The sequence below is a fragment of the Rhizobium sp. 2YAF20 genome (genome assembly GCF_052114685.1).
Taxonomy (GTDB): domain Bacteria; phylum Pseudomonadota; class Alphaproteobacteria; order Rhizobiales; family Rhizobiaceae; genus Rhizobium.
Genome location: NZ_JBFRFF010000005.1, coordinates 220,921 through 278,591, shown reverse-complemented (window position 1 = coordinate 278,591; position 57,671 = coordinate 220,921). Strand labels below are relative to the sequence as shown.

Below are 57,671 nucleotides of genomic sequence, written 5' to 3'. Positions count from 1 at the left end.
GCCTTGATCGACTGGACGATGCTGATGGCGCTGTCCATGGCGGTCGAAGCGGTGTCGACCTTGGCAGCGCCGAGACCGAGGGCGTCGGAAACCGCGCCCATGGCACCATTGTCGGACTTCATGGTGGTGGCGATCGACCAGTAGGCAGCGTTGTCGGAAGCCGTGGAGACGCGCAGACCGGTAGAAACGGCCTTCTGCGTGGAAGTCAGGCTGGAGTTGATGCCGCGCAGCGTCTGCAGAGCTGCCATTGCTGCGTTGTTTGTATGGATGCTTGTCATAGATGTGTCCCCTGAGAACTGAATACGAAAAGGAGGACATTACCGGACTTCAAATACCGGCGATGACGGAGTGGCTTCATGCTCCTCGGTCCCAATCTGTTAAGGACCAAACCCGTCATGTCACGGACAAACTCGCATCCATTGCTTGCCAACATCTTAATTCGCAGGGTGGCGGAAAGCCTACCACGTAACGTGATTAACGTATGGTGAAGGCATATGGGACAGCTGTCGCAACATCGGCCTCAGGCAAGCTACGACAACTACGCTCGGGCAGAATCCAAGATCGCGCGTGCTTGCCGCGGGTCGGACGTGAACCGCAATTTCGCTCGGAGTTTTTGCTTTTGAATACGAAAATCGCCTTCTCGACGGCATCGAAGTATTATCAAAAAGGCCACTATACCCGTGCGCTTGAGACGCTGAACTCGGTGCTCGACGTCGACACTTCGCCGAAAGTCTATGCGCTACTTGCCAAGACGCTGCTGAAGCTCGGCTTCCGGCAGGATGCGGCGAAGGCTTATGGCCTTGCCGGGCGGCAGACGCCCATGCGCGAAGACTATCTGCGCGAAGCGATGATGCTCCATTTCGACGATGGCAACGAGCAGGAAGTCATCTCGATCGGCAACCAGATTTTCCCGCTTGCGCTCAAGGACCCGGATGTCGCGTTCGTCCTTGCAGCTATTTTCCTGAGGCGGCAGCAGAAGGAATTGCTCGGCGGCCTCAAGAAGGTGCTGGCAAACGGCGGTCATCTCAAGCATCTGCTGATGGCCTCAAAGCTGCTTACCGACGATCTCAACGACGATGGCAACTGGCACATCGTCTCCACGCTGTTCAAGAAGGATCCGGCCAACATTACGTTCCGGACGCTCTACCTGATCTTCTGCCGCGAGATTTCCGACCTCGCCTCGGTCGACGTTCACGCTGCACCGATCATGGCGGCAACGGCGGCCGGCAAGCTTGACTATGTGAAGCTGGACAACCCCTTCTTCCATCTCCACTGGTGCGGCGACGAGGCGCTGAACAAGCTTGCGGTCCACGATACCTCGCCGCTCCCCACCGGCCACGCCAACGCAAGACGGAAAGCCCCCCACACCTGGTCGGACAAGATCCGCATCGGTTACCTCTCCGCCGATTTCTGGCCCGACCACGCGACGATGAAGCTGCTGCAGCGAATTCTGGAACTGCACGACAAGCAAAAGTTCGAAATCACCCTCTTCGACCATTCGCGAATAGAAGCGCAGAAGGCCGTGGATTTCGATTATTCGACCTGGGGCAAGATGGTCGACGTCCGCAACATGTCAGACCGGGAGGCAGCACAGCTCATCCGGGACCACAAGATCGACATTCTGGTCGACTTGAAGGGTCACACCAAGGAGACGCGCGTCGGCATCCTCAATCACATGGCCGCGCCGCTACAGGTCTCGTGGCTCGGCTTTCCCGGAACGACGATCAATATCGATCTCGATTATATGATCGGCGACCATTTCGTCATGCCGGACCACTCCAAGCAGCATTTCCATGAAAAGCTTTGCCGGCTGCCCGAGACCTACCAGCCGAACGACCCGACACACCGCCCCATCCCGCGGCCGACGACGCGCGCCGAACATGGATTGCCGGAAAAAGCGTTCGTCTTTGCCTCGTTCAACGGCAACCGCAAGATCACCTCGCAGATGCTCGACATATGGTGCAACATCCTGAGGCGGACGAAGAACAGCGTCCTCTGGCTGATCTGCAACGGCCCGCGGGCCGAGAACCATCTGGCTCAGCGCTTCGACGAGCGCGGCATCAATCGCAAGCGCGTCATCTTCACGACGCGTATTCCCTATCATCTCCATATGGACCGCCAGCAGCTCGCCGATCTCGGCCTCGACACCTTCCCGGTCAACGGCCACACGACGACTTCGGAGCAGCTCTGGGGCGGATTGCCGGTCCTGACGGTGAAGGGTACGAATTTCGCCTCGCGCGTCAGCGAGAGCCTTTTGAACGCGATCGGGGTCCCGGAACTGGTGACCCCCGATCTGCAAGGCTACGAGGACTTGGCGGTCGAGCTCTGCAACAATCCGGAGCGTGTGGTCGCCTTCAAGGAAAGGCTGATCGAAAACCGCTATATCAAGCCGCTGTTCGATGCGGAGCGGTTCTGCCACCACCTCGAAACCGCGTACACCCTGATGGTAGACCGCGCCAAGGCCGGGCTCGAGCCCGATCATATCGACGTGCCGGCGCTTCCCGCGCGGACAGAGCCTTTCCAGAAGGATGAGTCCGACATCGCCGCGATCGCCGCGGAATAGACACAAGGCCGCTCGGGATTATCCTCCAGCCACTTACTTGAATGTGGAATCTTAGGCTCTGGTTCCAGCGATACCCCCAATAACTCTGGATGTTGAGGGTATCGCACGTTCTTGAAATTTTTTCCGGGAGGCGAACTTGAGCAGCCGTCTCTAAATATGGAAACTCACATCGAGCGCTTCTTCCCATACCTTTCCGATTTGTTCGAATTCCTCGGGCTTCCATTGCGGGATAAGTTCGCCCTTGCAGCGGATCTGCTGAAAACCGGGAACATCGTCGTGACGCCCTCTAACAGATGCTGGTCTATATAACCCTATAGTGGGTAGATTAAATCGATGAATCGCTGTTACGGGGCTTATAGGGTCCACGCGTGATCAACCAATCGATGAATAATTTATCGGCCATCCGGCTTCAGACCATAATCTACTCGGACATCTGGCTGCCCATGCTTACTCATTGAGGCAACGCCGCTGTGTATCACTGTCGTTGTCCATGCGGCCGTTGAGATTGCAGGAGCCTGGACCGCGGGTGCGTCCCCGTCCGGCCAATAGGACCAAGCTAATACGAGAGCAATCGCGACGATGGCCGAGCCCGCCCAGATCGCCGGAGACGCTCTTGGTTGCGGGAGTATCGTGGAGTGAAGATTATATGACATGGGATTATTCTCCTATGCCAAAACAACTCGTAGTCCGCCAAATTGTTCCTTGCAGCTCCTTGGAAGCAGTGTTCGGAATGACCGGTAAGCAGCAATACCGACCATCGCTACCATAAGTGTTCTTCCCTCGATCTGGGCGACGGACGACGCAGACATTATCCGCATATTCCAAACAATCCTGCGAGGGCACGTTCCGAGCGCTAAGTTATCTTGGTGTAAAGAGAGATTCCACATTTAAGTAAGTGGCTGGGGATTATCCCCGGCGGCCTTTTTCATTGGTTGTCGAAATCTGTCAGTGAAACGATCGGACCAGGCTGCCGACCAGCAGGTTCCAGCCGTCGATCAGCACGAAGAACAGGATCTTGAACGGCAGCGAGATCGAGGTCGGGGGCAGCATCATCATGCCCATGGCCATGACGATCGTCGAGACGATGAGGTCGATGACCAGGAACGGCAGCACGACGAGGAAGCCGATCTCGAAGCCGCGGCGAATTTCCGAAATCATGAAAGCCGGGATGAGCACGCGGTAATCGATCTTGTCGCCATCGGCCACGCTCTGCCCATGTTCCTTGGCGATATCGACAAAGAGCTTGATATCCTTGTCGCGCGTGTTGGCGGACATGAAGGTGCGGAACGGCTCTGCGATGCGCTGGATTGCCACGGTCTCGGTAATCTCATTGGCCATCAGCGGCTGGGCGCCCTCCAGCCAGGCTTTGTCGAAGGTGGGTGCCATGACGTAAAAGGTCATGAACAGCGACAGGCTGAGCAGGATCATATTGGACGGCGTCGTCGCAATGCCCATGCCTGAACGCAGGATCGAGAAGGCGATGATGAAGCGCGGAAAGCTCGTGACCATCATCAAGATGCCGGGCGCGACCGAAAGAATGGTCAGCAGGCCGAAGGTGCGAATGATCCAGGATGCGGCCGAGCCGTTCAGGGGCGCGGTAAATAGATCCGTCGGCAGCTGTTGGGCCGCCGCCAGTTCAGGCACCGCCAGGATGACGGCAGCAAAAATGAATAATCGAATCATTCAATCACGAAGGTTCTGAACATGACCTTCGATACGCGGCCTTCCGAACGCTGGTCAACACGTTCCTGAATGTCATCCCTAAGATATTGAAAGCCGCGCGGGCCTTCGATCTGCTGGAGCGAAACGGTTCTGATGTAAGCGAGGATGTCCTGGTGGATATCCTCGGCCATCTTGGCGTCCGGCGGTCCCTTGAACATCAGGGCCACCTCAAGCCTCACCCAGTTTTCCGAGGGATAGGCAAGGTTCGAGGTGATCGGCTCGAGCTGGACGATGCCGTTGGCTTCGGTCGCCAGATGCGGAAATCCCGGCAGCTCGCCTTTCTTGCCCGGCGGCGCTGCTTGTGCCGCTGCCGCGTCCGCCTGGTCCTTCCGGGCGGAAGCGATCTTCGGCGCGATCATCGTGCCGAGGAACCATCCGCCGCCGCCGCCAACGACGCTGAGGAGCACCAGACCTGCGATGGTCATCACCAGCGGTGACCTCTTCTTGCCCTCCGTGCCTTCTGCCTCTGCCATGTCAGCTGCCCGCCTTCCAATCTTGTCTTTTATGCATCCTCACCGTCACAGCGGCGACAGAAGATCGACCGCCTGCTGGCCGCGTGGCGGCTGCTGTATTTCCGTCAGGCGACCGCGGCCGCCGTATGAGATGCGCGCTTCGGCGATCTTGGAGTAGGAGATCTGGTTCTCGGAGGTGACATCCTGTGGCCGGACGATGCCGGCGACGTTCAAAATGCGGATCTCCTGGTTCATGCGGACTTCCTGCGAGCCGCTGATCATGAGGTTGCCGTTCTCCAGAATGCCGGTGACGACAGCTGCGACCAGTAGGGTGATCTGCTCGGAGCGCTGCATCTTGCCCTTGGCATCGGTGCTGGTGTCCGAGCCTGAAGTCGCGTTGGCGGTCGTGCTCGGCTTCCATCCGAAGATGGTTGCACTGGCGTTCCAATCCATGTCGCTCTTGTTGGTCCGGTTGCGGTTCGTCTCGTTGTCCCAGTTCGCCTTGTCGTTGATCGAGATGTCGACGGTCAGGATGTCACCAACATTGAGGGCACGAGAATCCTTGAAGAGCGCCGCCTGGCTATCGCTCCAGAGCGAATAGCCCTGGGCCACCTGGTGCGGGCGCTTGGGATAGAGCGACATCTGCGGCGTCTGCGCATATTGCAGCCCGCTTCCAATCGGGCTCATCGCCGGCGCCCTGCCGATTTCCTTCAACGCCTGCGATTGACAACCCGCCAGAAAGACCACAGCCGCTACAGTGGCGGAGATACGCTTGTTCATGTGGGGTCCTTCGACTTCGACGTATTCGGATCTGTCGCCATGCTCATGATATTGGTCACGACGGCCGCTTTCTGGGGGTCCATTTCGCTAAGGATGAGCCCGGACTGACGCGATGAAAGCTTCATGATGATGGCGGCAGCGGTGGTGACCTTGACCTCGTTGAGGCTCGCTGCGGCAGCATCCGGTTTCATGTTCTTGTAGACATCGACGAGACCGGCCTCGGCCTTTGCCAGGAAGTCGTCGCGGCGCTTCAACCAGTCCTCGTACTCGGCCCTGCGCTTGTCCATGACTGCGATGCGAGCATCGACGTCAGCCTGCAGCTTTTCGAGTTCCTGCTTTTGCAGGAGATAACGCTGGTCGCGGGCGGAGTCGGCGATGTTGGTGCAATATTGGCGGATCTCGTCCTGGCTGGAGGCCGGGTCGCTTGGCTGCTTCTGCGCCTCCTGCGCGAAAGCGCCCGGGATGGTCAACATGACAGCTGCCGTCGCGGGCAATGCGAACTTGCGGCAGGCCGTCCACAGCTTCAATGTCACGCCGATGCCTGTCATTGTAGAACGAGCTCCGCCTGAAGGGCGCCGGCCGACTTGATGCCTTGCAGGATGGCGATGATGCCGTCCGGCTTGACGCCGATATTGTTCAATCCCGAGACCAGCGTCTTCAGATCCGGCCCTTCAAGGACAGCCACCCGCCCGCCGGTCTTCTGGGCAGTGATATCGGTCTGGTCCTGAATGGCCGTCTCGCCGTTGCTGAAGGGCGCGGGCTGGACAACCTGCGGATTTTCGCTGACCTGCACCGTCAAGGTGCCGTAGCTGACGGCAACCGGGGAGACGCGGACATCGGCGCCGATCACGATCGTTCCGGTGCGCTCATTGACGACCACCTTTGCCGGCGTGTCCGTCTGGACGATCAGGTTTTCGAGATCGGCCATCAGCCGGGTAAGATCGGCCATCTTCGGCTTGTTGATGGCGACTTCCTGCGAATCCTTCGCCTCGGCGATCGGGCCGCCGAAACGTGAGGTCGCGTAGGCGTTGACCGTGTCGGCGATGCGGATCGAGGTCGAGAAATCGGGGTTTCGCAGCTGCAGGACGAGATTGACCGAGTCCTTGAAGCGCGAGGGAAGCTCACGTTCGATGATTGCGCCGCCTGGAACGCGCCCGGCAGTGGTCACGCCTTCCGTCACGGTGGCAGCAGCACCCTGCGCCTGGAACCCGGAGACGATGACCGACCCCTGCGCCACCGCATAAATCTGGCCGTCGGCGCCGCTCAGCGACGTCATGACGAGCGTGCCGCCGCGAAGCGAGGTCGCATCGCCGAGTGAGCTGACGGTTACGTCGATCCGGCTGCCGGGACTGGCGAATGGCGGCAGGTTGGTGGTGACCATGACCGCCGCCGTATTCTTGGCGCTGGACTGGCCACCCTGTGTGGAAATTCCGAGGTTTTGCAGCATGGCGCGCATCGACTGTTCGGTAAACGGCGACGAGCGCAGGCCGTCGCCCGTGCCTTGAAGACCGACGATCAGGCCGTAGCCAATCAGCTGGTTGTCGCGGCCGGCTTGGAGGGAGGCGATATCCTTGATGCGCGAATTCATCGCCAGCGCCGGGTCGGATATGACCAGGCTCGGCAATGCCAGGAGGACAGCAAGGAACTGACGTAACCTTCTCATTTGGCTACCACACGAATTGTACCATTTTCGAGGACGGTACCGCTGACGATAATGCCGGAATCAAGGTTCCGTGCGCGAACCGTGTCGCCGACGGAACCGTCGTCGAGAGGCGTTCCGGCAGCGGTGATGGTCATGGGACCAACGCTCATGACCAGCCTAATATTGGCGCCGCGCGTCACTGCAAATGGCTCGCGAAGGCCGGAAACAGAGATCGTCCGACCGGCGAGAAGCGTGCGCTTGGAGACCAGCCCCGTCACTTCCTTGATCGTCTTGGCATAGTCCCCAGACAGATTGGGATTGGTGACTTCCACCAGCTCCAATTGTCCGCTGCTGATGACGTCGCCGGGATAGATGACCTCCGTCGGAACGACGGCATAGCCCATGCCGCCATCAGCCGAGGCCTGGAGGGCCGGCAGCAATCCGGCGGCGAGACCCGCCGCAGCGAGCAACACTATTGCGACGCTTCTTGCCTGGCGAAACATCATGTTCGGCCCTTCCTATCCCTATTTGAGGTTTTTGCTGACCACGGAAGCCATCTCGTCGGCCGTGGTGATCACCTTGGAATTCATCTCATAGGCGCGCTGCGCCGTGATCAGCTCGGTGATTTCCTTCACCGGATCGACGTTCGAGGATTCCAGGTAGTTCTGCTTGACGTATGCAAAGCCGTCGAGGTTGGGCGTATCGACGACCGGATCGCCCGACGCGGAGGTCTGGGTGAAGAGGTTGCTGCCCATCGGCTGCAAGCCGGCCTCGTTGACGAAATTGGCAAGCTGGATCTGGCCGAGCACCGTTGGCACCGCCGCGGTGCCGATCGTCGCTGCAATTTCGCCGGTCTGGCTGATGGTGATGCCGTGTGCGTTGCTCGGGACGGTTACCGCGGGCGTGAGCACGTTGCCGTCTGCGGTGACGATCTGGCCCGTCGCGCTCTTGTTGAACGAACCGGCGCGGGTGTAGGCCGTAGTTCCGTCCGGCATCTGGATCTGGAACCAGCCGCGGCCCACCAGCGCCACGTCGAGCTCGTTGCCTGTCTGCGTCAATTCGCCTTGGATATGCAGGTTGCGAACCGCGGTCGTCTGGACGCCGAGACCGATATTGGCGCCTTCAGGCACAGTTGCCTGGTTCGGGCGGTTGGAAATGCCCTTCGCCCGCTCGGTCTGGTACATGAGGTCGGAGAATTCGGCGCGGGAGCGCTTGTAACCCGTCGTGTTGATGTTCGCGATATTGTTCGCGATCACTTCGAGATTGGTCTGCTGGGCATCCATGCCCGTCGCTGCGATGGCAAGCGCTCTCATATCTTCGTCCTTAAATCTCGTTAAATCTGCATCTTGGTGATCTCGAGGAAGGCCGATACGACCTTGTCACGAAGGGCGATCGCAGTCTGGAGCGACTGGTCCGCCTGCATGACGGCATCGACAACCTCGCGGGTGCCCATCGTTCCCTTCATGCCGGCGAACGAGGCGCTTTCCGCCTGCTTCAGATTGTTGACCATGTCGCTTGCCATGTTGGTCATGACGGACGAGAAGCTCGCGCCGTTGGCGGCGCCGGGCGACGTCCCAGGCGACATACCAGGCGTCTGGGCGATGGCGGACGAAGCTGCGGATGTTTCGTCGGTGGCGATGCTTCCGATGCCGCGCGTCATGGCGAGGGAAGCGACATTTTTGATTGCGTCGATGATCATGATGATTTCAACAGGTCAATGGTTGAGGAGATGAGATCGCGCGATTGCTTGATCGTCTGGAGATTGGCTTCGTAGGAGCGATTGGCCTCACGCATGTCCGCCATTTCGACGAGGACGTTGACGTTCGGCATCTTGACGAAGCCCTTTGCATCGGCCGCCGGATTGTTGGGGTCATATTCCTCAACGAATTTGCCGGTATCCTCGCCGAGCTTCTTGACGCCGACCGTGGTCACCCCCTGGGCATGGTCGACTTCGGCGCCGAAGGTTACCGTCTTGCGGCGGTAAGGATTGGCACCCGGAGTATCGCCCGTCGAACGGGCATTTGCGATGTTTTCGGAAACGACGCGCAAGCGGGTCGATTGGGCTTCCAGGCCGGAGCCTGCAACTTTCATAGCTGCGGATAAAGGGTCCATGAGCTCACTTCTTTAGGGCTTTACTGTCATCATCATCATGCGATGAAAGGAACTAACGAGAGCCGTGTTCAGGCTGTACTGACGCTGGATCTCGCCGGTCTTGGTCAATTCCTGCTCCAGTCCGACGGTATTTCCGGACTCCTGCACGCCAATCTCCTGTGTGAGCGGCGCTTCTTCGACACCGATACTGCCGGTGGTGCCTGTATCTCCGAATTCGTTTCCCGAAAAATGCGCCGGATTGGTCTTTGCCATTCCGATGGTCTGGTTTTCCAGAACCGACTGGAAAGGCGTGACGTCCTTGGCACGGAATTTCGGGGTATTGGCGTTGGCGATGTTGCCCGCAACAACTTCCTGACGAACCGACAGCCATTCGGCCTGACGGGATGCCAAATCAAAAAGCTGGATCGGTTGCATGGGGTAGTCTCCGTTCTTATCGTCCTGACACTAGGGGGGTAATCTTGCGTGGGACTTACCGGAAATTCGATCTTTTCCGGCTGTTCGGCGGCGACGAAGGCACGGCAAAAACCAGGCGGGCTGCATCATGCGCAACACGGCGCCCAACCATCGCAAATTCGCCGAAATTGATTGTTGCCGAGGGCCTTGATGGCTGTTGCAAGTGCCGTTGCGACCGGATCAGTCGTGCGTGTAGACTTCGCCGGCCGACGTGACGATGACCCACTTGCCGTCGCGCTGCTCGAGTGTCGCAAGGCGGCTATTGTCAGGCAGGACCGATCCGACGCGCACGACATACATGCCCGATATGTCCTCGATCAGCGCCCGTCCGTTTGCCACATGCAGCAAGTGGAAGGCGCTCTTGCCGGGAAAGGGCTGCGCTTCCGCCGGTTGGCCCTTTGGATCGATGCGACCGAGGTTGCTGATCGTTGCGGTCGTCAGCGTGTCGGGTATTTCCGCCGGCTGGGGATCCGGGTTCTTGTTGACCATGGCCAGCGGCGAAACGCTGAAGACATTGCGCGCTGGCCAGTTGGGGAGATCGCGGCTGCGGGCGTTTTCGCTGACGTGAATGCCGAATTTGTCGGGATTGAAGAACACGTACCAAGGGAAGAACGCCGACAGGCCGGCGAGCATCAGGCCCGTTGCCTTCAGCGCGCGGTCGGCAACCACGGCCTTTGTCTTCTCCTGCTTCAGCGGCGCTACCGGCTCGTCTGCATCGGATATGTTCACGTCTAGCCTCTTTGTCTGGCGGCCAAGTGCGCCGCCGACCCATTCTTCAAAGCCGTCGCCAGATCTGTGAAGGCGTCGACCGGCGGGCGTTCATCGGGTAGTTGCTTCAAGATGTCGTAGATGATCGGGACCTGCTTGATCGCCATGTCGAGATCGGCGTCGCTGCCCTGGCGATAGCCGCCGATGAGCCTGAGGTCGCGCGTTTCCTCGAAGCGATGGACCAGCGACTTCAGCCGGGAAACCAGCTTTTCCTGATCCGGGGTCCAGGCCTTTCGGGCAAGGCGCGACACCGAGGCCAGCGGGTCAATCGGCGGGTAACGCCCCTCCTCCGCCAGGCTGCGCTGCAAGACGATGTGGCCGTCGAGAATGCCGCGGACCGAATCGGCGATCGGATCGTTGTGATTGTCGCCGTCGACAAGGATGGAAATGATCGCGGTGATCGTGCCTGTGCCTTCAGGACCCGGCCCTGCCCGTTCCAGCAACCTTGGCAATTCGGTAAATACGGACGCGGGGTAACCGCGCGCGATCGGCGGTTCGCCCGAGGCGGTGGCGACTTCGCGGATGGCGTGAGCGAAGCGCGTCACGCTGTCGACGATCAGCAGCACGTTGTCGCCGGCATCGCGAAAATGCTCGGCAATAGTGATCGCAGATAGCGGCGCCATCTTGCGCAACATCGGGCTTTCGTCGCTGGTCGCAACGACCGCGACCGATTTCTGCATGTGCGGCCCGAGTGTGTCCTCGATGAATTCGCGCACTTCGCGGCCGCGTTCGCCGACAAGCGCAATGACGACCTTGTCGAAGGCCTCGGCCCGGGCCAGCATCGACAGCAGTGTCGATTTGCCGACGCCGGAACCGGCGAAGATGCCGAGGCGCTGACCAAGGCAGAGCGGTGAAAAGATGTCGATGGCACGCACGCCGGTCTTGAAACCGGTCGAGACGCGCTGGCGCGTCATCGAGGGAGGTGCAGTGTTTGAAATCGAGCGGCGGGTATTGCCAAGGGCAAGCGGGCCGAGGCCGTCGATCGGCTCGCCCAGCGAATTGACGGTGCGGCCGCACCATCCCTCGGTCGGCGCAATCCGGAAGGCGCCCTTTCGGATAACGGTGTCGTGGATGCCGATCGGTTCGCCCGGCTCGATCGGACAGACATAGGCAAGCTCCGGCTCCACGCGGACGACCTCGCCGAGATGAACGCCGGTCGCCGAGCGATGGGCGACGAATTCGCCAAGGCGCACATGTCTCGAAAGGCCGGCGACCGTGTAGTGCCCGGCAGCGATAGTGCGTACGTGGCCGCCGTGGGCCACCGCATATTCCGGCGTCGCATATCGACCGGCCAGGCTCGCCAGCAGGCTGAGTTTCGCTGAAATAGCGCCTTCAGGCAAATGGTCGACTTCCATCGGCTGATCCATCAGGACTTGCTACCCAGCGTCTTGATCGCGTCTTCGAGAGAACTTTCGGTGCCGTTGGTAACGTTGGTGATGCTGTCAAAGGCGCGGCTGACTTCGATCAGCTCGGTCATTTCACGCATGCCGTTGACGTTGGAATTCTCCAAATAACCCTGGGCGACGCCAACCTGGGAATTGTCGACCACCGCCTGCGGCGTATCGGTGGCCAGGACACCGCTGTTGTCATAGCGCAGAAAGCCCTTGGTGATATCGGCGGTGAAAAGGCCGATCGTGCCCATCTGCTTGTTGTTCTGGGTGATGACGCCATCTGCAGAGACGGTCGGCTCGCCGCCCTTTGGATCGAGCTGTATCGGCGCGCCGCCGGGATCGAGGACCGGATAGCCGCGTACTGAAATCAAGGCTCCGGTCTGCGACATGGTGAAACGGCCATCGCGGGTCAGCACCATGCCTGCCGGCGTGTTCAGCCCGAACCAGGCTTCGCCCTTCACGGCGAAATCGAGCAGGCTGCCGGTATTTTCCAGTTCGCCAGTCTTGGTGGAAAGATAGTCGTTGCCCTGGGAGACAAAGGCAACCTTGGCGTTCAGCTTGTTATCGGTGTTGCTGAGAACCTGGTCGAACTTGACGTCGGTGCCACGGAAGCCTGTGGTGTTCACGTTGGCCATGTTGTCTGCGATTGTCGTCAGACGGCGCTCAAGGGCCATCTGTGACGATAGGGAGACATAAATACCAGACTGCATTGCAACGCCCTCCGGACATTGGAGAATAACGCGAAAAGAGACAGCAGCCGCGCCGCGCTCGTTCATCTCGTTAGCCGGGCGTGGATGCCCGTGAGCGCACCTTGCCTCCATTTCCTTGTGCGAAGCTGACACCGCGAATATGGGCTCGAGGGTGGGGAAGACGGGCTCGAGGATGGGTCCCGGAACAGCCTCACGCAAGATAGACGCCGTACTTCAATGGACGAAACGAACGTTCAGGTGTGGACCGTCCATGAATATTATTATCGGATTTGTTGTGACCTGCGGCTGCATCATCGGCAGCTTCATGGCCATGGGCGGGCATGTCGATGCCCTTTTCCAGCCCTTTGAATTTGTCATCATCGCAGGAGCCGGCATTGGCGGCTTCATCATGGCCAACCCAATGAAAGTCGTGAAGGATTCCGGCAAGGCGCTGGGCGAGGCCTTCAAGCATTCCGTCCCCAAGGAGCGCAACTACCTCGACGTTCTCGGCGTGCTCTATTCGCTGATGCGCGACCTGCGCACCAAGTCGCGCAACGAGATCGAAGCACATATCGACAACCCGGAAGAATCCTCGATCTTCCAATCCGCGCCGACCGTGTTGAAAAACAAGGAGTTGACCTCCTTCATTTGCGACTACGTCCGGCTGATCATCATCGGCAATGCCCGCTCGCACGAGATCGAGGCGTTGATGGACGAGGAAATCAACACGATCCACTACGACAAGATGAAGCCGTTCCATGCCATTACCATCATGGGCGACAGCTTCCCGGCGATCGGCATCGTTGCCGCCGTCCTCGGCGTCATCAAGGCGATGAGCCACATCAACGACAGCCCTGAAGTGCTCGGACATTTGATCGGCTCGGCGCTAGTCGGCACCTTCCTCGGCATCATTCTGTCTTACTCGGTTTGCGCGCCGCTATGTTCGCAGATCAAGGTCGTACGCACCAAGCAGCACCGGCTCTACGTCATCGTGAAGCAGACGCTGCTCGCTTACATGAACGGCTCCGTGCCGCAGGTTGCGCTGGAATATGGACGCAAGACCATCTCGGCCTATGAACGTCCGTCGATCGACGCGGTCGAGCAGGAAATGATGAACCCCGGCGGTGAGAACAAGGCTGCGTGACGACGATGAGCGACCAGACAACGAATACCGTTCCCAACATCGATCCCGTCCTGCTTGCCAAACTGACCGGGGGCCTCGGCGACCATGCGACGGTGGCAAAACGTTGCGCCGCTCTTGGCCATATCTTCAGCGATTTTCTGCCCGACCTTATTAAGGGCGAGACCGGCCTCGAGGTCTCCGTTTCCTATCTCGGCTGCGAGGCCGGTCTGGTGAACGACGTCATCGCCGATCTCGGTGAGAATTTCGCGCTGGCCGACGGTTCGCTGCGCAACTGGTCGCCGACCTTTGTTCTGGCCTGTGGCAGCGGCATCGTCCTGACGTTGATGGAACACTTGCTGGGAGCTCTGCCTGAGACGATTAAGCAACCGGTCCTGCGCCCCCTTTCGGTAATCGAGCTCGACCTTTCCGTGATGGTGTTCGACAAGCTTGCCAACGTGCTTCGCTCAGCCGTCAATGCGCCTGGTGGCTTCGAGCCGCTATTGGAGCCGCCGCTCAATATCGAGATGCGGCCGAGACATTCCGACGATCATGTCGACGAGTTTGCAGCTGCGGCCAGAATGATGATGACCATTGGCACGGCAAGCTCCGAATTCGTGGTGATCGTGCCGCAGAAGGTGCTTCTGAAGACCAATATCTCGGCACCGAAGCCAAGGGCCCAGGCGGCGAAATCCGATGCGTGGTCGGAACAGCTCTCCGAGCAGGTACGCCGCTCGAAGGTTACGCTCGAGGCGCGGATCAAGCTGCAGTCGTTGACGCTGGCAACCGTTTCCAGGCTTGCCGTCGGTGATGTCATTCCCTTCAAGGACAGCCAGGATGTCCACGTGGAGGTGAGCGCCAACGGCAAGGAACTCTATGTCTGCGAGTTCGGACGCTCGGGCGAGAATTATACCGTTCGCGTCAAGGATAACGTCAACTCGGACGACGAGCTGCTCCGGCATTTGATGAATTAATCGGTTCTCTTAGCGCTTGGCGCGATAACGGCAGTTTGAGGCAAGTTTCAACTGGAATAGTGAATTCATGGCTACGAAGAAGACACAGAAGAACAGCGACGACGCCCTGGAGCTTCCGGGGAACGAGGCCGAATTAAACGAGGCCATCGACGGCCTTCGCGGCGTGCTGCAGCAGGACGCGGCCGGCGAAGTGCCTGGTTTCGCTGATTTCGGCACCGGTGACTTCGGCACCAGCGATTTCGGTTCGGGCGATTTCGGCAGCGCACCGACCGAGGAGAGCACCAGCCTTTCGACTTTCGGCGATTTTGACGACGAGGTGAGCAAGCCATCCGCTTTTGAGCCGGATAGCTTTGACAGCTCGCCGTCCTTTGCCGCGACGCCGCCTATCGGCAGTGCGCTGAATGCCAATCTCGACATGATCATGGACATTCCGATCGACGTCCAGATCGTTCTCGGCAGCAGCCGCATGCAGGTTTCAGGCCTGATGAACCTTACCGAAGGGGCAATCATTGCCCTCGATAGGAAAATCGGCGAGCCTGTCGAAATTACCGTCAACGGGCGTCGGATCGCCCGGGGCGAAATTACCGTTCTTGAAAACGACGACACCCGTTTCGGCGTCAAGCTCATAGAAGTTCTAAGTACGCGACAAGCCTAATCCCGATGTGAGGGACGGAGAAGACCATGATGGACTTTGACGATTTCGGCGGCGCTCTAGCCGAGAAACCGTTGTCTCAGGCTGAAAAAGCCGCCGCCGTTCTTCTCGCTATGGGAAAGACGGTGGCCGGACGACTGCTGAAGTATTTTACGCAGCACGAGCTGCAGCTGATTATCACCTCCGCGCAGTCGCTGCGTCCCATTCCGCCCGACGAGCTTGCACTGCTTGTTGCCGAATTCGAGGATCTTTTCACCGAAGGCGCCGGTCTGATGGACAACGCCAAGGCGATCGAGAGCATCCTCGAAGAAGGGTTGACACCGGACGAGGTGGACAGCCTGCTTGGCCGCCGGACCGCGTTCCAGGCCTATGAGACCTCGATCTGGGATCGCCTCGGCGAGGCGGAGCCGGCATTTGTCGGCCGCTTCCTCCTGCGCGAGCATCCGCAGACGATTGCCTACATCCTTTCTATGATGCCGTCGTCCTTTGGCGCCAAGGTATTGCTGGAGCTACCGGAATCTCGACGGGCCGATATCATGAACCGTACCGTCAATCTGAAGGACGTCAGCCCCAAGGCAGCTCAGATCATCGAGAAGCGGGTCGTCTCGCTGCTGGTCGAGATCGACTCCGAGCGCAATTCGAACGGCTCGGCCAAGGTAGCCGAACTGATGAACGAGCTGGAGAAGCCACAGGTCGACGTCTTGCTGAACTCGCTCGAATCGCTGAGCAAGGAATCGGTCAACAAGGTCCGCCCGAAGATTTTCCTCTTCGAGGATCTCATGCACATGCCACAGCGTGGTCGCGTGCTGCTTCTCAACGACATCTCCGCCGATATCCTGACGATGTCGCTGCGTGGTTCACCCCTCGAGATGCGCGAAGTCGTGCTCTCCTCGATCAGCCCGCGCCAGCGTCGCATGATCGAATCGGACTTGTCCTCCGGAGCCACCGGCGTCAACCCGCGCGAGATCGCGATCGCACGCCGCGCCATCGCCCAGGAAGCCATTCGGCTCGCCTCGTCCGGGCAGATACAGCTCAAGGAAAGCGATCCGGACCCGGCGGCAGAGGCCGCATGATCCAAGACTGTTGAAATCCCGAGCTCGTCTGATCGTGCGAGTTGCCGCTTCTGCTCCAGGGGTCTACCGTTTCCGATCATCAGGCTGCGCGCGACGCGCGGCCTGTTGCCTTTTATGAAGGGTGGCGGACTTGGCTGACGAAGACAAGGACAGCAAAACAGAAGACCCGACCGCCAAAAAAATGAACGAGGCGGCAGAGAAGGGCAACGTTCCAAGCTCTCGGGAGGCGACCCTGTTTGCCTCGATGCTTGCAACCTTCATCTACATCGTCTTCTTTTTGCCGGACCGTGTCGGCCGCATGGGAGAGGTGTTGCGCGACCTCTTCGAAAAGCCCGATCAATGGAAGCTGGAGACCGGTCCGGACGCAATCGCGCTATTCGTGCGCATCGGCTGGGAAATAGCCAATATGCTCGTTCCCGCCGTCGCCCTGTTTTTCGCCTTCGGCATCAGCTCCTCCGTCGCGCAGAACCTTCCAAGCCCGGTGCTGGAACGAATTCGCCCGCAGTTTTCGCGTATCTCGCCGATGAAGGGTTTGGGCCGGATCGCCAGCGTTCCGGGCCTCATTGAATTCGGCAAGGCGATGCTCAAGATCGTCGTGGTCGGCATCGTCATGTTCTTCGTGCTCAAAAGCGAGTTCTTCAGCTCAATCGATGCGATGTACTCCGATCCGCAGACGCTTTTCGTGCGAATTGCCGCGATCATGAAAAAGATCCTGGTCGTGGTCCTGCTGGCTGCTGCCGTTGTTGCCATCATCGACCTGTTCTGGACGCGGCATCATTGGTTCGACCAGCTGAAGATGACCAAGCAGGAGGTAAAGGACGAGTTCAAGCAGGCGCAAGGCGACCCGATCGTCAAATCCCGCCAGCGTTCGCTCGCCCGAGATCGTGCCCGTCAGCGCATGATGAAGAACGTGTCGCGCGCGACGCTGGTGATTGCGAACCCGACACATTTCGCCGTAGCGTTGCGTTACGTCCGCGAGGAGAATGACGCGCCCGTGGTCGTCGCCAAGGGCCAGGACCTGATTGCCCTTAGAATCCGTGAGCTTGCGGAGGAAAACAACATCCCGGTATTCGAAGATCCGCCGTTGGCGCGCTCCATGTTTGCGCAAGTCTCGGTCGATAGTGTTATCCCGTCGGTATTTTACAAGGCAGTCGCCGAGCTGATCCATAGGATCTACGCAAAGCAGTCTGATAAGAAACGGGTACGATAAATCGAATGAAAAAATGCCCCTACTCTACCCAGCGTGAGCAAATCCTCGCCGAAGCAATCAGCCCGGTGGCCAGCGAGCTCAGATTGCTCGACGCCGCCGATTTGATTTCGCTTTTGCGATACGAATGCTACGGCAATTTGGCCGACCTTGTGGCCTCTGCGGCCGAGCTCTATTTTCTCCCCGGCACGGTCAATTTCGGCCTTGGAGGGGACTATACACTTGAATGGGGTGGCCCGGCCGAGGTCAGCATCGATCTCGAAATCAAGCCGCAGGGCATCATAATCTATGCAAAGCTTGCCCTTGCCGAGCACCATGCCGGCATCGAGATCAATCACATCGCGTTCGACAACGCGTCCGCCGATCCGGACGACAACACCGCCCTGCTCGCTCGCAGCTTGAGAGCCGCGCGCTACTCCACGGCCCAGCCCACAGCGCTCGCCGGATAGACCGGCATATCGTCCAAAGCAACACTTTTTACGTCGTCGGGGGCGCTTCGCGTCGAACCGTCAGCTGATATAGCCGAGGCGAATGGCTTTGGCGATCGCCTGGATGCGGTTGACGGAATCCAGCTTGATCGTTGCCGAGCCGAGATAGGCATTGACGGTGTGTATCGACAGCCGGAGCTTTTCCGCGATCTCCTCGCTGATCCGGCCGTCGCCGGCGAGCTGGAGGCAGGCGATCTCGCGCTCGCTCAACTGCTCGGCGACGGTCGAGCGGCGCTCATCAAGTGATAGGAGATCCATGATGATCTGGCAGCTGCGACCGTGCAGGTCGATGATCATGTCGCTGGCGAGATCGATGAAATTGGCGGTGAAAACAACGTAGCCATTGCCGACCGCACCCAGCCGCACGGGGAAGGCAATGCCGGCAAAAGGCACCAGCTGCGGCCTCATCCGCACCGTGAAGGGCGCAAAATCGGGGGTTTCGGCCGTGCTGTCATCCTCGCGGCCATTCCACATCAAAGGCAATAGCGACTTCTCGATATGATCGAGCATGGCTTCGCCATAGGCGTCGATGAAACTCTTGCCAAGGCCGGCATTGGCCGCACCCCAATTTTCCAGCTCGCAGACTAGGCGATGCTTGCTTGGCAGGCCGGAGCCGGTCACACGGTAGACGGCGAAATTCTGCGCGTCGATCAGTTTTTGCATCGACACCAGCCGGGGGAAGAGGTCCGAGCGGCTTGAAATCCTGTGTAATCGTGTCAATCGCACTTCACCCGGGGCAACGGTCCTGTCTGGTGGATATCGCATCTAGAACCCTTCAGACAAGATTGTTTCGGACCGCCAGCGCAATCGCTTCTGATCGCGTTTTTGTCGCCGTCTTGCGCATGACGCTGGTGATGTAGTTGTTGATCGTGTTGCGAGAGATGCCAAGGATCATCGCGATTTCATCACTCGTCTTTCCCTCGGCGATCCAATACAGACATTCCAGCTCTCGGTCCGTCAGCTCAAAATCACGCTCGGAGCGGCTTTCACCAACCCTTGTGAAGCTCGAATAATATCCGGCGAGAAGGCCGACGTCGCGCAGGCGCTCCGGCGATAGAATGAAGCCATCCCGAAAGATCAGCATCAGCGAAAGGCGTGTCCGTCCGACATTGAACGTCAATGAGCAGTATTGTCTGCTGGCCCCCTCCGGCAGCTCGGCATCGTCGGGAAGCAGCGCAAAATTCGGCTGAAGCAACTGCAGGCATTTCTCGAGTTCGGTCGTTCGGACATAGGCGCCGACCAATTCGGAAGCGAGGCGCCGGACAAGATCAAACGGCCAATCGGAGGCGACGACGAACTCGAGGCCGTTTTCCTGGATGAGATCGCACCTCGCCAGCAGATAGTGCGACGCTCCAACGTAGTCCGTCAGTGCCCGCAGGCCAAATTGAAGCTGCGGCGCGCCAGCTGCGATCGTCAGCTGGGTGATCAGCTGGTCACGCGAAATCGTTTTTGCAGTGACAGGCAGCATCGCCGTGTCCTTGTCGCGCCTGCCCGCCTGCAACGTCTGCATGTCCATTCGCACTTCCTGCCGGTGTTAGACGACTGTCGTCAACGATAGCATTGCTGAGCCCGGATCAAATCCTCGCGCAAAACACAGGGCGGTCGGCAACAGCCTCTCTGCGAATCATTCTTAGGGTATCGGATACACCAATGATTTCTACCTCCAACTTTTGGGGGTTCACAAAAGATGAATTTTATGCGCCCTGATTCGCGACCTTTATGCCGCTTATTTCCAACAGGTATGATGAGTGTAGGTTGATTCTACGGCCCCAGCAATGGATCTGGGTTCGCGATACAGATCTTGTTAACCAATTACTGGGACGCAAGCGGTTGCGGCCCGACAAAGGCGGAAGCCCGCGAAGCTCGGTGCCTCGCGGGTTCTGGTCTTTCGGTTCTGTTTTCCACCTTGTCCAAGGGTCGGCGGAAGCCTCGCATTTACATCAGGCTGGAACTTCGATCGCCCATTTGCGCAGGATTTTGGCGGCGCGTTCCTCGCTCATTTCCACCATGCGCGACAAACGCCGCTCCGGGCCTTCCTTGACGCGGCGGTTGAAGTTGCCGTCGTCCTCGCCCATCGTCAGCAGATCGTCCGTGCTGTCGAAGCCGAAGTCGGAACCGAAGCCGTCCATCAGGGCCCCGCCGGCGCCGGCGATGCCTGGCGCGAAGTCCGGAAGCTCCAGGCCGGCTGCCTCTGGAAGGGTCTCCAGGGCAGTACCTGAACCGGCGCCGATCGAGCGGATCAGCGGACGGAAGCCCATCCATACGATCAGGAAGGCAACGAGCACGAAGGCGGCCGAGTTGATGATGCCGGCCATGTTGCGGCTCAGCATGTCCATGACGCCTGGGCCGGTGGCGGTTTCTTCGAGAAGCTGGTTGTCGAGGAAGTCCATCGCATTGACGGTGATGACGTCGCCGCGCTTCGGGTCGATGCCGGCAGCACTCGCGACGATCTTCTGCATTTCGGCAAGGTAGGCATCGACCTTGGCCTGATCGGCGGGCTCGCCGACCATCTTGGCGATGCGCCCCTTGTTGACGACGACGGCAACCGAGAGCTTTTCGAGTCGATAGCTGTTGCGCGTGGTTGCGGTCGTGGTGCTGTTGATCTCGTAGTTGGTCTGCTCTTCCTTCTTGTCGGTCTGGTCGCTCGACTGCGGACCGGCACCGCCTGATGTCGGTGCTGCCTGCGGAATGTTCTGCTCCACGGTTGCCGCCGAGTCCGACTGCTTCTGCTGCGACTTCTGGGCTTCCTTGGTCGTGCGGACAGAACGCTCCACCTTGCTTTCGGGATCGTAGACCGTCTGCTGGATCTGCTGTGCGTCGGTGTTGAGCTGGGCCGTAACGCTCGAGCGGAAATTGTCGACGCCGAGGAAGGGCGCCAGAGCCTTGCCGATATTCGCTTCGACGTCGCTTTGGACGTTCTGGACTATGCCGAGGTTGCGATTGATAGTGCTGTTGGTCGGGTCGTCACCGGAGGCAAGCAGCTGGCCAGTCGAATCGAGGATCGTCACGTCGTCGACCTCGAGGCCGGGAACAGCCGAGGCGACCAGGTGGCGGATCGATTGCGCAGCCTTGTGCCCTGCGTCTGCGCCGGCGCGGATCATGACGGAGGCGGTCGGCTTCTGTTCGGCTTTGCGGAAATTGCCCACATCCGGCATGACGATGTGCACCCGCGCCGAGGTGATGCCGTTGATCGATGTGATCGTCCGGCTGATTTCGCCTTCCAGCGCTCGGACACGGGTTATTTCCTGCATGAAGGAGGTGAGACCAAGCGAGCCGACATTGTCGAAAAGCTCATAGCCGGCATTCGTGCTGTTGGGCAGGCCGCGTTCGGCCAGAAACAGCCGCGCCTTGCCGGTCGTTCCGGCCGGGACTGTCAGACTGGTGCCGTCGGTTCCAACCTGGAAAGGCATGTTGGCTTCCGCCATGGCCATGCTGATCTGGTTGAGATCGGCTTTTTCCAGGCCGACGTACAGCGATTCCTGAGCGGGCTTGTTGACGTAGAGGGCGGCGCCAAGAACCATAGCCATTGAAACAACGCCGACACCGGCCAGCATCATCAGGCGCGTTCGCCCTAGATTCTGGATGTTCTTAAATAGCTGAACTAATTGATTTAACAGATTCATTCTGTTCTCGCACGATTCGTCAAAGACAAAATTGGCTTTCTGCCCTACCCTGAAGATAGAAACCGAAACTTGTGCGAGCGTTTCCTTCGGGCCGATAAGGCCCGGAAAGACAGTTATTTTAAAGAGATCACAACTTCACCGGCGGCGAATTCTGTCAGAAGAAATCGAAATCGCCGGCTGCCTTGGCCAGAGGCTGCGAATAGCCGTGGCCGGCACCGCCTGCGAGCGCCTTCTTCATTTCTGCAAGCTTGACGAGGCTGAGAGCAGTTGCAACATCAACCGTCAGGCTGGCGGGGATGCTGCCGGTGATGGTGTCGATGAATTCGGCGATGCCTCGCGTCTTCTGTACTGCAAGATCGATGCCTTGCATCACCCTTAGCGATTCGGGATGATCAAGCACGTTTGGGCCGCCCAGATCGACCAATTGCGGCTCTACGCGCTCGATCAGATAGGCGACGTCGTGCAATTCCGACACAATCCGCAGGAGAATTGCGGGAAGCGCTTCTTCCATTGTCGATGCTTCCTTGTGCGACGCAATATTCACGCAACAATCCCCACTTCCTAAAAGAATTCGATCGAATTTTCGACGGGCTTGGCCGCTGGGACCGGACGCTGCTCGAGCGCGACCGTCTTCTGCGTTTCGGCGCCGGTCAGCGGATATTGCCGGGCGCGACCGGAAATCGGCCAGAACTCGACTTTCCGCCCGTGCTCCCCGCCGGTGCTCGACCCAACGACGGGAATGCCTTCATCCCGCAGGAACTGCATGGCAAAGGCCGCGTTCTGTTCGCCGACATTGGAGAACATGGCGATCGTCTTGGCCCCACCGAAGACCTTTGCTTCCAGTCTGTCGCGGCGCGCGCCCTGCTTCAGCAAACCATTGATGAGCAACTCCATCAGATGGACGCCGTAGCGTGTGGCATCGCCGCCGGTCGAGGGGGAAGAGGCATTGCCGGGCAGCAGAAAGTGGTTCATGCCGCCAACGCCGGCAATCGGGTCACGCAGACAAGCAGCCACGCACGAGCCGAGAATGGTCGACAGCACCACAACCGGGTCGCTGATAACCTTGTACTCGCCTTGAATGATGTGGACGCGCCTGACTGCAGTCTCAGTGTTCATTTCAACGCTCCAAAGACAGCCTCGATCGCCGCCTTCATCTTTTCGATGGTAAAGGGCTTGGCAAGGACGTTGTTGGCGCCAAGCTGGGCCGCTCTCTGGACCAGAGCCCTATCGCCCTGAGCAGTCAGGATGATAAAGGCTGCCTTCTTTGTCGTCGGATTGGTGCGCACGGCCTGGAGAAGACCGATACCATCCATCTTTGGCATGTTGAAATCGGAGATCACCAGATGATGGGGCTGCTGCTCCATGATCTTCATCCCCTGTTCTCCGTCACCGGCCGAGGTAATCTGCTTGAAACCGAGCTGTGTCAGAGCATCGCTCAAAAGCAGGCGACTGGTGACCTGGTCATCAACGATCAGGACTTTAATTTTCTCCGCTAGAGACATTATTCACTCTCCTTTCGCGCGGCTGTCATTTTCAATATTTCTTCGCCGATGGCAGTCAGCGGAAGCTGCTGCTCAACAGCGCCAAGTTCGTATGCAACCCTTGGCATTCCGTAAACGACGCAGGTTTTTTCGTTCTGCCCGATTGTTCGCGCACCGGCATGTCGCATTTTCAACAGGCCAGCAGCGCCATCGCGACCCATGCCTGTCAGGATCGCTCCAACTGCGTTGCGGCCCGCAAGTTCGGCGACGGAGTCAAAGAGAACATCCACCGAGGGACGGTGGCCATTTACTGGATCACGGTCGATAAGGCGGCAGTGAGGTGCCGCAGCATTGACGACCTGCAAATGGCGTTCGCCTCCCGGAGCCAGGTAGATCTTGCCGATCTCAAGCCGCGCGCCGTCGGTTGCTTCCTCGACGATCGGAGCGCAAAGCCGGTTGAGACGTTCGGCAAAGCTCCTGGTGAAGGTCGGCGGCATATGCTGGGTAATCACCGTCGGCGGGCAATTGGCCGGAAACTTCTGCAAAACGGCGATCAGCGCTTCGACGCCACCGGTTGACGAACCGATCGCGACGATCTTGCGGCCGACGCGAAAGTCGGCCACCGCCGGCGGCGGCGCAGCAGGGCCAGAGGGTGCGCGCTTATACTGACGCTGGGTGCGAGCGGCGGCCTTCACCTTTTCCGCCAGATCGCCAAACGGATGCCGTTCGCCCGGTGTCGGCTTGCCGACGCAATCGAAGGCGCCGATTTCGAGGGCCGCAAGCGTTGCTTCCGCACCGCGGTGGGTCAAGGTCGACACCATGATCACCGGCATCGGCCGAAGCGTCATGATCTTTTCGAGGAATTCGAGACCGTTCATGTTCGGCATCTCGATGTCGAGGGTGACGACGTCGGGATTGAGTTCCTTGATTGCGGCGCGCGCCTGCATGGCGTCGCCCGCCTGACCGACAACGTTTACGTCCGGATCCGAGCTCAGGATCGCGGTAATCAGGCCACGCATGGTGGCGGAGTCATCGACGACGAGGACGCGGGCCGGCAGGGTCATGCTCTTCTCCCCGCATTTTTACCGAGGTAGCGATAGGTGGTGATGCCGACGTTATCGAGGATGGCCTTGGCGTCGCCCGACACACGCTCGGAATGGCCGATATACAGATGCCCGCCTTCCGGCAAGAGGTCTGCAAAGCGCGACCAGATTTTCACCTGCGTCGGTTCGTCGAAATAGATGACGACGTTGCGGCAGAAGATGACGTCGAACACGCCCTTGAAAGGCCACTGCGCCATCAGGTTCAGCTCGTTGAAGGTGATCAATCGCTTGACCCGGTCGTCGATCTGGAATTTGCGGCGACCCTGGATGTCGACTTCCTGGAACCATTGCTTGCGCATGGCGGGAGAGACCGTTTCAAGTGCAGTCTCGTCATAAGTGCCAGCGCGCGCCAGCGTCAGGATCTTCGGGTCGATATCGGTTGCGAGAATCCGGAAATCGTAGTCCGCCGCGTTCGGCATCAGCGACAGCACGGTCAGCGCGATCGAATAGGGCTCCTGCCCGTCGGAACAGGCGGCCGACCAAATTCGCACACGGCCGCCATTCCTGGCACGCGCCAGGAGCTCCGGCAAGACCTCGGTCCTCAGGTGGTCGAAGTGATGGTTCTCGCGGAAGAAGCGGGTGAAATTGGTCGTCAGATGCGACAGCATTTCGCGCCGGGCGGCAGCGCCTGCCGCCGACGAGACAAGCGAGCAATATTCCTGGAAGCCCGTAAGGCCAAGGCTGCGGATGTGCTTGGAGAGCCTGGAATAGACCAGCGAAGCCTTCGTCTCGTTGAGCGAAATGCCGGCATCGGAATAGATCATTGCGGCAATTTCGTTGAGGTCGCGGCGGCGCAGCGGGTATTCGCCGCTGGCAAGGACCTCGTCTGGAGACTGTCGCAGATCTGTAGCGCCCATCGAACTCATGCGGCTTCGCTTTCGGTGTCTGGAAACAGGGCTTCGAGTTCAATCAGGCACACCATACGGCGTTCGATCGCCAGAATGCCGCGCGCATAGCGCTTGACGAGATCCGAGGAAACTTCCGGCGGGGGTTGGATGTTGTCGTCGTTGATGGTCAGGATATCCGACACGGCATCGACGAGAAGACCGATCGTCTTGCGCTTGACCTGGGTAACAATGATGACGTGACGTTCGGTCGGCACCGCGGGTTTCATGCCGAGCCTTGCCGACAGATCCATGATCGACAGTACGGCACCGCGCAGATTGATGACGCCCAGCACGTAGGACGGTGCGTGAGGCATCGGCGTCGCCGGTGTCCAACCGCGTATTTCGCGAACCGACATGACGTCGACGCAGAACTCCTGATCGCCGATGCGGAATGCTATCAGCTCGCGATCACCCTGGTTCATGTTCTTGGCCGCAAATGACATGGCTCAACCCGCCGCTGCGTACGACATCTCGGCCCTCAGCGACTGCCCTCGGGAGGCAGACACGACGGCGTCGACGTCAAGGATGAGTGCGACGCGGCCATCGCCGAGGATGGTCGCGGCCGCGATACCGGGAACGTGGGTGTAGTTGGCTTCCAGGCTCTTGATGACGACCTGGCGCTGGCCCTGGATGGCGTCCACCATCAGGGCGCGCTGACCGCCACCTTCCGATTCCACCAGAAGGGCTACACCGTCGACCGGGTTCGCCTGGGTGTTGCGGAAGTTCAGGATGCGGCCAACGTCGACCAGCGGGCAGAACGAATTGCGGATCGAGATGAGGCGGTGGTCGGCGCCGAAGGAATGGATCGCTGCGGCTTCCGGCTGCAGCGTTTCGACAATTGCCGTCAGCGGTACGACCAGGGTCTGGCCGGCGACGGTCACGACCATTCCGTCGAGAACGGCGAGTGTCAGCGGCAGGCTCATCGTAAAGACGGAACCGTGACCCGGCTTCGAGGTGATGTTGATGCGTCCGCCAAGCGCCTGGATCGAGCGCTTGACGACGTCCATGCCGACGCCCCGGCCGGAGATGTCGGAGATCTTGTCGGCGGTGGAAAAGCCCGGCAGGAAGATCAGGTTATCGATCTCCTCATCGGAAAGATTGGCATCGGCGGCGATCAGGTCATTGTCGATGGCCTTCTGGCGAACCTTCTCGCGGTTGATGCCGGCGCCGTCGTCGGCAAGCTCAATCAGGATGCGCCCGGAGCGATGCTTTGCAGTCAGGCGGACGGTGCCTTCGGGATTCTTGCCAAGCGAGACGCGTTTTTCCGGGGTCTCGACACCATGATCGACCGCGTTGCGGATCATGTGGGTCAGCGGCTCGGCCAGCTTGTCGATGACCGTCTTGTCTACCTCGGTATTTTCACCTTCGGTGACGAGGCGGATCGATTTGCCGGTCATGTCGGCGATTTCGCGGACGATGCGCGACATGCGCTGGAACACCGGCTTTACCGGCTGCGCACGGATCGCCATGACGCTGTCCTGGATTTCGCGGGTGAGCTGCTGCAGCTCTTCGAGGCCCATATTGATCGACGAAGTGCCGTTGTTGTCGTTCTCGATGACGCTCTGCGACAGCATGGCCTGGTTAATGACCAGCTCGCCGACGAGGTTGATCAGGCGATCGACGCGGTCGAGGTCAACACGGATTGTCTGACCGGCAGCGGCATTGTTCTGCGCAGCTGCGTTGGCGGCCGCAGCGCCGGCCTGCTCCCTCTTTTCCGCACGCGCGGCGGCCGAGGCCAGCTGCGCCACGTTGCTTGCGGTTTCGGCGGCAGCAACCGCTGCAGCGACATCGCCCTTTGATGTATCAGCCTCCGTCGGACCGGCATCGTCGTCGAGCGCCGAGAGATCGAACGGAACGGGGACCATCGGCAGTTCATCGTCAGTGCCGGCCGTGCTTGCGATCTCGGCGGCCGCCTTGACCTCCAAGTCGCAATCCCATTCGGCAAATTCGAAGACGCTGCGGATGGCGTCTTCGCCCTTGTCGGTCTTCAGCGAAATCGTCCACTCGAAATAGGCGGCTTCGGCATCAATGTCTGGCAGCGACGGCAAGGCATCCATGTTGCAGTGAATGCTCATTTCGCCGAGGCGCGACAGGTCCCGCAGCAGAAGCGTCGTGTCGTTGCCCTTGGAATAGAGTTCGGAGCGCGGCTTGAAGCTGATCTCGAATTGCGGAAGCTGTACGGCCACGTCGTCCGGATCGCCAAAATCGTCGAAGGTGAAAGGAATGGGCTCGAAACCGCTTTCGTCCGTCGGCGCGGGCGCCGCTGCCTTGACAGGTGCCGGCACAGCTATCTTCGCAACAACGGCTTCGAGCGGAGCGGCTGCGATGGGCGTGCCGTGGGCAAGCGCCTCGAGCTCCTTGACAAGACCGCGGCTTCTGGCGTCGTCGACGCTGCCGCCGTCGCGTGCGACGTTGGTCAGATCGGCGAGCACATCGGCCGCCTTCAGCATCACCTTGAGCACGTCCTGGGTCGGTTCGAGCTTATTGGAGCGAACACAGTCGAGCGTTGTCTCAAAAACGTGGGCAAAAGCGACCAGATCGTCGAGACCGAACGCCCCTGCTCCTCCCTTGATGGAATGAACGGCACGAAAGACAGCATTGACGGTTTCCGAATCTCGGTCGCCGTCATTCAATTTCAGAAGACCGGATTCCAGTTCGGCGAGTTGTTCCTCACATTCCTGAAAGAAGATCTCTTTGATTTCGTTCATATCCATAGGAAGAAATCCTGTTTAAGCGGTTACACGCTCTATGGCATCGATCAGCTTGGCCGGGTCGAAAGGCTTGACGATCCAGCCGGTCGCGCCGGCCTGACGGGCACGGTTTTTCTTTTCGGCATCGCTTTCCGTGGTCAGGACCAGGATCGGGATCGCACGATATTTGTCGTTGCGGCGTACACCTTCGATAAAACCGAAACCATCGAGGCGAGGCATGTTGATGTCGGTGACGATGACATCGGGATTTGCCTCCTCGAGGACCTCGAGACCCTCTATGCCGTCTTCGGCCTGGATGGTTTCGAAACCTGCATTGTTCAGCGTCACGAGCAGCATGTTACGGATCGTCCGTGAATCATCCACGGTGAGCACTTTTTTCTTCATTGCCGGATCTCCTTGGCAAGCAGGTGGTCGATGTTGACACCGATCAGCTGCAGCGTTTTCTGAAATGCATCCGACACCTTGGAAAAGGTGAAGGACAGCTTGTCCTCATCCCAGGTCTTTGCCGCCGCCATGATTACCTGGATGCATAGAGCTCCGACCCTTTCGACGCCCGAGGCGTCGACCACGACATTACCGCCGCGCAATCCCATCAATTTGCCGCGAAGCGCCGAAGCTTCGTTGAGGTCCAGCACTGCGGCCAGACTGATTGTCTTTTCGCCCTTCTTGCCTGCCATCACATCGTTTCCTGTCGTTTGAACTCAGGCCCCGCCGCCTGCATGCGCATCAGATCAAATCTCTTAGAAGACATTCCGATGTCCCCCCAGCCCGGCCGCGCGCCGCGGAATATCGAATACGTCGTCGGTTTCCGTCTCTGGATAGGACGCCAGCGACAGGCCCTCGTCACGAAGCGCAGGTATCGTGGCCATCGCGCGGCGCGGCAGGCTGCCTTTATCGGCATATTGCTTTTCGCGGGCGATGCGGAATTCGCGGATCGTCTGCCCCAGCTCGAGGATGACGGTTTGCAGGCTGTCGGCGCCTTCGCCGGTGCTGCGGGCAAGCCCGCTCGTCTCTGCGACACGTGCGCCCAGGCTTCCGACCTCGGCTGTCACGGTGCCGAGACCAGCCGCCTGATCGTCGGTCGCGTTGGCGATGCCAGAAATTGCGTCGTTGATGTCGCCGACCTGGCGGACGATATTGCCAATCGCCTCCTGGGTCCGGCCCACCATCTGCACCCCGGCATCGACCTGTGCCTTGGTGCCAGATACCAGCGTTTTGATTTCGCGGGCAGCATCGGCGGAACGCTGCGCCAGCGCACGCACCTCCTGCGCGACGACGGCAAAGCCGCGACCGCTGTCGCCGGCGCGCGCGGCCTCGATCCCGGCATTCAGCGCCAGTAGGTTGGTCTGGAACGCGATCTCGTCGATGACGCCGATGATCTCGCCGATTTTCTCGGCCGAGGTCTCAATATCGGACATCGCTGTGATTGCCTGGCCGACGACAAGGCCGCTGGCCTCGGCGGCAACCCGGGTCGTGGATACGGCGCGCTCGGCCGAGCGTGTGCTCGAGGCATTGTCGCGGACCTGGTCGGCAAGATTGGCGAGGCTCTTGGCCGCGCCGAGAAGCTCCTGGGCGTGACCGGCAGAAGACCGGGTCAGGACGTGGCTATCCCTGGCAAGCGCGCCGGCTGCGGCTTCCGCGGTCTGCAGGCGACTGGAAAGCGAGGCAAAATCGCCTTGGATCTCGTCCAGAGCGGCATTCAGCGTTTGTGCAAGATCCGCGTAGGCGGCCGGCACATCAGCGTTGACGCGGGCTGTCAGATCGCGTTCGGCAAGAGCGCGGATGACCTGGGCGAAGATATCGGCAGCCTCTGCCTGGTCAGCGGCGCGCTGGTCCACCAAAGCCCGCTGATGGGCGATGCGGGCCTCGTTGAAGCGCAACGACACGGCGATCTCGACGTCGACCATGACAAGCCGAACAATCGCCGACAGGAGTTCCGACAGTTCGCGTGCCCGGCGCTTTGAACCCGGCAACAGGGCTCGCGTACCCATGTCCTCGGCTATTCCCGAAAGCAGATGCTCGAGGACGACCCCGTGGCCGGCAACATGCCAGCGGGGATCGAGCCCCATCTTGCTTTCCGAATCCGACAGAACCTTGACCCGCTCGGCATAGAGACTGTCGAAGCGGGCATCTGTCAAAACGTCCCAATGCGAAGACTGGAGATCGTGGAGACGCTCGATCTGGCGCTCGGAGGAAAAGTTGCGGGATGCATCCGGATGCGACTGATAGCGCTGAAAGAGATCGCGCAGGCCGGCCTTCAGATGCGCCTGCAGCGCAGGGCGGTGACGGCGCACGGCGTCGCACTGCTCCTGATCGAGACCGGCAAAGCGCAATCGGTCGCGAAGGCTGCCTGCCTGCGCCCGTTGTGCCTGATCTGCTGGCTGGTCTTGCGCCAAAGCCGTCCCCACCGAAATGTATCAGGCGCAAAGGCCCGACGAAATTCTGATAATCCAGTATGAACAATGAGATAGCGAGACGACATGTATGGCCGCCGGCTTGGGCGCCGGAAGACAAGAGCCGCTCGTTCACCGAAGTCAGTGCTGGAACTGCTTAACTGAAATGGAATCCGGGATCGGGCCCGGGTACGCGGGGGCGGCTTCATGCCTGGTGGGAGAGGGCAACATTCTCCCATTCCGACGTGTATCCCAATGTTTATGGTTAATTCCTTGCTTGAAGGTTAATAACGGCTTCGAGCAGCCCGCTTTTGAATCAAAATGAAATTTAGCCAATGATTAATTGGTTTAACTGCACTTCGCCGCAAGTCAGGAGCAAGTTTCGCATTGTAGTCGACAAGGGCATAAAGACTTCGACGTCCACAGAGGAAAGAGCAATGATTGTTCTTGGATTGAGCGCATCACTCATTGCCGGCATGACGCTATTTGCAATCGCGCTATTGAACCGGATCGAATTTTCGCGGGAAAAACTCGCGCTTCGCGTGTTCTGACATCCCCGGGCCAGCTTACTTAACAACTCTGACGGTACAAGGCTTTATTGCCTGCACGGCGGCTAGAGGCCGCGCATATCGTTATGCAATGCGATGCGGCGGCTGGCGTTGCATTCGATAGTGCCATATGAAGGCCACCATTCGTCGACCGGCCTCAGGATCGAGCAGCAATGTCCAGCCCTGCCCATATCGAAACAAGCAACGCAATCGTTTCGCCGCAGACAAGCTTATCGCTTCGACTTGCCCTGCTCACCATCTTTGCGGTGACGCTTTGGCGTGTCGTCATGCTTTATTTCAACACGACAGATCTCTTCGTGGACGAGGCCCAGTACTGGTTCTGGGGCCAGAACCTCGATTTCGGCTATTATTCCAAGCCGCCGATGATCGCCTGGGTCATCAGGCTCTTCAACGCGCTTGGGAGGTCAGACTCGACGTTCTGGATAAGGCTTTCGGCGCCTCTGTTTCACATGACAACCGCGCTTGTCCTGATGCGCGCCTCGCGCCGGATTGCGGGACCTGAGATCGAGCCCTGGGTCGGCGTCACCTTCACCACGCTGCCCGCAGTGTCACTGTCCTCCACGCTTGTCTCGACCGACACGATCCAAATCCTCTTCGTCTCGATCGCGATCTGGGCCTTCTTCGGGCTCAACAAGCGAGCGTCCGCCACGGAGGCGCTCATCCTCGGCATCAGCCTCGGCCTGGCATTTCTCACGAAATACTCCGTGCTCTTCATGCTGCCCGGCGTCGCGGTCGCGATGATCACGCTTGCATCTGCGCGGGTTGCATGGCGCGATGTGATCATTGCCGCCATTGCCGGGGCGATCGTCGTTTCGCCCAATCTTTTGTGGAACCTGTCGCACGATATCGCGACCGTCCGCCATACCGAGGCCATCGCACACTGGGATGGAGGCGGCAAAGACGCAGGCATCCTGTTCCATCTGCGCAGCGGGCTGGAATTCCTGGCTGCCCAGTTCGGCGTCGTCGGGCCTGTTATTTTCTTTGCGATGCTATGGGCGACACGGCGCATGTTTCGCGGGGCGAGCAGCGCGCTGGAAAAGAAGCTCATCTGGCTCTCTGTCCCGATCGTCGCGCTGATCACCATGCAGGCGCTGTTTGCCAAGGCCTATGCCAATTGGGCGGTGACGGCCTATTCGGCGGGCACGATCCTTGCCGTCTGGATGCTCAAGGACACCAAACGCGGACTGACCACCTCGTTGATCATCAACGGCATTCCGGCAATCCTGCTGCCGGTCCTCACCGTCTTTGCCGGTGATCTGAAGCTGCCGAATGGGGAACTCGTGATGAAACGCTATGTCGGCCGCAGCGCGATCAGCCTCAAGGTCGCCGACGTCGCCGGCCAGGCGCATCTGGACACGATCGTCGCCGACAACCGGGATATTCTGGCCGACCTATTCTATACGCTGAAGGGCAAGCCATATCATGTCTACGCCCGCAACTTCGGCGGCTTCCCCAATAGCTATTACGAGCAGATGTTCTCCCTGCCAGCCGACACCAAGGCAAACGTGCTCTATGTGGCGACAGCGCCGCTCGATTGCCGCGCCGGGAACTCTGAAATGGTGAGCACATGGAAGCCAGACTTCGGCTACATGAAGGACAAGACGCTTTACGCCTACAGCGTCTCGCCAAGCTGTCTTGCGCCTGCTCCTTAGCGATTTCCAGCATCGGAGACGACAATGCCGCATGAAACGCCGCTGATCTCGACCATCGTGATGGGTCTCGTGCTGGCGTTCATCTTCGGTGCCATCGCCAATCGGCTGCGTATGCCGCCGCTGGTTGGCTATCTCATCGCCGGGGTGCTGTCCGGCCCGCACACCCCCGGCTTCGTTGCCGATCAGAGCCTTGCGCCGGAGCTTGCTGAAATCGGCGTCATTCTCCTGATGTTCGGCGTCGGCCTGCATTTTTCGCTGAAGGACCTGCTGTCGGTGCGCGGCATCGCGGTTCCCGGCGCCATTGTCCAAATCGGCTTTGCAACGTTGCTCGGCTGGGCAATGGGAACCTGGATGGGCTGGCCGCTCGGCGGCAGCCTTGTTTTCGGGCTGGCCCTATCGGTCGCTTCGACCGTCGTGTTGCTGAAGGCACTGCAAGAGCGGCGGCTGGTCGAAACGGAGCGCGGCAAAATCGCGGTCGGCTGGCTGATCGTCGAGGACCTGGCCATGGTTCTGGCGCTGGTTCTCATTCCGGCCGCGGCAAGCGTTGCCGGCGTCGGGCACGGGCCGGTCGAACCACTATCGGCTACGCTCAGTCGCCTGTTCGGACTGGATTTCGGCATTGGCGGCATCATCGGAATGACACTCTTGAAGGTCGTGATCTTCGTCGGGCTGATGCTCGTCGTCGGACGGCGCGTCATTCCGTGGATCCTGCACCGGACTGCCAATACGGGCTCGCGCGAGCTGTTCCGGCTCGGCGTATTGGCAATCGCGCTCGGCGTCGCATTCGGGGCGGCCAAACTCTTCGGCGTGTCGCTGGCGCTTGGCGCCTTCTTCGCCGGGATGGTTCTTGCTGAAAGCGACCTTAGCCACCGGGCAGCGGAGGAAAGCCTGCCGCTTCGCGACGCCTTTGCCGTTCTGTTCTTTGTTTCGGTCGGGATGCTGTTCAACCCGACCATTCTCGTCGAGCACCCGTTCCTGGTCCTGGCGACTGTCTTCATCATCATCATCGGCAAGTCGGCAGCCGCGTTCCTGATCGTGCTTGCCTTCCGAAAGCCCATCGGCACAGCGCTGACGATTTCCGCCAGTCTTTCGCAGATCGGCGAGTTTTCCTTCATTCTGGCAGCCCTCGGGGTGGAGCTCGGATTGCTGCCCGAACAGGGCCGCGATCTGATCCTTGCCGGCGCGATCCTCTCGATCATTCTTAATCCGCTGGTGTTCTTCATCTGTGACCGGTTGAAGCGAAAGCTCGAAAACCGAGCTCGACCCCTCGGGGCCGTCTCGGTCGAGCGCGCGGGACCGGCCGGCGAACAGGACATCGCTGCGGAGCCCCAACCAATCACGGTGGCCGCTGGCAACGACGAGCCAGTTGCGACGTCGCTCGCCCACCATACCGTCGTCGTGGGTTACGGGCGCGTCGGCAGCATCGTCGTGGAAAGGCTCAAGAATTCCGCCGCACCGTTCCTCGTAATCGAGGACTCGGATCATCGCATTGCCGAACTTCGCAATCTCGGTATCGAGGCAATCTCCGGAAACGCCGCCTTGCCAGAGGTGCTCGCCTTCGCCAATATTCGGGAGGTCGACAGCCTCGTCATCGCCATTCCGAACGCCTTTGAGGCCTGCGCTATCGCCGAACAGGCGCGAAGGCTCAACCCTTCGATCCTGATCGTGGCGCGTGCCCATAGCGACGCCGAAGTCGATGAAATCACGCGCTACGGCGCCGACACCGTGATCATGGGAGAACGGGAAATCGCGCTGGGGATGGTTGACCGGCTGGCGCAAGTGCATCATGACAGGCCGGACTATGAAGACGAGGAGGCCGCTGGTATGATAGGCGAGGCAAAAATCGCCGCACCAGCGAAAGAATGAAGGTCGTTTCAACCCTTGAATCCGTTCGATCCAGGCATCGCCGATAGCGAAGACATCGACCGCCGGACGCATCACGCCATGCCGCGCGTGATTGCTTCGCTGGTTGTCGCCTTCTTTGCCTATATCGGATTTGCGCTTGGCGGCGGCCTCGGAGCGATCGCCAATAACGAGACGAACAGCTTCTCGGCCGGCAAGAGCAACCAGCCGCTTTACCTGTCGCTGCGCGATACAGCGCGCGGTATCGTCAATGCCGAGCGGGATGCCGTGCCGAAAAACGGCTGGCATGACGGTCATGCAGCACTCGTTCCAGCGCCGCCTTCGCTCTCGCTTTTCAATCCGACATCGCAACCGCGCGATCTTTTCGATGCGGCGCCTCCTGCCGCTTATTCCATGCGAGCCTATTTGGCTCGGGGACCGCCGATCGCTGCGGCCTGAACTGACGCGCGCCGCAACGGTGCATCTCCAGAAATGACGACACACATGCGAGCCAGCGACTTTTGCGCCGGCGCAAGCATATACAGGGATAAAACATATGCGCACCTCACCATGGCTGGTGTTCACCTATGCGGTGATCATCGTGCTTGGCTTCCTCATCGCCCTACCGAATGTTCTGCCGCAGACCACGCTGGCAAAGATACCGGCGTGGCTTCCCCACTCCCAGGTCTCCCTCGGCCTCGACCTTCGCGGCGGCTCCCATCTCGTGCTCGAAGTCGATGAAGGCGACCTCACCCATGAGCGGCTGCAGTCGCTCGTAGGGGATGCGCGCCGCGTCCTGCGCGCCAAGAACATCCTCACCAAGTCCATCGTTCAGAACCAGAACCAGATCGTCGTTGTCGTGACCGATCCGACGCAGAGCGATGCGGCCGTGACCGAACTGAAGACGCTCGCCAATACAATCAGCATCGGGATCACCGCCGGCCAGTCTGATCTTATGGTTACGCCGAACGGTGGAACGATCACGCTGGCCTTCTCGCCGGCCGGCATTGGCGCCAACGTCGATAACGCCGTCCAGCAGAGCCTCGAAGTCATCCGCCAGCGCGTCGACCAGGTGGGTGTCGCCGAGCCGACAATCCAGCGCGTCGGCAGCAACCGCATTCTCGTGCAGCTTCCGGGCACGCAGGATCCGTCGCGGTTGCGCGAACTGCTCGGCTCCACGGCCAAAATGTCGTTCCACATGCTGGCCGATGGTGGCGACATCTCCAACCCAGGGCCCGGCGTCACTGTTATGAAGGACGAGAAGGGCAACAGCTACGCTATCCAGGATCGTGTCGAACTGTCGGGCGACCGTCTTGCCGACGCCCGCGTCAGCTTCGATCCGAACACGCATGAGCCACTGGTCACCTTCCGCTTCGACAGCGCGGGCGCCAATCGCTTTGCCGAGATCACCCGCGAGAACGTCGGCAAGCCATTTGCCATCGTGCTTGACAACAAGGTGTTGAGCGCGCCTGTCATCCGCGAACCCATCACCGGTGGATCCGGCCAGATTTCCGGCAACTTCACGGCTGAGAGCGCCACAACGCTTTCGGCTCTACTGCGCGCCGGCGCGCTTCCTGCAAAGCTTACCGTCATCGAAGAGCGCACCGTCGGCGCCGACCTTGGTGCCGACGCCATCAAGATGGGCATTTATTCCGGCATCGTCGGCTTCATCCTCGTCGCAGCCTTCATCTTCGTTCTCTACGGCGGATGGGGCATCCTTGCGAATGTGGCGCTGGTGATCCATACGGTGCTGACCTTCTCGGCGCTGACGCTTGTCGGCGCGACACTGACGTTGCCGGGTATCGCCGGTGTCGTTCTCGGCATCGGGCTTGCGGTCGACGCCAACGTCCTCATCAACGAGCGCATCCGCGAAGAGACCCGCAAGGGCCGAAGCGCCTTCGCCGCCATCGATGTCGGCTTCCGTCGCGCCTACTCGACTATCATCGACGGCAATATGACGGCCCTGATCGCTGCAGCGATCCTGTTCTGGTTCGGCACCGGCCCGGTTCGCGGCTTTGCCGTCACCATGGGTCTCGGCCTCATCATCTCGATGTTTACGTCGGTCGCATTCGTGCGCGTCGCCATGATTGCGATCGTCCGCCGCCGTAAGCTGAAGGTGCTCACCATCAAGCCGCTGATACCGTTCAGCCCGTATGACAAGCACATCCAGTTCATGAAGGCGCGCTTCTTCGGGGTAAGCGTTTCGGCGTTCCTTTCGATCGCCTCCATCGGGCTGTTCATCTATCCGGGCCTAAATTACGGCGTCGACTTCCGCGGCGGTATCCAGATGTCGGTCAAAACAAAGGATCCGGCCAGTCTTTCAACATTCCGTGAAGGCCTGAACACCCTTGGCCTTGGCGAGATCACACTGCAGACCTTCGGCGACAACAACACCATCTTGGTTCGTGCCCAACGGCAGGATGGCGGGGAGACGGCCCAGACCGCGGCGGTCGAGAAGCTGAAAGCCGAAGTCGTCAAGATCGACCCGACCGCCACCATCGAAGGCACCGACGTCATCGGCCCGAAGGTTAGCGGCGAGCTTGCCTGGGCCGGTATCCTTTCGGTCGTGATCGCAAGCTTCGCGATGCTGTTCTACATCTGGTTCCGGTTCGAATGGCCGTTTGCGGTTGGTGCTATTGTCACGCTGGTGCTTGACGTCACCAAGGCGATCGGCTTTTTCGCGATCACCGGTCTCGACTTCAACCTGACGGCTATCGCCGCCATCCTGACGCTCGTCGGTTACTCGGTGAACGACAAGGTCGTGGTTTATGACCGCATGCGTGAAAACATGCGGCTCTACAAGTCGATGCCGCTGCGCGAGATCATCGACAAGTCGATCAACGAAACCCTGGCGCGAAGCCTTTACACAAACGCGACCGCCTTCCTTGCCCTGGTGCCGATGGCGATTTGGGGCGGCAGCGCCGTCTCGAGCTTCGCGATCCCGATGGTCTTCGGCATCCTTGTCGCCGGCGCCTCGTCGATCTTCATTGCCGCGCCTATCCTGCTGTTCCTTGGCGACTGGCGCACCCGCCATCGCGCCCATGTGAGCGACGCCAAGCAGGCTGAAGAAGACAAGGTCAAGCCACAGAAGCAGATCCCGGCCGCGGAATAGCGATCGAACGACAATGGCGTGCCCGGCATTTCGGGCACGCTCCCGGATAGGTCAGATTGATGGCATATGCAGCGGCATGCCCGGTCGCGGCGCGGGTATGCGCTCGACCGCACCGTGCTCCTGCTCGGTGATGAGCGCGTATTTTCCATCCAGTGTGAAGGCGATGTTGCCGGGCAGCAGCCCATTTGTCGGAATGTGACCCGATACCGTTCCAGTTTGGTCGATCAGGCAGATATCGCCTTGCCCATAGATGGTGCAATAAAGCGTGCCGTCGCGATCGAAGGCCATGCCGGCCGGCCCGTTGAGCTTGTCTTTCGTCGGCGATCGAAGCACATGCGCGAAGATCTCCTGCCGCCCCCCGACGATCTGGCGATAGATGTTTCCCGTCAGCGTCTCGCTGTAATAGAGCAGGCCCTCGGCGTCGAAGGCGATGCCGTTGGCCAGTAGCAGGCCTGTCGCAAGGGTTCGCAGTACACGGCCCTCCCTCGGATCGATCTGGTACACCCGGCCGTTATAGGGCGCGCTCAAAAAGTCTGGCCTGATCCCGAAACCCTCCACAAAATCGGAAATTTCGACACCCGAATCGGTCATGTAGAGAAGACCGTCGGGACCGAAGGCAAGATCGTTCGGGAAGATGAAGGGGCCCTCGTCCGAACCCTCGATCAGTTGCAGCGTCCGACCCTTTGGCGAAAACCTTACCAGGGAATTCTCCGGTCCGCCGGCCGTCCAAAAGCAACCGTCTCCATCGACCGCAACTCCTGTTGGTCGACCGCCGGGCCTTGCGACTTCATGGCGTTTTCCAGCGGCATCGACAATCGTCAAGCACCTGCGGTCATCTACCATTTCGCTCAGAGCAACACGTCCGTCGTCCAGCCCGACCGGCCCGTCGGGCAGGTGCAATCCGGCTGCGATCGTCTCGTTCATGCATCCTCCGAAGCCGACGTTCCAACGCAGGGTAAGGCTAACCGGTCCAACGGCTTATGTAAACTGATACACCTCTCTCCCATGTTCCAAATGAGGATGTGGCAAAGCGCCATCGACGTCTTGACACCGGGCGGCGATTCGGAACATTCATGGAACATCGCTACTGCCGAATAGGCTTCGATTCCTTTGCGCAGGTATCGCCGGCGTGTCAGCGGCCCTATCCGGGCACCGCAGGAGACCTGATGAACGCCGGCTATCTCGAAAAACTCAACCCGGAACAACGCCTCGCGGTTGAGCACGGCACCGACATCGAAGGCAGCCATGTTTCCGGGCCGCTACTGGTGATCGCCGGGGCCGGCTCCGGCAAGACCAACACGCTCGCCCATCGCGTGGCACATCTGATCGTCAAGGGCGCAGACCCGCGCCGCATCCTGCTCATGACCTTTTCCCGCCGGGCAGCCTCCGAGATGGCGCGTCGAGTCGAGCGCATCTGCACGCAAGTTCTCGGCACCAATGCCGGCCTCGTCACTGACGCGCTGGCTTGGACCGGCACCTTCCACGGCATCGGCGCCAGACTGCTGCGCGATTATGCCGAGCAGATCGGGCTTGACCCCGCCTTCACTATTCACGACCGCGAAGATAGCGCCGACCTGATGAACCTTGCCCGCCACGAGCTCGGATTTTCGAAGACGGAAAGTCGGTTTCCCACTAAGGGCACCTGTCTTGCGATCTATTCCCGTGCCGTCAATTCGGAAACCGCGCTGGAAGAGGTCCTTCGAGACGCGTTCCCCTGGTGTGCTGCCTGGGAAAAACAATTGCGGGAGCTTTTTGCGGCCTACGTCGAGGCCAAGCAGGTCCAGAACGTCCTCGATTACGACGACCTGCTGCTCTATTGGGCCCATATGGTTCATGAACCGCTTATCGCGGAGGATATAGGCGGGCGATTCGACCATGTGCTCGTCGACGAGTACCAGGATACCAACCGGCTGCAATCATCGATCCTGATGGCGTTGAAGCCGGGCGGTCGGGGGCTCACTGTGGTCGGGGACGACGCGCAGTCGATCTATTCCTTCCGGGCAGCAACGGTCAGAAACATCCTCGACTTTCCAGGATCGTTTTCTCCCGCAGCCAACGTCGTGACGCTCGACCGCAACTACCGTTCGACGCAGCCGATCCTTGCGGCAGCCAATGCGGTAATCGATCTTGCCTCCGAGCGTTTCACCAAGAACCTGCGCACCGAGCGTCAATCAGCCGAGCGGCCGCGCCTGGTGACCGTGCGGGACGAAGCTGATCAGGCGCGCTATGTCGCCGATATGGTGCTCGAAAATCGCGAGGGCGGCACGCGGCTGAAGCAGCAGGCGGTGCTCTTTCGCGCCTCCGGTCACAGCGGGCCGCTGGAGATCGAGCTGACACGCCGCAATATTCCCTTCGTCAAATTCGGCGGGTTGAAATTCCTCGACAGCGCCCATGTCAAGGACATGCTGGCGGCACTGCGCTTCGCCCAGAACCCGCGTGATCGCGTCGCCGGCTTCCGGCTGATGCAGCTTTTGCCGGGCGTCGGCCCGACCACCGCGCAGCGCGTTCTCGACCAGATGGCCGACGATGCCTGTCCGATCGCAGCGCTCGCCGAAATCCCCACTCCTGCCCGCACCGGCGAAGACTGGACGTTCTTCGTCTCAACGCTGCAGGAACTGCAGACCGGCAAGGCCGGGTGGCCAGCCGAGATCAGCCTGGTGCGTCGCTGGTATGAGCCGCATCTCGACCGGCTGCACGAGGATGCCAGCACCCGTCAGGCCGATCTGATCCAACTGGAGCAGATCGCCGGCGGTTATCCCTCGCGTGAACGATTCCTCACCGAACTGACGCTCGATCCGCCGGACGCGACCAGCGACCAGGCCGGCGTGCCGCTTCTTGACGAGGATTACCTCATCCTCTCGACCATCCATTCCGCCAAGGGGCAGGAATGGACGAAGGTATTCATGCTCAATGTCGTCGACGGATGCATCCCGTCCGATCTCGGCGTCGGCACCAGCGCGGAGATCGAAGAGGAACGGCGGCTGCTTTATGTCGCGATGACGCGCGCGAAAGACAGTCTCGATCTGGTGCTGCCGCAGCGCTTCTTCACCCATGGCCAGAACCCGCAAGGCGACCGGCATGTCTATGCGTCCCGCAGCCGCTTCATTCCGGCGACGCTGCTGCAATTCTTCGAGGTCTGCGGCTGGCCGCAGGTCCGAGCCGAGGCCGGAGCGAGCGCCCTGGCGCGACAGATCCGCGTCGATGTGGGTGCCCGCATGCGTGGCATGTGGCGCTGAGCCGCTCTTAGATGCGCTCGCGGAACATCTCGATAATGGCCGAAAAATCGCGAGCTCCATTGCCCTGTTTCTCGAACATTGCGAAAAGCTGTGCTGCGGCCGCGCCGAGCGGTGTCGTCGCGCCGACCGAAAGGCCGGCCTCCTGCGACAGGTTCAAATCCTTCAGCATCAACTCGCCAGCAAAGCCGGGCTTGAATGAATTATTGGCCGGCGAGGCCGGAACCGGACCTGGGACCGGGCAATAGCTGTTGATCGACCAGCATTGGCCCGACGAGGTCGAAGCGACGTCAAACAGCGCCTGGTGCGAAAGCCCGAGCTTTTCGCCCAGCACAAAGGCTTCGCAGACACCGATCATCGAGATGCCGAGGATCATGTTGTTGCAGATCTTCGCGGCCTGGCCGGTACCGCCGTCGCCGCAGTGGACAATCTTCTTGCCCATCGCCTGAAACAGGGGACTGGCCCTAGCAAAACTCTCCTCCGATCCGCCGACCATGAAGGTGAGCGTTGCGGCGGCAGCACCGCCCGTGCCGCCCGAAACCGGGGCGTCCAGCGACAGGCAGCCGGCCTGCTTGGCCATGGCATGCGCCTTGCGGGCGCTGTCGACGTCGATGGTCGAGCAATCGATGAGCAGCGTGTCCTTGGCGGGCGAGCGGATGATGTCGCTCCAGACGGTCAGCACCTGCGAGCCCTTGCGCAGCATGGTGATCACAATCTCGGCGCCGGCGAGCGCCTCCGTCAGCACGTTCGCCGGTTTGACGCCGGCCTCCTCAGCCGTCTTCATCACTTCGTGCGAGAGGTCGAAACCGACAACCTCATGGCCGGCCTTCACGAGGTTAGCGGCCATCGGGCCACCCATATGTCCAAGGCCGATGAATGCGATCCGTGTCATGGTTGCGGTTCCTTCTCGTCATGTTTTTCGAAAAGCGGCGGTTTCGCTGGGATAAAGAAGCGATCGATCGTCGCATCATGGACCTGTGCAAGGCGTGCCGGCGACCAGGCCGGATTGCGGTCCTTGTCGATTACCGCGGCGCGAATTCCCTCGTAGAAATCAGGATTGTGAAGGATCTGCAGGCAGGCACCAAGCTCCCGCTCCAGGCATTCGGCAAGGTTCGCGCTGTTACGCCCAGCGCGCAGCATCCTCAATGTCAGCTTGAGACTTGTCGGCGACCTCATGGCGACGGCACTTCGCGTCGTTTGGACAAAATCCCCATGCTCGCTCTCAAGCGCATCAACGATTTCCTCAACCGTATCGAAGGCAAAAAGGCGGTCGATCAATTCACCGTTGGCTGCCAGCCGTGCTGGGGCCGGCACCTCTCCCAGAGCGGCGATGGCGGCATTGATGTCGGCACCCGACGCCCGGCGAGGAAGTCGGCCGATCGCATCGACCAGTTTCGAAAGATCCGCTGAGCGAACATGATGATCTGCCAGATTGGCATGAATCGCGTCGGAAGCAGCGATGTCGAGGCCGGTCAAGGCCATCCAGGTTCCCGTTTCGCCGGGTGCGCGAGGCAGGAGCCAGGTGGCGCCGACATCGGGGAAATAACCGATGCCGGTTTCAGGCATTGCAAGCCGGGTGCGCTCGGTGACGACCCTATGGCTGCCATGGGCCGAAAGCCCGACGCCGCCGCCCATGGTTATGCCGTCCATAAGCGCGACATAGGGTTTCGAATAGTTGGCGATTGCGTGGTTCAGCTGAAATTCGTCGCGCCAAAAAGTGGTGGCGTCGCCGCTTTCCGCGCGGCCGCTCTGGTAGAGCGCGCGGATATCGCCGCCGGCGCAAAGGCCCCGCTCGCCCTCGCCCATGACAATGACGCTGGCAACGTCGGTATCGGCGGCAAAGTCGTCAAGTGCCTTGGTGATCGCGCGAACCATTGGCAGCGTCAGGCTGTTCAACGCCTTTGGCCGGTTGAGCCGGATGATGCCTGCCGAACCGTTGCGTCCGACCAGTATCTCGTCAGTATCCAGGCTTTGCATTGGCCAACTCCGAATCCAGCTACAGCAAGGACATGGGCACCTTTGGCCCATCTGTCCAGCGCTTCACCGACAATAGATTGCGATGGGCGATAACACGATTTGGCGAGCTGAGACTATCAGTGAAATCGATCACTCTATCCGAACCATCCGCCCCAAGGACCAACAAACGCATACCATTGCTAAGGCCTCCGGCAAAGGTAAGGCTGGAAGCACTAATCCACATCAAATTGACTGCAATTTAACGAAGCCCGGCTTGAAGGTTGTGTTTTTGTCATCCATAGTACCGCGAAATATCCAAAATTTTTAGCACGTAAATCGGATTGGGACGCCTGATGACGGACACAATCAACTTGATACAGAGTGCGCTTACCATTGACAAGAAAACGCGACTGAGATCGATCATAGGTGGCTCCGCGGGAAATATGGTCGAGTGGTATGACTGGTATGTCTACACCGCCTTCACGCTATATTTTGCCCCGGTCTTTTTCCCTTCCGGCAATCAGACAGCAGAACTTCTGAGCGCTGCGGCAGTCTTCGCCGTCGGTTTCCTCATGCGTCCCGTCGGCGCCTGGCTCATGGGCGTCTATGCCGACAGGAAGGGCCGTAAGGCTGGCCTGACGCTCTCGGTAACGTTGATGTGCCTCGGCTCGCTGCTGATTGCCGTCACGCCGGGTTATAGTTCAATTGGTTTGCTCGCCCCAACCGCCCTGGTGCTCGCCCGATTGTTGCAAGGCATCAGCGTCGGAGGCGAATATGGTGCAAGCGCCACCTATCTCAGTGAAATGGCTGGAAAGAAGAGCCGCGGATTCTATTCGAGCTTTCAGTACGTAACGCTGATCTCCGGCCAATTGATCGCACTAGCCCTCCTGCTTGTCCTGCAGAGCATTCTCACGCCGGAACAGTTGGGCGCATGGGGCTGGCGCATTCCCTTCGCCATCGGCGGCATCCTCGCCATTGCCGTCTACTTTATTCGACGCGGTCTTGCCGAGACACCGTCCTTTCAAAATGCCAAGGATCATCTGGGGAAAAAGTCCAGCGGCCTTATCCTTTTCATGCATTATCCAAGGGAAGCCTTTACCGTTTTGGCGTTGACCTCGGGCGGCACCTTGGCTTTCTATGCCTACACCACCTATCTGCAGAAATTCCTGGTCAATACATCCGGCTTCAGCAAGGAGTCATCCAGCGAGATCACGGCGCTTGCGCTTCTCGCGTTCATGCTGGTCCAGCCGCTCGCAGGTGCGCTCTCCGACCGGGTCGGCCGCAAACCGTTGATGGTGGGATTCGGGATTCTCGGGGTGATGTTCACCTATCTCATCTTCTCGACGCTGGCGACGGCGACCAGCCCCTATGTCGCCTTCGCCCTGTCGCTGGCAGGACTGTTGATCGTTACCGGCTACACCTCGATCAACGCGGTTGTGAAAGCCGAACTCTTCCCGGCGCATATCCGCGCACTCGGTGTGGCGCTCCCCTATGCTCTCGCCAATACGATCTTCGGCGGCACCGCCGAATGGGTCGCATTGAAACTCAAGCAACTCGGTCATGAAATGTGGTTCTTCTGGTATGTGACGATCATGATCGGCCTGTCGCTGATCGTTTATCTGCGCATGCGCGATACACGCGATCACAGCTTGATCCGCGAAGACTAAGACGGTTTTGGCAGCTTCGTGGATCTCACGCGCGCAGGGGACTGCGCTCTATCGTATCCGCCTGGCTCTCCAGCGCAAATTCGATGGCTTGCCACAGCGGGAGCGGCCGGCAGAAGTGATAGCCTTGCGCCAAGCGCACGCCGCATGCATGGAGAGCGCTGGCAATCTCAGCCGTTTCCACGCCTTCGGCGACGGCATCGATGCCGAGATTGTGGCAGAGGCTTGCGACGGACCGCGTGATGTTCATGCAGCGAACGTCTTTTTCAAACTGCAGGACAAAGCTCTTGTCGATCTTGATCTTGTCGAACTCCAGCCGGTGGATATGGCTGAGGCTGGAAAAACCGGTGCCGAAATCGTCGAGGGCGATGGTAATGCCGGCAGCGCGAAGAAGACCTATCACCTCATAGGCGGTATCGAAATCCGACAATAGCGCCGTCTCGGTGATTTCGAACTCTATGCGACGCGGATCGATGCCGGAGACGTTGACCATCGACAGCAAAGCCATCGAAGTCTCATGGTCGCAAATATCGCGAGCCGAGAGATTGAAGGAAAGCCGCAGCGGCTCGGGAATGGTTGCAAGTCCCACCAGGGCCTGTGCAAAGAGGATCCGCGTCATCTTGCCGATCATTGCGGTGCGCTCGGCAGCGGGAACAAATGCGTCGGGACTGATCCGCCCGAAACGGATGCTGTTCCAGCGGGCCAGCGCCTCAAAGCCGACAACCCGTCCCGTCGCCAGGTCGATCACCGGCTGGTATTCGAGCGAAAGCTCCTTGGCAAACTGATCGCCTTGCAGCTCGAGTTCGATGAGGTGGCGCTGTTTGAGAATGGCCTCGTGGTCCTGGGAGAAGAACTCGACGCTGCCGTTGCGCTTGCTCTTGACCTGATAGAGTGCGAAGTCGGCCTTCTCGTAGAGCTCCTCGGCGGAATGATCACGACCCTCCGGGCATACGATGCCGCAGGAGCCGGAGATGCGGATGGATCCTCCGGGGATCTCGTAAGGCACGCGCAACGCCGAGCAGAACTCCTGGCCGAGATCGCTGACACGCTGCTGGCTCATGCCGTTTGGAAAGATGATGCCGAATTCGTCGCCGCCAAGTCGCGACACCATGCCTTCGCCACCCATCAGCCCGACAAAGCGAATGGCTGTCTCTTTCAGAACCATGTCGCCGGCGGAATGTCCGAAGACATCGTTGACAGGCTTGAAGCCATCGAGATCGACCAGGCCGACGACCGGCGGTTCGTTCGGGCGCTCCCTCACCTGGCGCTGCAATTCGCGAAAAAAGCTGCGGCGGTTGGCAAGGCCGGTCAGTTGGTCCTGCAGGGCATTGCGGCTATTGATAAGATTGAATTCCTCGGCCTCGGCGCGCTTTTCTCCGAGCTCTTCCGTCAGCCGGACCAGGCCGGCGAAATTCTGGAAATAGCTGTGAATGACCCGCAGGAACGGATAGGCGAGGAATATGACGCTCGTGGCGGTCGCCTGGAAAACCGGATTGCCGGAGAACATGAAGACGATCACCATCGTCGAAAAGGTCGTCGCGGTCGTCACGATCGCGGCAGCCGGCAGATGCATAAGGCAGAAGATGCAGGAAATGCCCGTCACCACGAGGAAATATGCGATCTGTCCCTGCTGGTAGGCATTGCCATATTGGTAGAGCGCCGTTGCCCAGCCGGCAAAGCAGAAGGTCAATATGCCGGCTGCAAAGATCGTTCGGCGCATGACCCGATAGGCCTGCTCGGCGTTGAGCTTGCCTTTGCCGTTCAGCTGCCACCAGACGGCACGGATGGCGCACAGGACACTGAGCGCCACGGGGATGTATAGCGCCAGCCAAAGCGGCGCTGCATTGATGTGCGTTATTGCAACGGCCAAAGCATTGATGATCAGGAGGATATAGAGAATTGGAATTTGCGACGACAGTGCATCGTACTGAGCCAACAGGAATTTCGGGTTGTCCCTTTGCAGGCGCATTCCTGAAATCAAGTTCTTCATGGCTTCCTTCCGTTTGCAATGAAAAAACCACAGAAGTCTTGATTTTCAGTTATTTCTAATATGACTAATTAGTATTATCTCATGAATAAAATTTTCACTTTCTCTCAGCCCTGGCTCGAAGCGCTGCGGATTATTCACACTGCCTAGAAGCTTGCCACCAATGCCTTGCGGCTGGCTTCAAGATCAAGCTTCGAACGTCTGCCGAGGTAGCTTTCCCAATCGAGCGCGGAACGCACTATGGTTTCCATGCAATTGTATTTTGGCGTCCAGGCCAGTTCCTTGCGCGCCAGGCTCGAATCCGCAACCACGCTTGCCGCGTCCCCCACGCGGCGCGGCGCCATCCGGATCTTGAAGGCCTGACCGTGGACGCGCGTGACCATGTTCAAAACGTCGAGGACGGAATAGCCCATGCCATAACCGCAATTGGCAATGAGCGAAGAACCGCCGGCGCGCAGGCGATATAGCGCTTTCAAATGTGCTTCGGTGAGATCGGTGACGTGGATGTAGTCGCGCACGCCGGTTCCGTCATGGGTCGGATAGTCCGTACCGTAGATATCCACCTGTTGGCGCTTGCCGAGCGCTGCTTCGCACGCGACTTTGACCAGATGGGTTGCACCGTCAGTCGACTGGCCGGCCCGGCCTTCGGCATCGGCACCGGCGACGTTGAAATAACGCAGCGCCACATAGCGGAAATCGTAGGCGGAAGCCACGTCACGCAGCATCATCTCCGACATCAGTTTAGAATGCCCATAGGGTGTTTCGGGATGGAGCGGCGCTGTCTCCGAGACCGGGTCGCAGGAGGCCTGTGGACCATAAACAGCTGCGGTCGAGGAAAAGACGAAATGGCGGATGCCGGCCTTGATCGCGGCACTCATCAGCGACCGGGTCTTGCCGGTATTGTTGTCGTAATAGGCAAGCGGATCGACGATCGATGTGGGAACCACCGCGGAACCGGCGAAATGGATGATCGCCTCGATGTCGTTTTCGGTGAATATTTTTTGAAGAAGTGCCTCATCGGCGGCATCGCCGAGATAAAAGCGGGCAGCAGGGGCGACGGCCCAGCGGAAGCCGGTGGAAAGCCTGTCGATGACGACCACGTCCTCACCCGCATCTAGCAAGGTCCAGACCATGTGGCTGCCGATATAACCGGCGCCGCCTGTTACCAATACGGCCATCTATAAGCGTCCCTGAGTTGTTCTGCGGGAAGCATATGCAGTTCAGCTTCTTTCAGATTTGATTATGAACCCACCTTTTGGGCCGTTGAGAAGCAGTAGATTGTTCATATGGTTAGGGAGGTATTCCGCCATTCGATCAAACTTTATCGATCGGCATTACTGACATGAAAAAGCCCGACGCGAGGCCGGGCTTGGGCATCGTCGGACTTGGCAAGCACAATCAGCGCTTGAGGATATAATCGCAGAGGCGCTGTGCCGCATCGGCAATCTGTGCGGGGTCGCGCAGGAAGCAGGCCCGCAGGAAAGCCTCGCCGCCGGGCCCGAACGCAGTGCCGGGCGCAAGGCCTACTCCGGTCTTGTCGACGATATCGAGCGCAGCCTGGCGGCTGTCGGTAATGCCGTCGACCTTTAGGAAGGCGTAGATCGCACCGTCCGGCTTCAACGTCTCGACGCGGTTTGTCGCAATCAACGCGTCGCAGAGGATATCGCGCGAGCGTGTCGCCTTCTCGATGTTCGAGCGGACAAAGTCATCGCCTTCATCAAGGGCTGTAACCGCGCCCTTCTGCATAAATTGCGCGACGCCTGATGTGGAATACTGAACCAGATTTTCCATGACCTGCCCGGTTTCCGGCGGCGCGACGATCCAGCCGACGCGCCAGCCGGTCATCGACCAGTTCTTGGAGAAGGAGTTGACGAAGATGATCCTGTCGTCGGCTTCCTTGATATCGAGGAAGGAAGGCGCTCGCCCACTGGCGTAATAATAGAGCGCGTAAATCTCATCGGCCATGATCCAGAGGCCATGCTTGCGGGCAAGGCCAAGAAGGGTTGCCAGATCCTGGTGCGTCGCTGTCCAGCCCGTGGGGTTCGAGGGCGTGTTGACGAATATGCCCTTCGTCCTCGGCGTGATGGCCGCCTCCAGCCTTTCGATGTCGATCGTCCACTTGCTGTTTTCGAACCGCAGCGGCACGCCGATGGATCTTGCGCCCGATATTTCGAGTGCCGCGGAAATATTGGGCCAGGCGGGCGTCAGATAGATCATCTCGTCACCGGGCGAGGTAATCGCCTGAACCGCCAGCTGGATTGCCTGCATGCCGGAGCCGGTGACATAGAAATGCTCCATCGGCAACGAGACGCCGAAACGCCTCAGGTAATAGTCGGAGAGAGCCTGGCGAAGCTCCGGGATGCCGCGCTGCCAGGTGTAGAAGGTCTCGCCGGCCGCAAGGGATGCAATCGCTGCACGGTTGATAAAGTCGGGGGTCGGCAGATCGCCTTCGCCTGCCCAAAGCGGAAGGAGGCCATCACGGCCACGGGCGTAGTTGACGACTTCGACAATCCCGCTTTCTGGCGCGGCGAGCGCGCGCGGGCTGAGGCTATTCAATATCGACACGCAAGGTCTCCGGTTTGACCATTCATACCGCAGTTCGTCGGGCAAATCCCATGACTTTGCCTGAGCGACAGATCGATTCCGGTGATGAATGGCGCTCCGACCCGAGGCGAGTTCGAAGCGCCAAAGCGATGATCAGACGGCCGGCCGCTTGGCGAGCAGGTCGCGGATTTCGGTCAGGAGTGCAACGTCTGCCGGCGGCGGAGCAGCTACATTTGCGGCCTCCTCCTTGCGTTTAACCTGTTCGCTCAGGGTGTTGACGCCCTTGACCATCAAGAAAATGATCCAGGCAAGGATCAGGAAGTTGATCAGGACCGTCAGGAAGCTGCCATAGGCGAAGACCGCACCCTGGGCACGGGCGGCGGCAAGCGAAGGCGCATTGACGTTATGCGAAAGCGCGATGAAATAGTTAGAGAAGTCGAACCCGCCGAAGACAGCGCCGACCACCGGCATGATGATGTCATCGACGAGAGATTTGACAATGCCGCCGAACGCGCCGCCGATGATCACACCGACTGCAAGATCCATGACGTTGCCACGAGCGATAAATGCCTTAAACTCATTGAGCATCACTAATCCCCTTCCCTGCTCTACGATTAAAAATGCCTTTGAATTCATAGCTACATCTTTGGCCTCTTTGTTCAATAGACAATTGCCACTATGGGTGGCCGTATGCCGCTATTCCCTTTTGAATATGTGACTTAAGACTAAGGGCAGGCCGGATTTTCAAGTCGGTCGATTTGACCTAAGCTCCAGCGACAACTGCGACGGCGCGCGGGGAGGACGCATGCTTCCGGGATGGGTCATTGTCGCCTCGGCTTTCGGCTATCTGCTTTTGCTTTTCGCCGTCGCAAGCTATGGCGACCGCCGGCGCCGGACGCGGACGCTGCCGGAAAGCGGACGGCCGGTCGTCTATGCGCTCAGCCTGGCAATCTATTGCACCTCATGGACCTATTTCGGCGGCGTCGGCCTTGCCTCGCAAAAGGGGCTGGAGTTCATCGGAATCTATACCGGCCCGATCCTCGTCTTCACGCTCGGCATGCCGATCATGCGGCGGATCATCGAGCTTGCCAAAGCCGAGAAACTGACCTCGATCGCCGACTTCATCGCGGCCCGCTACGGCAAGAACTCGACCGTTGCTATGATCGTGGCGCTGATATCGCTGGTTGGCGCCATTCCTTATATCGCGCTGCAACTAAAGGCGGTCTCCGCCAGCGTCTCGGCCATGGTCAACCCTACCGACTACGGTATCGGCAGCGGTAATCTCTATTTCCTCGACCTGCCGCTGATCGTCACAGTCGTGCTTGCCTGCTTTGCGACCATGTTCGGCACCCGGCACACCGATGCCACCGAGCATCAGGACGGACTGATCCTGGCGATCGCGATGGAATCCGTTGTCAAGCTCGTGGCGTTCCTGACGGTTGGCGTCTGCGTCATCTGGTTCCTGTTCGACGGGCCGGCCGATCTTTGGGCAAAGACGCTTCAGAACGGCCTGGCGATGTCGGCGCTCGAATACAAGACGCCGCTTAGCCGATGGATCACGCTGACGCTGCTCTCGGCATTCGCCATCATCATGCTGCCACGGCAATTCCATGTGACGGTGGTCGAGAACCACAGCGCCAAGGAGCTGCGGCTAGCCGGCATACTTTTTCCGCTCTATCTCATAGCGATCAACATCTTCGTCATTCCCGTCGCGATCGGCGGCGTCCTGACCTTCGGGGGGAGCGGCAATGCCGACCTCTACGTCCTGTCGCTGCCGCTCACCGGCCGGATGCCACTGGTGTCGCTGATCACCTTCATCGGTGGCTTTTCGGCCGCAACCGCCATGGCCATCGTTGCCTCGGTCGCACTCTCGATCATGATTTCCAACGACATCGTCATGCCGGTTTTCCTGAAGCGTAAGCTTATGAGCAATGGCGGCCAGCGCGAGGATTTTGTCCATCGGCTGCTGCACATCAGGCGGACAGCCATCTTCGGCGTGATGCTTCTCGGCTACGGATACTACCGCTCGACCGACAGCACGACCGGGCTTGCCTCGATTGGCCTGCTGTCGTTTGCGGCCGTGGCGCAGATGGCGCCGGCGCTGTTCGGCGGGTTGATATGGCGAAGGGCCAATGCCCGCGGCGCGATCCTGGGCTTGAGTTTGGGCTTCCTGATCTGGGCCTATCTTCTGTTTCTGCCAAGCCTCGGCGGCCCGAACTACACCTATGTCTCGTCCGCCGTGCTCTCTTTCATCTTTCCGGGCGCCGGCGTCTTTTCCGGCCCTGAGGCCGATCCGCTGGTCAATGCGACAGTGCTCAGCCTTTTGGTCAACACTGCTGCCTTCGTCCTTGGTTCGCTCACTCGCAACGCCCGGCCGCTGGAACGTATCCAGGCGGGCATCTTCGTCAAGCGCCACTCGCGCTCGCAATTTGCCACCCGCGACTGGAAGACCCGCGTCAGCGTCGGAGATCTGAAAACGGCGATCGCCCGCTATCTCGGCGAGGAACGGATGCAGCGTTCGTTCAACACCTATGAGCGGACGGCGGGGCGAAGGCTCGAAGACGATCAGCCGGCGGATATCGCTCTCATCCATTTTTCCGAACAGCTACTCGGCAGCGCCATCGGCTCCTCCTCGGCAAGGCTGGTTCTTTCGCTGATCCTGCAGAAGATGGAGGATGCTTCGTCCGACACGGCGTGGCTGCTCGATCAGGCAAGCGAGGCGCTGCAATATAACCAGGACATGCTGCAGACGGCGCTCTCGCAGATGGACCAGGGCATCGCCGTGTTCGACAGCCACAACCGGCTGACGATCTGGAACCGGCGTTTCCGCCAGCTTCTCGATCTGCCGGAAACTGTTGGCCAGGTCGGGTTTCCGCTCGCCGATATCGTTGCGATCTTCAGCGAGCGGGGCGATATCGCGGCCGCCGAGCAGGCCCAGGTGATCAAGCATTTCCTCACGCTCGACAGGCCCTTTCCCCTCGTCCTTGGCAGCGGCGACAGGATCATCGAAGTGCGCTCGAACGCCATGCCTGACAAGGGCTTCGTCGCCACGCTGACCGACAGCACCCAGCGGGTCGCGGCCGACCGGGCGCTGAAACAGGCGAACGAAACGCTCGAGCAACGCGTAGCTGAGCGCACCGCCGAGCTTACCCGGGTGAACCGGGAACTCGCCGACGCGCAGGCCTCCGCCGACGAGGCAAATATCGGTAAGACGCGGTTTTTCGCAGCCGCCGGCCACGACATCCTCCAGCCGCTCAATGCCGCCCGGCTCTACTCCTCGGCGCTGGTCGAGAGGCTGGGGCAGAGTGACGATAGCGCCATGGTCCGCAACATCGATTCCGCGCTGGAATCGGTCGAGACAATTCTCGGCGCCGTGCTCGATATCTCGCGGCTCGACACAGGCGCAATGAAGCCGCGCATGGGGCCGGTGGCGCTCTCTTCGCTGCTTCAGCGGATCGAGACCGACTTTGCGCCGATCGCCCGTGAAAAACATCTGAAGCTGGTGGTCATGCCGACAACGCTCAAGGTGCGCTCCGATCCCAACCTGCTTCGTCGCGTCGTCCAGAACCTGGTGTCGAACGCGATCAAATATACCCTGACCGGCAAGGTCCTCATCGGTGCGCGCCGGCGCGGCGACAACGTCATCATCCAGGTCATGGATTCCGGCATCGGTATCCCGGCATCGAAATTCCGCACGATCTTCAAGGAATTTGCAAGGCTCGACGAGGGAGCAAAGACGGCGTCTGGCCTTGGGCTCGGGCTTTCGATCGTCGACCGTATCGCCCGTGTTCTCGATCATCCCGTCGAACTCAGGTCGATCCCCGGACGGGGCACGGATTTCCGCATCGTCATGCCGCTCGACCTGACCCAGCCGATCGAAGCTGCGGCGCCATCCGCATCGATCACTGAGCGAGCCATGCAGAGCCTGAAGGGCCTGCGCATCCTCTGCATCGATAACGAGCCGAAAATCCTCGAGGGGATGCAGCTTTTGATGTCCGGTTGGGGTTGCGATGTCACGGCAACCGATTCCCTTGCGGCACTTGCCGAGATGTCTAGGACGAACGCGCCGCCCGATATCGTCATCGCCGACTATCACCTCGGCGATGGCACCGGGATCGAGGCGATCCGTCTGGCGCGCCAGAATTTCGGGGCCGACCTTCCAGCCCTTCTCATCACCGCCGACCGCTCGCCCGAAGTCCGGGCCGAGGCCGAAAGGCACGCGGTCGGTGTGCAGCAAAAGCCGGTGCGCCCGGCCGCGCTACGCGCCTATCTGGCCCAGGTCTCTAGCCTTAAGCGGGCGGCGGCTGAGTAGGCCATCCGAGGCCAAAAATTGGCTAAGGCCTGAGCCCAAGCTCGGCCAAACCGCTGCCATCCATCGCAAAGGGAACCGAAGTATGGATGTGTGCGATCTTCCAGGCGCCGCCGATCTTCACGAGCCCGAGCGTCTGGCGGAACCAGAGGTCGACCTTGATGCCGTCGGTCTTGGTGCCCGTCATGTGCATCAGACCATTCCAGAAGGCAACGTCTTCCCCGGCGGTAAGCCTGCCGTTGCGCACTTCTGCTGCGATTGGCCCTTCCCAGGTGGTGAACCAGGCGGCCAGACCCTCGGCGCTTTTGCCCTCGAACGACAATGGGGCCGCCAGCGTAAACTGGATGACGTCGTCGGTAAGCTCTGCCACCGCGTCTACCGCCCGCTTCTCCCCCATCGCCCGTCCCCAGGCCTGCAGGGTGGCGTTGATGGCGGCTTCCTTTCTTGTCTTTCCGATGAATTGGGTCATTCTTCGTCTCCTCTTGGTTTGAACCCGACCATAGGACGCAAGGCGCGGCTAGAAGCCGACAGCGCCTTCTGCTTTCTTCACGCCGGCGGTCAACTCGCACTTCAAGTTCCGGCGAATGGGAGGATAAGAACGTGACAGTGCTTAGAATTGTAGCCAATCTGAAGACCGACGAACCCGAAGCGGCCCGCACTTTCTACGGGACGCTGCTAGGCCTCGATGTTGTGATGGACCATGGCTGGATCATCACCTTTGGCGCCGAGACCAGCATGAAGCCTCAGCTCAGCATCGCCCACGAAGGCGGCTCGGGCAGCCAGGTGCCTGATATTTCGATCGAGGTCGACAATGTCGACGACGTCCATGCCGCCGCAAGGGCGGCAGGTTTCACCATTCTCTATCCGCTCACCGATGAGCCCTGGGGCGTGCGCCGGTTTTACGTGCGTGATCCGCTGGGGAAGGTGGTGAATATCCTCGGGCATCTGTCTGGGTGAGAAGGGCTCAAGCCGCCTTCCTCCCACCATAAGGATCGAACCTCATGTAAAACGTCTCGCTCTTGGCTGCCATGTCCTTCAGCAGCGGCGTCGGCAGGAAGTGCGCTCCGTAAGATTTTGCTAACGTTTCGCACAGCGCAACAAAGGCGTTGACGCCCATGCCGTCGATATAGGAGAGCGTGCCGCCGGTATAAGGAGCAAAGCCGAAGCCGAGGATGGAGCCGACGTCGGCTTCGCGCGGATCTGTCACGATCCCCTCTTCCATCGTGCGCGCGGCTTCGAGCGCGATCGTCACCAGAAGCCGCTGCTTCAGTACCTTGACGTCGACCTCGTCTGGCCGCTTCTGCGGGTGGAATTCCTTCAGGCCTGGCCAAAGCGCCTTCTTGGCCGGTTTCGCCGGATAGTCGTAAAATCCCTTGCCGTTCTTGCGGCCGCGGCGATCGAGGTCGTCGACCATCTTGTTGATCAGCGCCAGATGCCTCGGATCGACGGCATCAGCGCCGAGATCGGCCACCGTTGCCTTCAGGATCTTCTGGCTGAGGTCGATGGCAACCTCGTCGTTCAGCGACAGCGGGCCGACTGGCATGCCGGCCATCTTGGCGGCGTTCTCGATCATGACAGGCGGCACGCCCTCGATCAGCATGTCATAGGCTTCGTGGATATAGCGGAAGACACAGCGATTGACATAAAAACCCCTGACGTCGTTGACGACGATCGGCGTCTTCTTGACGGCGGCAACGAAATCGAGAGCAACTGCAATTGCCCTGTCGCCGGTTTCCTTGCCGAGGATGACTTCGGTCAGCATCATCTTTTCGACGGGAGAGAAGAAGTGGATGCCGATGAAATTTTCGCGGCGCCGGGAATTTTCCGCGAGACCCGTAATCGGAAGGGTCGAGGTATTCGACGCGAAAATCGCGCCTTCGGGAAGGACTGCCTCAACTGCCTCGATCACCGCCTTTTTGACATCCCGGTCTTCGAACACCGCCTCGATGACCAGATCGGCGTCCGCGAGATCATTGTAAGCCGCAGACGGAGTGATATTGGCAAGCAGCGCCGTCGCTTCATCTTGAGTTAGTCTACCCTTACCAATTGATTCCTTCACCAAGCTTTCCGAATGAGCCTTTCCCTTTGTCGCGGCATCCATGTCGCGGTCGATCAGGGTGACCTTGATGCCTGCCGCCGCGGTGACATAGGCGATCGAGGCGCCCATGAATCCGGCCCCGACGACGCCGACATGTTTCAGCTCCGACTTCGGCTGGCCCTTCGGCCGGCGAGCGCCCTTGCCAAGCTCCTGCATCGAGATGAACAGCGAGCGGATCATCGAGAAGGCTTCGGTGGTCTGCAGCACCTCGGTGAAATAGCGCTGTTCGATCTTTAGCGCGGTATCGAACGGCACCTGCAGCCCTTCATAGACGCATTTGAGGATCGCCAGGGCGCCTGGATAATTGCCGGCAGTTTCGCGGCGCAGAATGGCGGGCGCCGCCGGCCAGAGCTGGGCCGAGGCAGGGGTCCAGATGCCGCCGCCTGGAGCCTTGAAGCCCTTTTCGTCCCATGGAGCAACCGGCTTTAGGCCGTCCTTGATCATCTGCTTGGCCGCCGGGATCAACTGATCAGGCTCCACCACCTGGTGGACGAGGTTCATGGCCTTGGCTCGTGCCGGCGACAGCGAGGAGCCGGTTGTCATCATCTGCAAGGCGTCCTGCGCATTGGCAAGCCGCGACACGCGCTGCGTGCCGCCCGCACCGGGGAAGATGCCGACCTTGACTTCCGGCAGCGCGATCTTGACGCTTTTCGCATTGGATGCGACCCGGCCGTGGCAAGCAAGCGACATTTCGAGCGCGCCGCCCATGCAAGTGCCGTTGATGGCCGAAACCCACGGCTTGCCGCATGTCTCAAGCTTGCGGAACAGCCCGGTCATGCGGCCGACGAGGTCAAACAGCTTCTGCGCAGCGGTCGCCGGATCCCGGGCTTTCTCGTCGTTGTAGAAGGTGAACATCGACTTGATCATCGACAGATCGGCGCCACCGGAAAAGGAGGTCTTCCCCGAGGTGATGACGACGCCCTTGACGCTCGCGTCTGCGACCGTTGCGTCGATGATGGCATCGAGCTCGTCCATCACGTCTGGCGTGAAGACGTTCATCGATTTGCCGGGCATGTCCCAGGTGACGAGGGCGATATTGTCGGCGTCGGTCTCGATGGTGAAATTATTGTAGGTGGTCATCTTGGGAATTCCTCTCCCGTGAAATCTGTAACTTGCCTTGGTGGCGGGCCCAGTCCTCTTGTCCCGACCATCCGCCTGGCCTGTAGATCCTCGGGAAAAGCCCCAGGATGACAAAGGTGAGCACGGCGTCGGCAGAAAGCGGTGAGCTTAAACCCTCTCTATCACCGTCGCCGTACCCATGCCGGCGCCGATGCAGAGCGTTACCAGCGCAGTATTGAGATCGCGCCGTTCCAGCTCGTCGAGCACCGTGCCGAGGATCATCGCGCCGGTGGCACCCAGCGGATGGCCCATGGCGATGGCGCCGCCATTGACGTTGATCCTGTCGTGCGGAATATCGAAGGCCTGCATATAGCGCAGCACGACGGCAGCGAAGGCTTCGTTGAGCTCGAACAGGTCGATATCGGCAAGCGACATGCCGGTTCGGGCGAGCAGCTTTTCGGTGACGTCGACCGGGCCCGTCAGCATGAGCGCCGGATCGGAACCGATATTGGCAAAGGCGCGGATGCGGCCGCGCGGCTTCAGGCCCATGCTTTGGCCGCCAGCCTTTGAGCCGAGCAGCACTACCGCCGCGCCATCGACGATACCGGAGGAATTGCCGGCGTGGTGGACATAGGTGATGCGCTCGATTTCCGGGTGCGCCTGGATACCGACGGCTTCGAAGCCGCCCATCTCGCCTGGCATCTGGAAGGACGGATTGAGCGCGCCGAGCGCCTGCATGTCGGTGCCAGGTCGCATGTGCTCGTCCTTGGCGAGAATCGTCAGGCCATTTTGATCCTTGACAGGGATCACCGATTTGTCGAACCAGCCGCTTGCCCAGGCATGGGCCGCGCGCTTCTGACTCTCGACGGCATAGGCATCGACATCGGTGCGCGAGAAGCCGTATTTTGTGGCGATGAGATCGGCCGACACACCCTGCGGCATGAAATAGGCCGGGAAATTCACCGAAGGGTCCATGAACCAGGCACCGCCGGACATGCCGAGACCGACTCGAGACATGCTCTCGACGCCGCCGGCGATGACGATGTCGTCCGCCCCTTGCGCGATCTTGGCAGCGCCAAAATTGACGGCATCGAGACCGGAGGCGCAGAAGCGGGAGATCTGAATGCCCGGCGCACGGGTCGAATAGCCGGCCTCAAAGGCGGCGGCCTTCGGGATGACCGCGCCGGCATCCATCACCGGGTCGACGCAGCCCAGGATGATGTCGTCGACCGTTGCCGTGTCGAGCCCGTTGCGGTCGCGGATCGCCTCAAGGGTCTTGGCGGCCAGACGCACGGACGGCACTTCATGCAGCGACCCATCCTTCTTGCCTCGGCCGCGCGGCGTGCGCACATGGTCGTAAAT

At 59.9% G+C, this 57,671-nt stretch carries 52 protein-coding genes (2 of these 52 only partly in view); 15 read left to right on the top strand and 37 right to left on the bottom strand.

Annotated features, from left to right (window positions below):
* Positions 1-278: the 5' portion of a flagellin N-terminal helical domain-containing protein gene (locus tag AB4Z52_RS10540; protein ID WP_442217848.1), read on the bottom strand. It extends 643 nt beyond the left edge of the window; the window shows 278 of its 921 coding nt (coding positions 1-278); the start codon lies at positions 276-278; its stop codon lies beyond the left edge, outside the window.
* A gap of 341 nt (positions 279-619) precedes the next feature.
* Between AB4Z52_RS10540 and AB4Z52_RS10535 the strand changes: the two genes are divergently transcribed.
* Complete coding sequence (locus AB4Z52_RS10535; protein ID WP_442217847.1) at positions 620-2,563, top strand: tetratricopeptide repeat protein; 1,944 nt, start codon at positions 620-622, stop codon at positions 2,561-2,563.
* 945 nt (positions 2,564-3,508) lie between these two features.
* Here AB4Z52_RS10535 and fliP read toward each other — a convergent pair.
* The 13 genes from fliP to flgF all read right to left on the bottom strand — a co-directional run bounded on the left by fliP (position 3,509) and on the right by flgF (position 12,593).
* A complete protein-coding gene (gene fliP / locus AB4Z52_RS10530) occupies positions 3,509-4,246 on the bottom strand; it encodes a flagellar type III secretion system pore protein FliP (RefSeq protein ID WP_442217846.1) in 738 nt (245 codons plus the stop codon).
* A complete protein-coding gene (locus AB4Z52_RS10525) occupies positions 4,243-4,758 on the bottom strand; it encodes a flagellar basal body-associated FliL family protein (RefSeq protein ID WP_442217845.1) in 516 nt (171 codons plus the stop codon). Before AB4Z52_RS10525 ends, fliP begins: the two co-directional genes overlap by 4 nt.
* Before the next feature lie 45 nt (positions 4,759-4,803).
* Complete coding sequence (flgH, locus tag AB4Z52_RS10520) at positions 4,804-5,517, bottom strand: flagellar basal body L-ring protein FlgH (protein ID WP_442217844.1); 714 nt, start codon at positions 5,515-5,517, stop codon at positions 4,804-4,806.
* Positions 5,514-6,065 carry a MotE family protein gene (locus AB4Z52_RS10515; RefSeq protein ID WP_442217843.1) on the bottom strand — a complete coding sequence of 184 codons (552 nt, stop codon included), beginning with the start codon at positions 6,063-6,065 and terminating at the stop codon, positions 5,514-5,516. The genes flgH and AB4Z52_RS10515 overlap by 4 nt, the downstream gene beginning before the upstream one ends.
* On the bottom strand, positions 6,062-7,180 hold the full coding sequence (locus tag AB4Z52_RS10510) for a flagellar basal body P-ring protein FlgI (RefSeq protein WP_442217842.1): 1,119 nt from the start codon (positions 7,178-7,180) through the stop codon (positions 6,062-6,064). Before AB4Z52_RS10510 ends, AB4Z52_RS10515 begins: the two co-directional genes overlap by 4 nt.
* A complete protein-coding gene (gene flgA, locus AB4Z52_RS10505; protein ID WP_442217841.1) occupies positions 7,177-7,665 on the bottom strand; it encodes a flagellar basal body P-ring formation chaperone FlgA in 489 nt (162 codons plus the stop codon). The genes AB4Z52_RS10510 and flgA overlap by 4 nt, the downstream gene beginning before the upstream one ends.
* An 18-nt stretch (positions 7,666-7,683) precedes the next feature.
* Positions 7,684-8,472 carry a flagellar basal-body rod protein FlgG gene (flgG, locus tag AB4Z52_RS10500; RefSeq protein ID WP_442217840.1) on the bottom strand — a complete coding sequence of 263 codons (789 nt, stop codon included), beginning with the start codon at positions 8,470-8,472 and terminating at the stop codon, positions 7,684-7,686.
* A 20-nt stretch (positions 8,473-8,492) separates the two neighbouring features.
* Positions 8,493-8,855 carry a flagellar hook-basal body complex protein FliE gene (locus AB4Z52_RS10495; protein ID WP_442217869.1) on the bottom strand — a complete coding sequence of 121 codons (363 nt, stop codon included), beginning with the start codon at positions 8,853-8,855 and terminating at the stop codon, positions 8,493-8,495.
* Positions 8,855-9,271 carry a flagellar basal body rod protein FlgC gene (flgC, locus tag AB4Z52_RS10490; protein WP_442217839.1) on the bottom strand — a complete coding sequence of 139 codons (417 nt, stop codon included), beginning with the start codon at positions 9,269-9,271 and terminating at the stop codon, positions 8,855-8,857. Before flgC ends, AB4Z52_RS10495 begins: the two co-directional genes overlap by 1 nt.
* A 12-nt stretch (positions 9,272-9,283) precedes the next feature.
* Entirely contained in the window at positions 9,284-9,685 is a 402-nt protein-coding gene (gene flgB, locus AB4Z52_RS10485; protein ID WP_442217838.1) for a flagellar basal body rod protein FlgB, read from the bottom strand.
* A 219-nt stretch (positions 9,686-9,904) separates the two neighbouring features.
* The gene (locus AB4Z52_RS10480; RefSeq protein WP_442217837.1) at positions 9,905-10,453 is read right to left on the bottom strand and encodes a flagellar protein; all 549 of its coding nucleotides are present in this window, start codon (positions 10,451-10,453) and stop codon (positions 9,905-9,907) included.
* A gap of 2 nt (positions 10,454-10,455) precedes the next feature.
* Positions 10,456-11,847 carry a flagellar protein export ATPase FliI gene (gene fliI, locus AB4Z52_RS10475; protein WP_442217836.1) on the bottom strand — a complete coding sequence of 464 codons (1,392 nt, stop codon included), beginning with the start codon at positions 11,845-11,847 and terminating at the stop codon, positions 10,456-10,458.
* A gap of 11 nt (positions 11,848-11,858) precedes the next feature.
* The gene (gene flgF, locus AB4Z52_RS10470) at positions 11,859-12,593 is read right to left on the bottom strand and encodes a flagellar basal-body rod protein FlgF (RefSeq protein ID WP_442217835.1); all 735 of its coding nucleotides are present in this window, start codon (positions 12,591-12,593) and stop codon (positions 11,859-11,861) included.
* 250 nt (positions 12,594-12,843) lie between these two features.
* Here flgF and motA point away from each other — a divergent pair, with 250 nt between their 5' ends.
* The 6 genes from motA to AB4Z52_RS10440 all read left to right on the top strand — a co-directional run bounded on the left by motA (position 12,844) and on the right by AB4Z52_RS10440 (position 18,047).
* Entirely contained in the window at positions 12,844-13,716 is an 873-nt protein-coding gene (gene motA / locus AB4Z52_RS10465) for a flagellar motor stator protein MotA (protein ID WP_442217834.1), read from the top strand.
* A gap of 5 nt (positions 13,717-13,721) precedes the next feature.
* Positions 13,722-14,666: a FliM/FliN family flagellar motor switch protein gene (locus AB4Z52_RS10460; protein WP_442217833.1), complete on the top strand. Its 945-nt coding sequence runs from the start codon at positions 13,722-13,724 to the stop codon at positions 14,664-14,666.
* A 67-nt stretch (positions 14,667-14,733) separates the two neighbouring features.
* Positions 14,734-15,321 carry a flagellar motor switch protein FliN gene (fliN, locus tag AB4Z52_RS10455; protein WP_442217832.1) on the top strand — a complete coding sequence of 196 codons (588 nt, stop codon included), beginning with the start codon at positions 14,734-14,736 and terminating at the stop codon, positions 15,319-15,321.
* A 26-nt stretch (positions 15,322-15,347) separates the two neighbouring features.
* Entirely contained in the window at positions 15,348-16,391 is a 1,044-nt protein-coding gene (gene fliG / locus AB4Z52_RS10450) for a flagellar motor switch protein FliG (protein ID WP_442217831.1), read from the top strand.
* 130 nt (positions 16,392-16,521) lie between these two features.
* Entirely contained in the window at positions 16,522-17,601 is a 1,080-nt protein-coding gene (gene flhB / locus AB4Z52_RS10445; protein ID WP_442217830.1) for a flagellar biosynthesis protein FlhB, read from the top strand.
* A gap of 5 nt (positions 17,602-17,606) precedes the next feature.
* A complete protein-coding gene (locus AB4Z52_RS10440) occupies positions 17,607-18,047 on the top strand; it encodes a hypothetical protein (protein WP_442217829.1) in 441 nt (146 codons plus the stop codon).
* Between the two features lie 60 nt (positions 18,048-18,107).
* Here the strand turns inward: AB4Z52_RS10440 and visR are convergent, their stop codons facing one another.
* From visR to AB4Z52_RS10375, 13 genes are all read right to left on the bottom strand, one after another.
* A complete protein-coding gene (gene visR, locus AB4Z52_RS10435) occupies positions 18,108-18,851 on the bottom strand; it encodes a transcriptional regulator VisR (protein ID WP_442217828.1) in 744 nt (247 codons plus the stop codon).
* Between the two features lie 10 nt (positions 18,852-18,861).
* Positions 18,862-19,602, bottom strand: a complete 741-nt coding sequence (visN, locus tag AB4Z52_RS10430; protein WP_442217827.1) for a transcriptional regulator VisN — start codon at positions 19,600-19,602, stop codon at positions 18,862-18,864.
* Positions 19,603-20,026: 424 nt separating this feature from the next.
* The gene (gene fliF / locus AB4Z52_RS10425; protein ID WP_442217826.1) at positions 20,027-21,709 is read right to left on the bottom strand and encodes a flagellar basal-body MS-ring/collar protein FliF; all 1,683 of its coding nucleotides are present in this window, start codon (positions 21,707-21,709) and stop codon (positions 20,027-20,029) included.
* A 154-nt stretch (positions 21,710-21,863) separates the two neighbouring features.
* Complete coding sequence (cheT, locus tag AB4Z52_RS10420; protein WP_442217825.1) at positions 21,864-22,253, bottom strand: chemotaxis protein CheT; 390 nt, start codon at positions 22,251-22,253, stop codon at positions 21,864-21,866.
* 17 nt (positions 22,254-22,270) lie between these two features.
* Entirely contained in the window at positions 22,271-22,825 is a 555-nt protein-coding gene (gene cheD / locus AB4Z52_RS10415; protein ID WP_442217824.1) for a chemoreceptor glutamine deamidase CheD, read from the bottom strand.
* Positions 22,822-23,211 carry a response regulator gene (locus tag AB4Z52_RS10410; protein ID WP_111161637.1) on the bottom strand — a complete coding sequence of 130 codons (390 nt, stop codon included), beginning with the start codon at positions 23,209-23,211 and terminating at the stop codon, positions 22,822-22,824. Before AB4Z52_RS10410 ends, cheD begins: the two co-directional genes overlap by 4 nt.
* The gene (gene cheB / locus AB4Z52_RS10405) at positions 23,211-24,254 is read right to left on the bottom strand and encodes a protein-glutamate O-methylesterase CheB (protein WP_442217823.1); all 1,044 of its coding nucleotides are present in this window, start codon (positions 24,252-24,254) and stop codon (positions 23,211-23,213) included. Before cheB ends, AB4Z52_RS10410 begins: the two co-directional genes overlap by 1 nt.
* A complete protein-coding gene (cheR, locus tag AB4Z52_RS10400) occupies positions 24,251-25,159 on the bottom strand; it encodes a protein-glutamate O-methyltransferase CheR (RefSeq protein ID WP_442217822.1) in 909 nt (302 codons plus the stop codon). Before cheR ends, cheB begins: the two co-directional genes overlap by 4 nt.
* On the bottom strand, positions 25,156-25,623 hold the full coding sequence (locus AB4Z52_RS10395) for a chemotaxis protein CheW (RefSeq protein WP_442217821.1): 468 nt from the start codon (positions 25,621-25,623) through the stop codon (positions 25,156-25,158). Before AB4Z52_RS10395 ends, cheR begins: the two co-directional genes overlap by 4 nt.
* Positions 25,624-25,626: 3 nt before the next feature.
* Positions 25,627-27,894, bottom strand: coding sequence for a chemotaxis protein CheA (locus AB4Z52_RS10390; RefSeq protein WP_442217820.1), 2,268 nt, complete (start codon positions 27,892-27,894; stop codon positions 25,627-25,629).
* Between the two features lie 15 nt (positions 27,895-27,909).
* Positions 27,910-28,275, bottom strand: coding sequence for a chemotaxis response regulator CheY1 (cheY1, locus tag AB4Z52_RS10385; protein WP_007695696.1), 366 nt, complete (start codon positions 28,273-28,275; stop codon positions 27,910-27,912).
* Positions 28,272-28,568 (bottom strand): STAS domain-containing protein, encoded by a 297-nt coding sequence (locus AB4Z52_RS10380; protein ID WP_442217819.1) that lies wholly within the window; start codon positions 28,566-28,568, stop codon positions 28,272-28,274. Before AB4Z52_RS10380 ends, cheY1 begins: the two co-directional genes overlap by 4 nt.
* Positions 28,569-28,631: 63 nt before the next feature.
* Positions 28,632-30,287, bottom strand: a complete 1,656-nt coding sequence (locus tag AB4Z52_RS10375) for a globin-coupled sensor protein (RefSeq protein WP_442217818.1) — start codon at positions 30,285-30,287, stop codon at positions 28,632-28,634.
* A gap of 718 nt (positions 30,288-31,005) precedes the next feature.
* On the opposite strand from AB4Z52_RS10375, the gene AB4Z52_RS10370 reads away from it, so the two are divergent.
* From AB4Z52_RS10370 to secD, 4 genes are all read left to right on the top strand, one after another.
* Entirely contained in the window at positions 31,006-32,505 is a 1,500-nt protein-coding gene (locus AB4Z52_RS10370) for an ArnT family glycosyltransferase (protein WP_442217817.1), read from the top strand.
* A 24-nt stretch (positions 32,506-32,529) separates the two neighbouring features.
* Complete coding sequence (ybaL, locus tag AB4Z52_RS10365; protein ID WP_442217816.1) at positions 32,530-34,371, top strand: YbaL family putative K(+) efflux transporter; 1,842 nt, start codon at positions 32,530-32,532, stop codon at positions 34,369-34,371.
* A gap of 15 nt (positions 34,372-34,386) precedes the next feature.
* Positions 34,387-34,806: a hypothetical protein gene (locus AB4Z52_RS10360; protein ID WP_442217815.1), complete on the top strand. Its 420-nt coding sequence runs from the start codon at positions 34,387-34,389 to the stop codon at positions 34,804-34,806.
* A gap of 97 nt (positions 34,807-34,903) precedes the next feature.
* Positions 34,904-37,459 carry a protein translocase subunit SecD gene (secD, locus tag AB4Z52_RS10355; protein ID WP_442217814.1) on the top strand — a complete coding sequence of 852 codons (2,556 nt, stop codon included), beginning with the start codon at positions 34,904-34,906 and terminating at the stop codon, positions 37,457-37,459.
* 51 nt (positions 37,460-37,510) lie between these two features.
* On the opposite strand, the gene AB4Z52_RS10350 is transcribed toward secD, so the two are convergent.
* The gene (locus tag AB4Z52_RS10350; RefSeq protein WP_442217813.1) at positions 37,511-38,383 is read right to left on the bottom strand and encodes an SMP-30/gluconolactonase/LRE family protein; all 873 of its coding nucleotides are present in this window, start codon (positions 38,381-38,383) and stop codon (positions 37,511-37,513) included.
* A gap of 242 nt (positions 38,384-38,625) precedes the next feature.
* Between AB4Z52_RS10350 and AB4Z52_RS10345 the strand changes: the two genes are divergently transcribed.
* Positions 38,626-40,695 carry an ATP-dependent helicase gene (locus AB4Z52_RS10345; protein ID WP_442217868.1) on the top strand — a complete coding sequence of 690 codons (2,070 nt, stop codon included), beginning with the start codon at positions 38,626-38,628 and terminating at the stop codon, positions 40,693-40,695.
* A 7-nt stretch (positions 40,696-40,702) separates the two neighbouring features.
* On the opposite strand, the gene mmsB is transcribed toward AB4Z52_RS10345, so the two are convergent.
* Complete coding sequence (mmsB, locus tag AB4Z52_RS10340) at positions 40,703-41,584, bottom strand: 3-hydroxyisobutyrate dehydrogenase (RefSeq protein WP_442217812.1); 882 nt, start codon at positions 41,582-41,584, stop codon at positions 40,703-40,705.
* Positions 41,581-42,669, bottom strand: a complete 1,089-nt coding sequence (locus AB4Z52_RS10335; protein ID WP_442217811.1) for an enoyl-CoA hydratase/isomerase family protein — start codon at positions 42,667-42,669, stop codon at positions 41,581-41,583. The genes mmsB and AB4Z52_RS10335 overlap by 4 nt, the downstream gene beginning before the upstream one ends.
* A 332-nt stretch (positions 42,670-43,001) precedes the next feature.
* On the opposite strand from AB4Z52_RS10335, the gene AB4Z52_RS10330 reads away from it, so the two are divergent.
* Entirely contained in the window at positions 43,002-44,315 is a 1,314-nt protein-coding gene (locus AB4Z52_RS10330) for an MFS transporter (protein WP_442217810.1), read from the top strand.
* A 25-nt stretch (positions 44,316-44,340) separates the two neighbouring features.
* Here the strand turns inward: AB4Z52_RS10330 and AB4Z52_RS10325 are convergent, their stop codons facing one another.
* The 4 genes from AB4Z52_RS10325 to mscL all read right to left on the bottom strand — a co-directional run bounded on the left by AB4Z52_RS10325 (position 44,341) and on the right by mscL (position 49,431).
* Entirely contained in the window at positions 44,341-46,302 is a 1,962-nt protein-coding gene (locus AB4Z52_RS10325) for a putative bifunctional diguanylate cyclase/phosphodiesterase (RefSeq protein ID WP_442217809.1), read from the bottom strand.
* A 143-nt stretch (positions 46,303-46,445) separates the two neighbouring features.
* A complete protein-coding gene (galE, locus tag AB4Z52_RS10320; RefSeq protein ID WP_442217808.1) occupies positions 46,446-47,477 on the bottom strand; it encodes a UDP-glucose 4-epimerase GalE in 1,032 nt (343 codons plus the stop codon).
* Between the two features lie 220 nt (positions 47,478-47,697).
* Positions 47,698-48,864 carry a pyridoxal phosphate-dependent aminotransferase gene (locus AB4Z52_RS10315; RefSeq protein WP_442217807.1) on the bottom strand — a complete coding sequence of 389 codons (1,167 nt, stop codon included), beginning with the start codon at positions 48,862-48,864 and terminating at the stop codon, positions 47,698-47,700.
* 132 nt (positions 48,865-48,996) lie between these two features.
* Positions 48,997-49,431, bottom strand: a complete 435-nt coding sequence (gene mscL, locus AB4Z52_RS10310; RefSeq protein ID WP_442217806.1) for a large conductance mechanosensitive channel protein MscL — start codon at positions 49,429-49,431, stop codon at positions 48,997-48,999.
* Between the two features lie 217 nt (positions 49,432-49,648).
* Between mscL and AB4Z52_RS10305 the strand changes: the two genes are divergently transcribed.
* Complete coding sequence (locus AB4Z52_RS10305) at positions 49,649-53,155, top strand: hybrid sensor histidine kinase/response regulator (protein WP_442217805.1); 3,507 nt, start codon at positions 49,649-49,651, stop codon at positions 53,153-53,155.
* 22 nt (positions 53,156-53,177) lie between these two features.
* Here the strand turns inward: AB4Z52_RS10305 and AB4Z52_RS10300 are convergent, their stop codons facing one another.
* Positions 53,178-53,621: a YybH family protein gene (locus tag AB4Z52_RS10300; protein ID WP_442217804.1), complete on the bottom strand. Its 444-nt coding sequence runs from the start codon at positions 53,619-53,621 to the stop codon at positions 53,178-53,180.
* Between the two features lie 131 nt (positions 53,622-53,752).
* Between AB4Z52_RS10300 and AB4Z52_RS10295 the strand changes: the two genes are divergently transcribed.
* Entirely contained in the window at positions 53,753-54,109 is a 357-nt protein-coding gene (locus AB4Z52_RS10295; protein WP_442217803.1) for a VOC family protein, read from the top strand.
* 7 nt (positions 54,110-54,116) lie between these two features.
* Here AB4Z52_RS10295 and AB4Z52_RS10290 read toward each other — a convergent pair whose 3' ends face one another.
* Together AB4Z52_RS10290 and AB4Z52_RS10285 are read right to left on the bottom strand one after the other, a co-directional pair.
* A complete protein-coding gene (locus AB4Z52_RS10290) occupies positions 54,117-56,330 on the bottom strand; it encodes an FAD-dependent oxidoreductase (protein WP_442217802.1) in 2,214 nt (737 codons plus the stop codon).
* A 147-nt stretch (positions 56,331-56,477) separates the two neighbouring features.
* Positions 56,478-57,671: the 3' portion of an acetyl-CoA C-acetyltransferase gene (locus AB4Z52_RS10285; protein ID WP_442217801.1), read on the bottom strand. It continues 15 nt past the right edge of the window; 1,194 of the gene's 1,209 nt are visible here — the last part of the coding sequence; the start codon falls outside the window, past its right edge — the gene reads right to left on this strand; it ends in the stop codon at positions 56,478-56,480.

Excerpts from the sequence above, each read along its gene's own strand:
- AB4Z52_RS10510 (WP_442217842.1), bottom strand. The coding sequence starts at position 7,180 with ATGAGAAGGTTACGTCAGTTCCTTGCTGTCCTCCTGGCATTGCCGAGC.
- AB4Z52_RS10380 (WP_442217819.1), bottom strand. The coding sequence starts at position 28,568 with ATGGCAGGCAAGAAGGGCGAAAAGACAATCAGTCTGGCCGCAGTGCTG.
- flgH (WP_442217844.1), bottom strand. The coding sequence starts at position 5,517 with ATGAACAAGCGTATCTCCGCCACTGTAGCGGCTGTGGTCTTTCTGGCG.
- AB4Z52_RS10350 (WP_442217813.1), bottom strand. The coding sequence starts at position 38,383 with ATGAACGAGACGATCGCAGCCGGATTGCACCTGCCCGACGGGCCGGTC.
- flgG (WP_442217840.1), bottom strand. The coding sequence starts at position 8,472 with ATGAGAGCGCTTGCCATCGCAGCGACGGGCATGGATGCCCAGCAGACC.
- fliP (WP_442217846.1), bottom strand. The coding sequence starts at position 4,246 with ATGATTCGATTATTCATTTTTGCTGCCGTCATCCTGGCGGTGCCTGAA.
- AB4Z52_RS10300 (WP_442217804.1), bottom strand. The coding sequence starts at position 53,621 with ATGACCCAATTCATCGGAAAGACAAGAAAGGAAGCCGCCATCAACGCC.
- cheY1 (WP_007695696.1), bottom strand. The coding sequence starts at position 28,275 with ATGAAGAAAAAAGTGCTCACCGTGGATGATTCACGGACGATCCGTAAC.
- AB4Z52_RS10325 (WP_442217809.1), bottom strand. The coding sequence starts at position 46,302 with ATGAAGAACTTGATTTCAGGAATGCGCCTGCAAAGGGACAACCCGAAA.
- AB4Z52_RS10290 (WP_442217802.1), bottom strand. The coding sequence starts at position 56,330 with ATGACCACCTACAATAATTTCACCATCGAGACCGACGCCGACAATATC.
- fliN (WP_442217832.1), top strand. The coding sequence starts at position 14,734 with ATGGCTACGAAGAAGACACAGAAGAACAGCGACGACGCCCTGGAGCTT.
- cheB (WP_442217823.1), bottom strand. The coding sequence starts at position 24,254 with ATGACCCTGCCGGCCCGCGTCCTCGTCGTCGATGACTCCGCCACCATG.
- secD (WP_442217814.1), top strand. The coding sequence starts at position 34,904 with ATGCGCACCTCACCATGGCTGGTGTTCACCTATGCGGTGATCATCGTG.
- AB4Z52_RS10515 (WP_442217843.1), bottom strand. The coding sequence starts at position 6,065 with ATGACAGGCATCGGCGTGACATTGAAGCTGTGGACGGCCTGCCGCAAG.
- cheR (WP_442217822.1), bottom strand. The coding sequence starts at position 25,159 with ATGAGTTCGATGGGCGCTACAGATCTGCGACAGTCTCCAGACGAGGTC.
- AB4Z52_RS10460 (WP_442217833.1), top strand. The coding sequence starts at position 13,722 with ATGAGCGACCAGACAACGAATACCGTTCCCAACATCGATCCCGTCCTG.
- AB4Z52_RS10440 (WP_442217829.1), top strand. The coding sequence starts at position 17,607 with ATGAAAAAATGCCCCTACTCTACCCAGCGTGAGCAAATCCTCGCCGAA.
- galE (WP_442217808.1), bottom strand. The coding sequence starts at position 47,477 with ATGGCCGTATTGGTAACAGGCGGCGCCGGTTATATCGGCAGCCACATG.
- AB4Z52_RS10410 (WP_111161637.1), bottom strand. The coding sequence starts at position 23,211 with ATGTCTCTAGCGGAGAAAATTAAAGTCCTGATCGTTGATGACCAGGTC.
- cheD (WP_442217824.1), bottom strand. The coding sequence starts at position 22,825 with ATGAACACTGAGACTGCAGTCAGGCGCGTCCACATCATTCAAGGCGAG.
- flgA (WP_442217841.1), bottom strand. The coding sequence starts at position 7,665 with ATGATGTTTCGCCAGGCAAGAAGCGTCGCAATAGTGTTGCTCGCTGCG.
- ybaL (WP_442217816.1), top strand. The coding sequence starts at position 32,530 with ATGCCGCATGAAACGCCGCTGATCTCGACCATCGTGATGGGTCTCGTG.
- AB4Z52_RS10305 (WP_442217805.1), top strand. The coding sequence starts at position 49,649 with ATGCTTCCGGGATGGGTCATTGTCGCCTCGGCTTTCGGCTATCTGCTT.
- AB4Z52_RS10330 (WP_442217810.1), top strand. The coding sequence starts at position 43,002 with ATGACGGACACAATCAACTTGATACAGAGTGCGCTTACCATTGACAAG.
- AB4Z52_RS10335 (WP_442217811.1), bottom strand. The coding sequence starts at position 42,669 with ATGCAAAGCCTGGATACTGACGAGATACTGGTCGGACGCAACGGTTCG.
- mscL (WP_442217806.1), bottom strand. The coding sequence starts at position 49,431 with ATGCTCAATGAGTTTAAGGCATTTATCGCTCGTGGCAACGTCATGGAT.
- visR (WP_442217828.1), bottom strand. The coding sequence starts at position 18,851 with ATGCGATATCCACCAGACAGGACCGTTGCCCCGGGTGAAGTGCGATTG.
- AB4Z52_RS10390 (WP_442217820.1), bottom strand. The coding sequence starts at position 27,894 with ATGGATATGAACGAAATCAAAGAGATCTTCTTTCAGGAATGTGAGGAA.
- motA (WP_442217834.1), top strand. The coding sequence starts at position 12,844 with ATGAATATTATTATCGGATTTGTTGTGACCTGCGGCTGCATCATCGGC.
- mmsB (WP_442217812.1), bottom strand. The coding sequence starts at position 41,584 with ATGACACGGATCGCATTCATCGGCCTTGGACATATGGGTGGCCCGATG.
- fliF (WP_442217826.1), bottom strand. The coding sequence starts at position 21,709 with ATGAATCTGTTAAATCAATTAGTTCAGCTATTTAAGAACATCCAGAAT.
- AB4Z52_RS10370 (WP_442217817.1), top strand. The coding sequence starts at position 31,006 with ATGTCCAGCCCTGCCCATATCGAAACAAGCAACGCAATCGTTTCGCCG.
- fliI (WP_442217836.1), bottom strand. The coding sequence starts at position 11,847 with ATGGAAGTCGACCATTTGCCTGAAGGCGCTATTTCAGCGAAACTCAGC.
- fliG (WP_442217831.1), top strand. The coding sequence starts at position 15,348 with ATGATGGACTTTGACGATTTCGGCGGCGCTCTAGCCGAGAAACCGTTG.
- flgB (WP_442217838.1), bottom strand. The coding sequence starts at position 9,685 with ATGCAACCGATCCAGCTTTTTGATTTGGCATCCCGTCAGGCCGAATGG.
- AB4Z52_RS10345 (WP_442217868.1), top strand. The coding sequence starts at position 38,626 with ATGAACGCCGGCTATCTCGAAAAACTCAACCCGGAACAACGCCTCGCG.
- visN (WP_442217827.1), bottom strand. The coding sequence starts at position 19,602 with ATGGACATGCAGACGTTGCAGGCGGGCAGGCGCGACAAGGACACGGCG.
- flgF (WP_442217835.1), bottom strand. The coding sequence starts at position 12,593 with ATGCAGTCTGGTATTTATGTCTCCCTATCGTCACAGATGGCCCTTGAG.
- AB4Z52_RS10395 (WP_442217821.1), bottom strand. The coding sequence starts at position 25,623 with ATGTCATTTGCGGCCAAGAACATGAACCAGGGTGATCGCGAGCTGATA.
- flgC (WP_442217839.1), bottom strand. The coding sequence starts at position 9,271 with ATGGACCCTTTATCCGCAGCTATGAAAGTTGCAGGCTCCGGCCTGGAA.
- AB4Z52_RS10525 (WP_442217845.1), bottom strand. The coding sequence starts at position 4,758 with ATGGCAGAGGCAGAAGGCACGGAGGGCAAGAAGAGGTCACCGCTGGTG.